Source organism: Streptomyces zhihengii (genome assembly GCF_016919245.1).
In the GTDB taxonomy this organism is placed as follows: domain Bacteria; phylum Actinomycetota; class Actinomycetes; order Streptomycetales; family Streptomycetaceae; genus Streptomyces; species Streptomyces zhihengii.
Map to the genome: position 1 here is coordinate 5,162,844 of NZ_JAFEJA010000001.1, position 55,742 is coordinate 5,218,585.

At 71.5% G+C, this 55,742-nt stretch carries 53 protein-coding genes, 1 tRNA gene, 2 pseudogenes and 1 riboswitch (1 of these 57 only partly in view); of the genes and pseudogenes, 30 read left to right on the top strand and 26 right to left on the bottom strand.

All coding sequences use genetic code 11. From position 1 onward, the window contains the following. Window positions 1-1,087, top strand: partial view of an immune inhibitor A domain-containing protein gene (locus tag JE024_RS21865; protein WP_205375212.1) — the 3' portion only. It extends 1,331 nt beyond the left edge of the window; only the last 1,087 of its 2,418 coding nucleotides appear in the window; its start codon lies beyond the left edge, outside the window; the stop codon is at window positions 1,085-1,087. A 122-nt stretch (window positions 1,088-1,209) separates the two neighbouring features. Continuing rightward, a complete protein-coding gene (locus JE024_RS21870) occupies window positions 1,210-1,524 on the top strand; it encodes a hypothetical protein (protein ID WP_205375213.1) in 315 nt (104 codons plus the stop codon). 205 nt (window positions 1,525-1,729) lie between these two features. Here JE024_RS21870 and JE024_RS21875 read toward each other — a convergent pair whose 3' ends face one another. Then, entirely contained in the window at window positions 1,730-2,317 is a 588-nt protein-coding gene (locus tag JE024_RS21875; RefSeq protein WP_205375214.1) for an isochorismatase family protein, read from the bottom strand. 125 nt (window positions 2,318-2,442) lie between these two features. Then, on the bottom strand, window positions 2,443-3,771 hold the full coding sequence (locus tag JE024_RS21880; protein ID WP_205375215.1) for a nicotinate phosphoribosyltransferase: 1,329 nt from the start codon (window positions 3,769-3,771) through the stop codon (window positions 2,443-2,445). 174 nt (window positions 3,772-3,945) lie between these two features. On the opposite strand from JE024_RS21880, the gene clpS reads away from it, so the two are divergent. The 7 genes from clpS to JE024_RS21915 all read left to right on the top strand — a co-directional run bounded on the left by clpS (window position 3,946) and on the right by JE024_RS21915 (window position 8,750). Next, complete coding sequence (gene clpS, locus JE024_RS21885) at window positions 3,946-4,260, top strand: ATP-dependent Clp protease adapter ClpS (RefSeq protein ID WP_205375216.1); 315 nt, start codon at window positions 3,946-3,948, stop codon at window positions 4,258-4,260. Further along, a complete protein-coding gene (locus tag JE024_RS21890; protein WP_205375217.1) occupies window positions 4,257-4,850 on the top strand; it encodes a DUF2017 domain-containing protein in 594 nt (197 codons plus the stop codon). The genes clpS and JE024_RS21890 overlap by 4 nt, the downstream gene beginning before the upstream one ends. Window positions 4,851-5,199: 349 nt before the next feature. Next, window positions 5,200-6,645: an amino acid permease gene (locus JE024_RS21895; RefSeq protein WP_205376664.1), complete on the top strand. Its 1,446-nt coding sequence runs from the start codon at window positions 5,200-5,202 to the stop codon at window positions 6,643-6,645. A 78-nt stretch (window positions 6,646-6,723) separates the two neighbouring features. After that, window positions 6,724-7,149, top strand: coding sequence for a M67 family metallopeptidase (locus JE024_RS21900; RefSeq protein WP_205375218.1), 426 nt, complete (start codon window positions 6,724-6,726; stop codon window positions 7,147-7,149). A 145-nt stretch (window positions 7,150-7,294) separates the two neighbouring features. Next, on the top strand, window positions 7,295-7,429 hold the full coding sequence (locus JE024_RS21905; protein ID WP_355650186.1) for a putative leader peptide: 135 nt from the start codon (window positions 7,295-7,297) through the stop codon (window positions 7,427-7,429). A gap of 92 nt (window positions 7,430-7,521) precedes the next feature. Next, entirely contained in the window at window positions 7,522-7,800 is a 279-nt protein-coding gene (locus JE024_RS21910; protein WP_147986662.1) for a MoaD/ThiS family protein, read from the top strand. Further along, window positions 7,800-8,750, top strand: coding sequence for a PLP-dependent cysteine synthase family protein (locus JE024_RS21915; RefSeq protein ID WP_205375220.1), 951 nt, complete (start codon window positions 7,800-7,802; stop codon window positions 8,748-8,750). Before JE024_RS21910 ends, JE024_RS21915 begins: the two co-directional genes overlap by 1 nt. A gap of 90 nt (window positions 8,751-8,840) precedes the next feature. On the opposite strand, the gene JE024_RS21920 is transcribed toward JE024_RS21915, so the two are convergent. Further along, complete coding sequence (locus JE024_RS21920) at window positions 8,841-9,317, bottom strand: type II toxin-antitoxin system PemK/MazF family toxin (protein ID WP_205375221.1); 477 nt, start codon at window positions 9,315-9,317, stop codon at window positions 8,841-8,843. 165 nt (window positions 9,318-9,482) lie between these two features. On the opposite strand from JE024_RS21920, the gene JE024_RS21925 reads away from it, so the two are divergent. From JE024_RS21925 to JE024_RS21935, 3 genes are all read left to right on the top strand, one after another. Beyond that, window positions 9,483-10,235, top strand: coding sequence for an MBL fold metallo-hydrolase (locus JE024_RS21925; protein ID WP_205375222.1), 753 nt, complete (start codon window positions 9,483-9,485; stop codon window positions 10,233-10,235). Between the two features lie 172 nt (window positions 10,236-10,407). Next, window positions 10,408-12,012 (top strand): APC family permease, encoded by a 1,605-nt coding sequence (locus JE024_RS21930; protein ID WP_205375223.1) that lies wholly within the window; start codon window positions 10,408-10,410, stop codon window positions 12,010-12,012. A gap of 1 nt (window position 12,013) precedes the next feature. Then, complete coding sequence (locus JE024_RS21935; protein WP_205375224.1) at window positions 12,014-12,439, top strand: universal stress protein; 426 nt, start codon at window positions 12,014-12,016, stop codon at window positions 12,437-12,439. An 86-nt stretch (window positions 12,440-12,525) separates the two neighbouring features. Here the strand turns inward: JE024_RS21935 and JE024_RS21940 are convergent, their stop codons facing one another. After that, window positions 12,526-13,794, bottom strand: coding sequence for a PTS transporter subunit EIIC (locus JE024_RS21940; protein ID WP_205375225.1), 1,269 nt, complete (start codon window positions 13,792-13,794; stop codon window positions 12,526-12,528). Window positions 13,795-14,055: 261 nt separating this feature from the next. Continuing rightward, window positions 14,056-15,315, bottom strand: coding sequence for a PTS transporter subunit EIIC (locus tag JE024_RS21945; protein ID WP_205375226.1), 1,260 nt, complete (start codon window positions 15,313-15,315; stop codon window positions 14,056-14,058). 246 nt (window positions 15,316-15,561) lie between these two features. On the opposite strand from JE024_RS21945, the gene JE024_RS21950 reads away from it, so the two are divergent. From JE024_RS21950 to rdgB, 4 genes are all read left to right on the top strand, one after another. Further along, entirely contained in the window at window positions 15,562-15,795 is a 234-nt protein-coding gene (locus JE024_RS21950) for a PTS sugar transporter subunit IIB (protein WP_205375227.1), read from the top strand. An 86-nt stretch (window positions 15,796-15,881) separates the two neighbouring features. Continuing rightward, window positions 15,882-16,604, top strand: coding sequence for a ribonuclease PH (rph, locus tag JE024_RS21955; protein WP_205375228.1), 723 nt, complete (start codon window positions 15,882-15,884; stop codon window positions 16,602-16,604). Between the two features lie 95 nt (window positions 16,605-16,699). Further along, a complete protein-coding gene (locus tag JE024_RS21960; RefSeq protein WP_205375229.1) occupies window positions 16,700-17,086 on the top strand; it encodes a hypothetical protein in 387 nt (128 codons plus the stop codon). A gap of 7 nt (window positions 17,087-17,093) precedes the next feature. After that, window positions 17,094-17,696 carry an RdgB/HAM1 family non-canonical purine NTP pyrophosphatase gene (gene rdgB / locus JE024_RS21965; protein ID WP_205375230.1) on the top strand — a complete coding sequence of 201 codons (603 nt, stop codon included), beginning with the start codon at window positions 17,094-17,096 and terminating at the stop codon, window positions 17,694-17,696. A gap of 58 nt (window positions 17,697-17,754) precedes the next feature. Here rdgB and JE024_RS21970 read toward each other — a convergent pair. From JE024_RS21970 to bcp, 4 genes and pseudogenes are all read right to left on the bottom strand, one after another. Then, window positions 17,755-17,838: transfer RNA gene (locus JE024_RS21970), tRNA-Leu, on the bottom strand. A gap of 531 nt (window positions 17,839-18,369) precedes the next feature. Beyond that, a pseudogene (locus JE024_RS21980) lies at window positions 18,370-19,002 on the bottom strand (HNH endonuclease); the annotation flags it as partial. A gap of 135 nt (window positions 19,003-19,137) precedes the next feature. Then, window positions 19,138-20,634, bottom strand: coding sequence for a glycine betaine/L-proline transporter ProP (gene proP, locus JE024_RS21985; protein ID WP_205375231.1), 1,497 nt, complete (start codon window positions 20,632-20,634; stop codon window positions 19,138-19,140). Window positions 20,635-20,743: 109 nt separating this feature from the next. After that, the gene (gene bcp, locus JE024_RS21990) at window positions 20,744-21,211 is read right to left on the bottom strand and encodes a thioredoxin-dependent thiol peroxidase (RefSeq protein WP_205375232.1); all 468 of its coding nucleotides are present in this window, start codon (window positions 21,209-21,211) and stop codon (window positions 20,744-20,746) included. A gap of 156 nt (window positions 21,212-21,367) precedes the next feature. Between bcp and JE024_RS21995 the strand changes: the two genes are divergently transcribed. From JE024_RS21995 to JE024_RS22005, 3 genes are all read left to right on the top strand, one after another. After that, a complete protein-coding gene (locus tag JE024_RS21995) occupies window positions 21,368-21,688 on the top strand; it encodes a DUF3618 domain-containing protein (RefSeq protein WP_205375233.1) in 321 nt (106 codons plus the stop codon). Window positions 21,689-21,785: 97 nt separating this feature from the next. After that, window positions 21,786-22,088, top strand: a complete 303-nt coding sequence (locus JE024_RS22000; protein WP_372449872.1) for a GroES family chaperonin — start codon at window positions 21,786-21,788, stop codon at window positions 22,086-22,088. 74 nt (window positions 22,089-22,162) lie between these two features. After that, a riboswitch (guanidine-III (ykkC-III) riboswitch) is annotated at window positions 22,163-22,221 on the top strand. Window positions 22,222-22,253: 32 nt separating this feature from the next. Further along, window positions 22,254-22,574, top strand: coding sequence for a DMT family transporter (locus tag JE024_RS22005; protein WP_205375235.1), 321 nt, complete (start codon window positions 22,254-22,256; stop codon window positions 22,572-22,574). A gap of 22 nt (window positions 22,575-22,596) precedes the next feature. Here JE024_RS22005 and JE024_RS22010 read toward each other — a convergent pair whose 3' ends face one another. Next, window positions 22,597-24,987, bottom strand: coding sequence for a transglycosylase domain-containing protein (locus JE024_RS22010; protein ID WP_205375236.1), 2,391 nt, complete (start codon window positions 24,985-24,987; stop codon window positions 22,597-22,599). Window positions 24,988-25,147: 160 nt separating this feature from the next. Here JE024_RS22010 and JE024_RS22015 point away from each other — a divergent pair, with 160 nt between their 5' ends. Genes JE024_RS22015 through JE024_RS22030 form a run of 4 tightly spaced genes read left to right on the top strand, consistent with a single transcriptional unit; the run spans window position 25,148 to window position 28,651 of the window. Next, window positions 25,148-25,948 (top strand): ABC transporter permease, encoded by an 801-nt coding sequence (locus JE024_RS22015; RefSeq protein WP_205376666.1) that lies wholly within the window; start codon window positions 25,148-25,150, stop codon window positions 25,946-25,948. Next, window positions 25,941-26,819, top strand: coding sequence for an ABC transporter permease (locus JE024_RS22020; RefSeq protein ID WP_244883025.1), 879 nt, complete (start codon window positions 25,941-25,943; stop codon window positions 26,817-26,819). The genes JE024_RS22015 and JE024_RS22020 overlap by 8 nt, the downstream gene beginning before the upstream one ends. Before the next feature lie 35 nt (window positions 26,820-26,854). Then, entirely contained in the window at window positions 26,855-27,913 is a 1,059-nt protein-coding gene (locus JE024_RS22025) for an ABC transporter ATP-binding protein (RefSeq protein ID WP_244883026.1), read from the top strand. 9 nt (window positions 27,914-27,922) lie between these two features. Beyond that, entirely contained in the window at window positions 27,923-28,651 is a 729-nt protein-coding gene (locus tag JE024_RS22030; RefSeq protein ID WP_205375237.1) for a DUF1707 SHOCT-like domain-containing protein, read from the top strand. 257 nt (window positions 28,652-28,908) lie between these two features. Here the strand turns inward: JE024_RS22030 and JE024_RS22035 are convergent, their stop codons facing one another. Further along, a complete protein-coding gene (locus tag JE024_RS22035) occupies window positions 28,909-30,159 on the bottom strand; it encodes an SGNH/GDSL hydrolase family protein (RefSeq protein ID WP_205375238.1) in 1,251 nt (416 codons plus the stop codon). Between the two features lie 101 nt (window positions 30,160-30,260). Between JE024_RS22035 and JE024_RS22040 the strand changes: the two genes are divergently transcribed. Further along, window positions 30,261-31,718: a DUF445 domain-containing protein gene (locus JE024_RS22040; RefSeq protein ID WP_244883027.1), complete on the top strand. Its 1,458-nt coding sequence runs from the start codon at window positions 30,261-30,263 to the stop codon at window positions 31,716-31,718. A 60-nt stretch (window positions 31,719-31,778) separates the two neighbouring features. Here JE024_RS22040 and JE024_RS22045 read toward each other — a convergent pair whose 3' ends face one another. Then, window positions 31,779-32,924, bottom strand: coding sequence for an isoafricanol synthase (locus JE024_RS22045; protein ID WP_205375240.1), 1,146 nt, complete (start codon window positions 32,922-32,924; stop codon window positions 31,779-31,781). Window positions 32,925-33,277: 353 nt separating this feature from the next. Between JE024_RS22045 and JE024_RS42115 the strand changes: the two are divergent. Together JE024_RS42115 and JE024_RS42120 are read left to right on the top strand one after the other, a co-directional pair. After that, a pseudogene (locus JE024_RS42115) lies at window positions 33,278-33,790 on the top strand (ATP-binding protein); the annotation flags it as partial. Between the two features lie 580 nt (window positions 33,791-34,370). Next, window positions 34,371-36,191 (top strand): hypothetical protein, encoded by a 1,821-nt coding sequence (locus tag JE024_RS42120; RefSeq protein WP_307840708.1) that lies wholly within the window; start codon window positions 34,371-34,373, stop codon window positions 36,189-36,191. Between the two features lie 187 nt (window positions 36,192-36,378). Here the strand turns inward: JE024_RS42120 and JE024_RS22055 are convergent, their stop codons facing one another. Together JE024_RS22055 and JE024_RS22060 are read right to left on the bottom strand one after the other, a co-directional pair. Then, window positions 36,379-36,702, bottom strand: coding sequence for a hypothetical protein (locus JE024_RS22055; protein ID WP_205375241.1), 324 nt, complete (start codon window positions 36,700-36,702; stop codon window positions 36,379-36,381). A 192-nt stretch (window positions 36,703-36,894) separates the two neighbouring features. Then, the gene (locus JE024_RS22060; RefSeq protein WP_205375242.1) at window positions 36,895-37,860 is read right to left on the bottom strand and encodes a CHRD domain-containing protein; all 966 of its coding nucleotides are present in this window, start codon (window positions 37,858-37,860) and stop codon (window positions 36,895-36,897) included. A 211-nt stretch (window positions 37,861-38,071) separates the two neighbouring features. On the opposite strand from JE024_RS22060, the gene JE024_RS22065 reads away from it, so the two are divergent. Beyond that, window positions 38,072-38,704: a COG4315 family predicted lipoprotein gene (locus JE024_RS22065; protein WP_205375243.1), complete on the top strand. Its 633-nt coding sequence runs from the start codon at window positions 38,072-38,074 to the stop codon at window positions 38,702-38,704. A 43-nt stretch (window positions 38,705-38,747) separates the two neighbouring features. Further along, entirely contained in the window at window positions 38,748-39,512 is a 765-nt protein-coding gene (locus tag JE024_RS22070; RefSeq protein ID WP_205375244.1) for a hypothetical protein, read from the top strand. 57 nt (window positions 39,513-39,569) lie between these two features. Here the strand turns inward: JE024_RS22070 and JE024_RS22075 are convergent, their stop codons facing one another. Both JE024_RS22075 and JE024_RS22080 read right to left on the bottom strand, forming a co-directional pair. Then, window positions 39,570-40,052 carry a GNAT family N-acetyltransferase gene (locus JE024_RS22075; RefSeq protein ID WP_244883028.1) on the bottom strand — a complete coding sequence of 161 codons (483 nt, stop codon included), beginning with the start codon at window positions 40,050-40,052 and terminating at the stop codon, window positions 39,570-39,572. A 104-nt stretch (window positions 40,053-40,156) separates the two neighbouring features. Then, window positions 40,157-41,491 (bottom strand): NsdA family TPR-like regulatory protein, encoded by a 1,335-nt coding sequence (locus tag JE024_RS22080; RefSeq protein ID WP_205375245.1) that lies wholly within the window; start codon window positions 41,489-41,491, stop codon window positions 40,157-40,159. Between the two features lie 137 nt (window positions 41,492-41,628). On the opposite strand from JE024_RS22080, the gene JE024_RS22085 reads away from it, so the two are divergent. Together JE024_RS22085 and JE024_RS22090 are read left to right on the top strand one after the other, a co-directional pair. Further along, window positions 41,629-42,285 (top strand): ATP-binding protein, encoded by a 657-nt coding sequence (locus tag JE024_RS22085; RefSeq protein WP_205375246.1) that lies wholly within the window; start codon window positions 41,629-41,631, stop codon window positions 42,283-42,285. 185 nt (window positions 42,286-42,470) lie between these two features. Then, window positions 42,471-43,508 carry a DNA cytosine methyltransferase gene (locus JE024_RS22090; RefSeq protein ID WP_205375247.1) on the top strand — a complete coding sequence of 346 codons (1,038 nt, stop codon included), beginning with the start codon at window positions 42,471-42,473 and terminating at the stop codon, window positions 43,506-43,508. A 51-nt stretch (window positions 43,509-43,559) separates the two neighbouring features. On the opposite strand, the gene JE024_RS42125 is transcribed toward JE024_RS22090, so the two are convergent. The 10 genes from JE024_RS42125 to JE024_RS22140 all read right to left on the bottom strand — a co-directional run bounded on the left by JE024_RS42125 (window position 43,560) and on the right by JE024_RS22140 (window position 55,633). Then, window positions 43,560-45,380 carry a DNA cytosine methyltransferase gene (locus JE024_RS42125; protein ID WP_307840709.1) on the bottom strand — a complete coding sequence of 607 codons (1,821 nt, stop codon included), beginning with the start codon at window positions 45,378-45,380 and terminating at the stop codon, window positions 43,560-43,562. Next, entirely contained in the window at window positions 45,377-46,210 is an 834-nt protein-coding gene (locus JE024_RS22100) for a hypothetical protein (RefSeq protein ID WP_205375248.1), read from the bottom strand. Before JE024_RS22100 ends, JE024_RS42125 begins: the two co-directional genes overlap by 4 nt. Window positions 46,211-46,272: 62 nt before the next feature. Then, window positions 46,273-48,219 (bottom strand): hypothetical protein, encoded by a 1,947-nt coding sequence (locus JE024_RS22105; RefSeq protein ID WP_205375249.1) that lies wholly within the window; start codon window positions 48,217-48,219, stop codon window positions 46,273-46,275. After that, the gene (locus tag JE024_RS22110) at window positions 48,216-49,238 is read right to left on the bottom strand and encodes a PD-(D/E)XK motif protein (RefSeq protein ID WP_205375250.1); all 1,023 of its coding nucleotides are present in this window, start codon (window positions 49,236-49,238) and stop codon (window positions 48,216-48,218) included. The genes JE024_RS22105 and JE024_RS22110 overlap by 4 nt, the downstream gene beginning before the upstream one ends. Next, window positions 49,235-51,793 (bottom strand): Z1 domain-containing protein, encoded by a 2,559-nt coding sequence (locus JE024_RS22115; RefSeq protein ID WP_205375251.1) that lies wholly within the window; start codon window positions 51,791-51,793, stop codon window positions 49,235-49,237. The genes JE024_RS22110 and JE024_RS22115 overlap by 4 nt, the downstream gene beginning before the upstream one ends. A gap of 210 nt (window positions 51,794-52,003) precedes the next feature. Then, window positions 52,004-52,483 carry a very short patch repair endonuclease gene (locus JE024_RS22120; protein WP_205375252.1) on the bottom strand — a complete coding sequence of 160 codons (480 nt, stop codon included), beginning with the start codon at window positions 52,481-52,483 and terminating at the stop codon, window positions 52,004-52,006. Next, a complete protein-coding gene (locus tag JE024_RS22125) occupies window positions 52,480-53,496 on the bottom strand; it encodes an SEC-C domain-containing protein (RefSeq protein WP_205375253.1) in 1,017 nt (338 codons plus the stop codon). Before JE024_RS22125 ends, JE024_RS22120 begins: the two co-directional genes overlap by 4 nt. A 134-nt stretch (window positions 53,497-53,630) precedes the next feature. Then, a complete protein-coding gene (locus JE024_RS22130; protein ID WP_205375254.1) occupies window positions 53,631-54,314 on the bottom strand; it encodes a hypothetical protein in 684 nt (227 codons plus the stop codon). Continuing rightward, window positions 54,311-54,898, bottom strand: coding sequence for a SigE family RNA polymerase sigma factor (locus tag JE024_RS22135; RefSeq protein ID WP_205375255.1), 588 nt, complete (start codon window positions 54,896-54,898; stop codon window positions 54,311-54,313). The genes JE024_RS22130 and JE024_RS22135 overlap by 4 nt, the downstream gene beginning before the upstream one ends. Before the next feature lie 132 nt (window positions 54,899-55,030). Beyond that, window positions 55,031-55,633, bottom strand: a complete 603-nt coding sequence (locus JE024_RS22140; protein WP_205375256.1) for a hypothetical protein — start codon at window positions 55,631-55,633, stop codon at window positions 55,031-55,033. Window positions 55,634-55,742: the final 109 nt, after the last annotated feature.

Sequence of the window (55,742 nt, forward strand, 5' to 3'; positions counted from 1 at the left end):
CTCGGCGTACAACACCAAGAAGCCGCAGGCGCTCGTCGTCGAGCTGCCCAAGAAGCCGGTCACCACGACTGTCGTGAAGCCCGCCGAGGGCTCCAAGCAGTGGTGGAGCGACATGGGCGACGACCTCAAGAACACCCTGACCCGGTCGGTCGACCTCACGGGCAAGTCCACGGCCTCCCTCGAACTCACCGGCTGGTGGGACATCGAGGAGAACTACGACTACCTGTACGCCGAGGTCTCCACCGACGGCGGCGCCAACTGGACGCCCGTCGACGGCACCGCGGACGGCAAGGCCATCCCGCGCGACGCGGGCGACAAGCCGGCGCTCACCGGTGTCTCCGGCGCGCACAAGAAGCTCGTGTACTCGCTGGACGCCTACGCGGGCAAGAAGGTCGACGTCCGCTTCCGCTACCAGACCGACGGCGGCGTGGCGGGCAAGGGCTTCTCGGCCGACGCCATCACGGTCAACGCCGACGGCGCCGCGATCTTCTCGGACAACGCCGAGGGCGACGACGCCGGATGGGCCGCCAAGGGCTTCAACCGGATCGGCGAGTCCTTCACGCTGGAGTACGAGCAGTACTACATCGCGGAGAACCGCCAGTACGTCTCCTACGACGAGACCCTGCGGGTCGGCCCGTACAACTTCGGCTTCAAGGCGCCGAAGGACGCGTGGGTCGAGCACTACCCGTACCAGAACGGCCTGATGGTCTGGCAGTGGGACACCTCCCAGAAGGACAACAACACCAGCGCCCACCCGGGCCAGGGTCTGATCCTTCCGGTGGACGCCCACGCCAAGCCGCTGAAGTGGGCCGACGGCACGGTGCTGCGCAACAAGATCCAGACCTTCGACTCGTCGTTCAGCCTGTACCGCACCGACGCCTTCACGCTCCACAACAAGGACGTGGCGCTGCGGATCCCGTCGCAGCGCGGGGTGTCGGCCTTCGACGACAGGAAGGGCGTGTACTGGTACCCGGAGAACCCGACGGGCAGCGTCAAGGTAACTGACACCAACACCAAGATCTCGATCGTCAAGGAGCCGCTGAGCGGCTGGACGATCACGGTGAAGGTCGGTCCGTCGACCAAGTAATCTGCATCGTCGCAGGTCAAAGCATCATCGGCCGTCGCCCTCTAGCGGGCGGCGGCCGATCGTGTTTAGGTGCGGGGGACGAGGTTCTTATTGACAGCGAACTCACGGGGGAGTGGTTCCGCATGCCCGGCGGAGGTTTTTCGAAGTTGCCAGGAGGCAGTGTGGTCGTCGCGCTCAGCCTGCCGAATCCGGCGGGCGACGGGACGTCGGTCCGCTTCCTGGTGCATGCCGCGAACCGGGCGCGCGCCCTGACCAGGCTGCGCAACCTCGGACTGCGGGCGGTCTACCTGCGGGGCAACGCGGAGCCGCCCACACCGGACGAGATCACGGCCGTGCTGCACCATCCGGACGGCCTGCTGTGGCGGACGGAGGAGAGCCGCGCCCCGGAGCTCTGGCACCCGATACGCGCACTGCGCAGACCGGCCCCCCAGCCATGACGCCGCCGGCCGCGGGCGCCGGGGTCCCCGGCGCCTTCGCCGGCCCGTGGCGCGTCCCTGCGGTCGCGGGTGCCGCGAGGGCGGCACGGCCGTCCAGGGCCTCCGGGGCCCGGCCCCGCACCGGGCCCCACGGCCGTCCAGGGCCTCCGGGCCCTGCCCGCACCGGGCCCGCCGGGACACCGGACGCGCCGGAGCCCGCCGGGGCTCAGCGGACGACCGGCTCGCCGCTCAGTTCCACGCCCGCCGCACGGAGCTGCTCCAGCGCCTTCTGAGTCGTCGCGGCGGCGACGCCCGCGGTCAGCCCCAGCAGCACCCGGGTGGTGAAGCCCTCCCGGGCCGAGTCCAGCGCGGTGGCGCGCACGCAGTGGTCGGTCGCGATGCCGACGACGTCCACCTCGGTGACCTGCCGGGCCCGCAGCCATTCGGCGAGCGTGACGCTGTTCTCGTCGGCGCCCTCGAAGCCGCTGTAGGCCGCCGCGTAGGCGCCCTTGTCGAAGACGGCGGCGACGGCGCCGGAGGCGACGGCGGGGGCGAAGTTGGGGTGGAAGCCGACGCCCTCGGTCCCGGCGACGCAGTGCCGAGGCCAGGAGTCGACGTAGTCGGGGTGCTCGGAGAAGTGGGCGCCCGGGTCGATGTGGTGGTCCCGGGTGGCGACGACGTGCCGGTATCCCGGCTGGGCCTGGCCGATCAGCTCGGTGATGGCGGCCGCGACATCGGCGCCGCCGGTCACCGCGAGGCTGCCGCCCTCGCAGAAGTCGTTCTGAACGTCCACGACGATCAACGCGCGGTGCATGACATGTCCTTCGGTGGGGGTCCGGTCGGGGGCGGCTCGCAGGGCTGTCGAGCGTAGTCACTGCGGCCGCCCCGCGGGAGGGGGCGGGCCGCCGCGGGGCCGCCGGGCCCCGCGGCCGCGGCCCGTCAGACGTACTCGGTGGGGAGGACCGGCTCGCCGCGGGAGAGCTGGATCGCGGACATCGGCAGCGCCGAGCGGGCCGCGATGTGGCGGTCACGGGCCGCGTCCAGCGGCTCGCGGCCGACGACCTCGCCCCCCTCGACCAGCCGGACCAGGAGCTGCCGGTCCGCCAGCTCCGCCGGCACCTCCCCGATGCCCACGACCTCGGCCTCGGCGACACCGTGCTCGTCGAGCCGGCGCGCCGCCCACTTGCGGCCGCCGATCGACGTCTTGGCGCCGAGCGACTTCTTGGCGACCGGCTCCAGGGGCGCTCCCGGGTCGGCCGAGCGCGCCCGGGCCACCAGCTTGTAGACCATCGAGCAGGTCGGGTGCCCGCTGCCGGTGACGAGCTGGGTGCCCACGCCGTACGCGTCGACGGGCGCCGCTGCGAGCGAGGCGATGGCGTACTCGTCGAGGTCGGAGGTGACCACGATGCGGGTGTCCACGGCCCCCAGCTCGTCGAGCTGCCGGCGGACCCGGTGGGCCACCAGCAGCAGGTCGCCCGAGTCGATGCGCACGGCGCCGAGCTCGGGGCCCGCGATCTCCACGGCCGTCCGCACGGCCTCGGTGACGTCGTAGGTGTCGACCAGCAGCGTCGTGCCCCGGCCGAGCGAGTCGACCTGGGCCTGGAAGGCGCCGCGCTCGCTGTCGTGCAGCAGGGTGAACGCGTGGGCGCTGGTGCCCACGGTGGGGATGGCGTACCGGAAGCCGGCCGCCAGGTCGGACGTGGAGTCGAAGCCGCCGACGTACGCGGCCCGGGCCGCGGCGACGGCCGAGAGCTCGTGGGTGCGGCGGGCGCCCATCTCGATGAGCCGTCGCCCGCCGGCGGCGGCGGACATCCGGGAGGCCGCCGCGGCGATCGCCGAGTCGTGGTTGAGGACGGAGAGGATCACCGTCTCCAGCAGCACGCACTCGGCGAACGACCCCTCGACCCGCAGGATCGGCGAGCCGGGGAAGTACACCTCGCCCTCCGGGTAGCCCCAGATGTCGCCGCTGAAGCGGTAGCCGGCCAGCCAGTCGAGGGTCCGCTCGTCGACGATGCCCGCATCGCGCAGGAAGCGCAGGACGCCCTCGTCGAACCGGAAGTTCTCCACCGCGTCCAGGACCCGGCCGGTGCCCGCCACGACGCCGTAGCGGCGGCCGCCGGGCAGGCGGCGGGTGAAGACCTCGAACACGGAGCGGCGCTCGGCGGTGCCGGAGTGCAGCGCCGCCTGGAGCATCGTGAACTCGTACTGGTCGGTGAAGAGCGCGGTCGACGGGACGTCCACCGGCAGCCCAAGGTCCGCAACATTCACGCCGATCAACCTCGCGCCTTCGTCTCGTGCCGGCCGTCGGCCGGGCGGTGCTCCGGGGACACGACCCCGTTCGGTGCAGCCATGACGGTCAGCGTACACCCCATTTCGTCACTCTGACGAGATCCCCCTCGGGGCGGGGGGCCGTTTGTGCGACCGGGGGTGTCAGGTGGCAGCATGGGTGGAGTGACTGTGCCACTGGAGATCGAGCGGACCGAGCCGGCCGAGGAGATCGTCGCCGTCCCCGAGCCGGACGTGCCCTGGGTGACCATCGTGCACAACGACCCCGTCAACCTGATGAGCTACGTCACCTATGTGTTCCAGGCGTACTTCGGCTATCCCAAGGACAAGGCGCACAAGCTGATGCTCGACGTCCATCACAAGGGGCGCGCGATCGTCTCCAGTGGTACCCGCGAGGAGATGGAGCGCGACGTGCAGGCGATGCACGGATACGGACTGTGGGCCACCCTCTCCCAGGACCGCAACGCATGAGCTCCCACTTCGAGCCGCTTCCGGGCGGCGGAGCCGCCGTGGCGCTGGACGAGGTCGAGATCTCCATCCTGCGCTCCCTCGCCGTCCAGTTGCTGGAGCTGCTCGGCCCCGGCGACGAACCGGCCCAGGGCGAGGACCCGCTGGCCGCGCTCTTCGCCGAGGGCCCCAGCGAACCGCCCTCCGACCCCGCGCTTGCGCGGCTGTTCCCCGAGGCGTACGGCGGCCCCGACGACGACCCGGAGGACCGCGAACTGCTCGCCGCCTCCGCCGAGTTCCGCCGTTTCACCGAGAACGACCTGCGCTCCCGCAAACGCGACGACGCGCTCGCCGTGGTCCGCACCCTGGACGGACTCACCCCCGCCGGTGACGGCGGCGCCGTGCTCGAACTCGGCGGCGACGACTGCCGGCACTGGCTCGGCGCGCTCAACGACCTGCGCCTGACCATCGGCACCCGCCTCGACGTCGGCGACGAGGACGAGAACAGCCGGCTCTACCGGCTCCCCGACTCCGACCCGCGCAAGCCGATGGTGATGGCGTACCTCTGGCTCGGCGCCCTCCAGGAGACCCTCGTGGAGACCTTGCTGCGGTGAACCGGGCGGCGGCGGGAGCCGCCGGCCGGGCGGGGCGCCGGCCTCGTCCATGGTTCGCTCAACGAACACTCAAATCCGGATAACGATCACGTCACCCGCGCGGCGCGTTTTGCCGACGCGGGTTTCTTATGTCCGCTTCTTCCTGTGGTGTGCGCCACACTCCGGCGGGTGGATCACTGTTGCGGCCGTGATAAATCTTCACGACCACCCGGGAACGCCACCCCTGTTCCCGGGGGCGCTGGGACCGGCGGACCGCCGGTGGCACTCCATCCATATCCGGGGGGATCAGGACCTGATCCGCGACCGCCGTCCGGCGGAGCGGATCGGCATGGAGAAAGGGCGCATCACCATGACCTCGGTGCAGGTCGACAAGAACACCGGCGACGAGGCCGGGGGCAACACCTCGCAGGAAGGCTACGAGCGCGGGCTCGGCAGCCGTCAGGTCCAGATGATCGCCATCGGCGGCGCCATCGGCGTCGGCCTGTTCATGGGCGCCGGGGCGAACATCGCCAAGGCCGGGCCCAGCATCATCCTCATGTACGCCCTCGCGGGCGTCGTCATCTTCTTCATCATGCGGGCGCTCGGTGAGCTGCTCCTCTACCGGCCGGTCTCAGGTTCGTTCGCCGAATACGCGCGTGAGTTCCTCGGCCCCTTCTTCGGATTCGTCACCGGCTGGACCTACTGGCTGATGTGGGTGGTGACCGGCATGGCCGAACTCACCGCCGCGGCCATCTACATCCACTTCTGGTTCCCGTCCATCCCGCAATGGGTCAGCGCCCTGGTCTTCCTCGTGGTGCTGTTCGGCGTGAACCTGATCTCGGTGAAGATCTTCGGCGAGGTCGAGTTCTGGTTCTCGATGATCAAGGTCACCGCCATCATCGGCATGATCGTCATCGGCCTGGGCGTCCTCACCCTCGGCTTCTCCGACGCCGGTGACACCGCCACCGTCTCCAACCTCTGGTCCCACGGCGGGTTCTTCCCCAACGGCATCGGCTCCAGCCTGATGACGCTCCAGGGCGTCATGTTCGCCTACCTCGCCGTCGAACTCGTCGGCGTCACGGCGGGCGAGTCGGAGAACCCCGAGAAGACCCTGCCCAAGGCCATCAACACGCTGCCCTGGCGCATCATCGTCTTCTACGTCGGCGCCCTGCTGGTCATCCTGTCCGTCGTGAAGTGGACCGAATTCTCCGCGGGCGAGAGCCCGTTCGTCCACGCCTTCGGCAAGATCGGCATCCCGCTCGCGGCCGGCATCGTCAACTTCGTGGTCCTCACCGCGGCCCTGTCGTCCTGCAACTCCGGCATGTACTCCACCGGCCGGATGCTCCGCGACCTCGCCGCCAACAAGGAGGCCCCGCAGTCCTTCGGGAAGCTGAACGCCCGCCGCACCCCCGCCGTCGGCATCGCGGTCTCCGTGGCCCTCATGGGCATCGGCGTCGTCCTCAACTACGTCGTCCCGGAGAAGGCGTTCCTCTACGTCACCTCGGTGGCCACCGCGGCCGGCATCTGGACCTGGATGATGATCCTCGTCAGCCACATCCGCTACCGCTCCGCGGTCGAGGCCGGGCGCCTGCGCGCCTCGTCCTTCCCCGCCCCCGGCGGCGCCCTGTTCAGCTGGGTCGCGCTGCTCTTCCTCATCGGCGTGACCTGCATGATCGCGTACGACAAGGACGCGCGCGTCTGCCTGTACGTCGCGGCCGGCTGGGCCGTGTGCCTGGCCGTCGGCTGGAAGCTGCTCAAGAAGCGCGACCCGCGCATCGCCGAGCGCGACCGGCAGCAGGTGGACGCCGGCCGCTGACCGGCCCGTCACCCGCTCCGTCTCGGCAGGCGGCCTCCGGATCCCTGATCCGGGGGCCGTCTGCCTATTCTGTCGCCCATGCTGACCATCACCCGCGCCCTGTTCGACCAGATCGTGGCCCACGCCCGTGCGGACCACCCCGACGAGGCGTGCGGCGTCGTCGCGGGACCGGAGGGATCCGGCCGCCCCGAGCGGTTCATCCCCATGCTCAACGCCGCCCGCTCGCCCACGTTCTACGAGTTCGACTCCGCGGACCTGCTGAAGCTCTACCGCGAACTCGACGACAACGACGAGGAGCCGGTGATCATCTACCACTCCCACACCGCGACCGAGGCCTACCCCTCGCGCACCGACGTCACCTACGCCAACGAGCCGGGCGCCCACTACGTCCTCGTCTCCACGGCCGACCACGACGACGCGGGCCCCTTCCAGTTCCGCTCGTTCCGCATCGTGGACGGAGTGATCACGGAGGAAGACGTCAAGGTCGTCGAGGCCTACGCGTAGCACCCCCGCCCCCGCCCGGCCGGACCCGCCACCGGCCGGGCCGGGGAAGGGGCGCCCCCGGCTCCGGACCGCATACTGAGCCGGATCTTTCCATCATGTGAGATCACACTCCGGATCCCGGACCGGGAATCGATACGATGAGCGCATGGTTGTCCATGACGTGAGCGACAAGACGCCGAGCACCCTGCTGCTCGTTGCGCGGCTGCACGTCGACCTGTGCCGCCTCGCCAGTGCGATGTGTACGGCGCGCGCCCCGTTCGTACGCGCGACGACGGCCTGACGTACGAGCGCACCCGAGCCCAGCAGCACCCCCTCGCGCGGGGGGCCCGAGCCGCGCGCCCCTGCGCCACCCTTCCGACAGGAGCCCACACCATGGCCATCGAGGTCCGCATCCCGACCATCCTCCGCAGCTACACCGACGGAGCCAAGGCCGTCGAAGGCAACGGGAAGACCCTCGCCGACCTGTTCGCCGACCTCGAGTCCCGCCACACCGGCATCCAGGCGCGCATTGTCGACGGGGACCAGCTCCGCCGCTTCGTCAACGTCTACCTGAACGACGAGGACGTCCGCTTCCTCGACGGCATCTCCACCGAGCTGTCCGACGGCGACAACGTGACGATCCTGCCGGCCGTCGCCGGTGGAATGCGCTGATGCGGTACGACTCCCCCCTCGCGGCCGTCGGCAACACGCCCCTGGTCCGGCTGCCCCGACTGTCGCCCTCCGACGACGTCCGCATCTGGGCCAAGCTGGAGGACCGCAACCCGACCGGCTCGATCAAGGACCGCCCTGCGCTCCACATGGTCGAGCAGGCCGAGAAGGAAGGGCGGCTCACCCCCGGCTGCACCATCCTCGAACCGACCAGCGGCAACACCGGCATCTCACTGGCGATGGCGGCCCGGCTCAAGGGCTACCGCATCGTCTGCGTCATGCCGGAGAACACCTCGCAGGAGCGCCGCGACCTGCTCACCATGTGGGGCGCCGAGATCATCTCGTCCCCGGCGGCCGGCGGCTCCAACACCGCCGTCCGCGTGGCCAAGGAGCTCGCGGAGCAGAACCCCACCTGGGTGATGCTCTACCAGTACGGCAACCCGGGGAACGCCGGCGCCCACTACGCGACCACCGGCCCCGAGATCCTCGCCGACCTGCCGTCCATCACCCACTTCGTGGCCGGCCTCGGCACCACCGGCACCCTGATGGGAGTCGGCCGCTACCTGCGCGAGCACAAGCCCGACGTCAAGATCGTCGCCGCCGAGCCGCGCTACGACGACCTGGTCTACGGGCTGCGCAACCTCGACGAGGGCTTCGTCCCCGAGCTGTACGACGCCTCCGTGCTCACCACCCGCTTCTCCGTCGGCTCGGCGGACGCCGTCACCCGCACCCGTGAACTCCTCCAGCAGGAGGGCATCTTCGCGGGCGTCTCCACGGGAGCCGCGCTGCACGCCGCGATCGGCGTGGGCAGGAAGGCCCTCAAGGCGGGGGAGAGCGCCGACATCGCGTTCGTCGTCGCCGACGGAGGCTGGAAGTACCTGTCGACCGGCGTCTACACCGCGAAGACGACCGAAGAGGCGATCGCCGCCGTCCAGGGCCAGCTCTGGGCCTGACGCCGGACACACCGCGAGACGCCGACGGGCCGGGTGGTCCGTACCCGGGAGGTACGGACCACCCGGCCCGTTCCCGTACCGGCACCCGGCTCACGCCGACAGGTGCCGCACCTTCCGCCAGACCGCCGGATCGACCGTGCCCACCCTGCGGCGGAAGCCCGCCGGCCGCACCGTGCGCAGCTCGTCCGTCTCCAGGTAGCTCCGGCGCCCCCGCGCGTCGCCCACCGCGCCCGGCGGCAGCGCGACGACCCCCGGCCGCTCCTCGTGGTGCTTGCTGGTGATCTTCGCGACCAGCACCCCGCCGTCCCGCACCGACAGCACCAGGCACGGCCGGTCCTTCGACCCCGGCCCGTCCTCGTAGGGCACCTCGGCCCACCAGATCTCGCCGGGCACCGGAAGCCGCTTCCCCCGCCCCCGGGGGCGCTCGCCCGGGCGCGCCGGCGGACGGCCCCGGCCCGCGGGGCGCCGGCCGGCCCCCCGCCCACGGCGCCCGATCCCGTCCGAGAGCGCGGCCACGAGCGCCAGTACGACGACCGCGACCACGGCGAGCCACCACCACGTGTCCATGGGAAGACGGTACCCTCGCCTGCTCGGTGCGTCCCGGGCCGATCACGGGGTGAGTTCGCCCACAACAGAGCGTCGCTGAGGAGCGACCAGGGCTTTTGCGCCTTACGCTCGACGCACCGCACGACCCTCCCCCAGCCCTCCTTCGTCAACGGAGGTTCCAGCTCCATGAAGCTCACCGTCGTCGGTTGCTCGGGGTCGTTCCCTTCCGCGGATTCGGCCTGCTCGAGCTACCTCGTAGAGGCCGACGGCTTCCGGCTGCTCCTCGACATGGGCAACGGTGCCCTCGGCGAGCTGCAGCGCCACTGCGGTCTCTACGACCTCGACGCCATCTTCCTCAGCCATCTCCACGCCGACCACTGCATCGACATGTGCGGCTACTTCGTGGCCCGCTACTACCGCCACGAGGGCGGCCGCTGCCCCGCCATCCCGGTCTACGGACCCGAGGGCACCGAACAGCGGCTGGTCACGGCGTACGCGGACACGCCCACGGCGTCCGCGATGAGCGAGGTCTTCGACTTCCACACCCTGAAGGCGGGCAGCTTCGAGATCGGCCCGTTCTCGGTACGCACCGAACGCATGGCCCACCCCGTCGAGACCTATGCCATCCGCGTCGAGCACGGCGGCAGGTCGCTGACGTACTCCGGGGACACCGGCGTCAGCGCGACCCTCGACGAACTGGCGGCCGGCACCGATCTGTACCTGTGCGAGGCGTCGTTCGTGCACGGCAAGGAGGACATCCCCGACCTCCACCTCAACGGCCGCGAGGCCGGCGCATCCGCCCGCACGGCGGGGGCCGGCCGCCTGGTGCTGACCCACATCCCGCCCTGGACGGACGGCGCCCGCAACCTCGCCGACGCCCGCGAGGTCTACACCGGGCCCGCCGAGATCGCCCGGCCCGGCGCGGTCTACGAGATCTGACACCCCGCGCGCCCGGCCCGGTCCCGGGCGCCACACCCGGCTCCGCGCCCGCCCCGGCCCCGGACGGCACACCCGCCGCCGGGGCCCGGTCCGTCGCCGGGCCGAGTGCGCCGCCCGATGGCAGAATTGTCCGGGTACGCTCCGCTCCAACGCCTCGCGCAGCGGGGGCACCATGGCAGAAGACCTTGCGGGAACCGGCCCCTCCCACGGCACCGGCACCCGTCAACCGGAACTGAAGCACAACGCGATCGGCTTCTTCGACGCCCTCGTCATCGGCGTCAACTCGACGTCACCGGCCTACTCCCTGGCCGCCGTCATCGGCCCCATCGTGGCCCTCGTCGGGATCTACGCCCCCGGCGTGGTGCTGGCCTCCTTCGTCCCGATGCTGCTGATCGCCTCGGCCTTCTACTACCTCAACCGCGTCGACCAGGACTGCGGCACCACCTTCTCCTGGGTGACCCGCGCCATGGGACCGTGGGCCGGCTGGCTCGGCGGCTGGGCGATCATGATGACCGGCGTCCTGGTCGTCGGCTCGCTCGCCGACGTCGCCGTCGGCTTCGGACTCCTCACCGTCGGACTCGACAGCTGGGCCGAGAACGACTTCGTCCGCCAACTGCTCACCGTGCTGCTGATCATCGGCATGACGGCGATCTGCGTCATCGGCACCGAGGCGTCCGCCCGCGTCCAGAACGTGCTGATCGCCGCCCAGATCGTGTGCCTGCTGGTCTTCGCCGCCGTCGCGCTCTACCGCGTCTACGCCGGCACCGGCTCCCTCGACGGCGTCGAACCGCGCTTCGCCTGGCTCGACCCGTTCGGCGCGGGCGGCGCGGCCCTCACCGGCGGACTGCTGCTCGGCGTCTTCATGTACTGGGGCTGGGAGTCGGCGGTCAACCTCACCGAGGAGGTCAAGGACTCCGCCAGCGCCCCCGGCCGGGCCGGCATCTGGTCCACGATCGTGCTGGTGGTCACCTACCTGTCCGTCGGCATCGCCGTCGTCGCCTACGCGGGCCCCGCCTTCCTCGCGGAGAACGCCGCCGAGGAGGAGTTCATCTTCGCCGTCCTGGCCAACGAGGCGATGGGCGGCTGGGACTGGGTCGTGCTGCTCGCCGTCTCCACCTCCGCGCTCGCCTCCACCCAGACCACGATCATCCCGGCCTCCCGCACCGCGCTGTCGATGGCCCGACGCGGCGCACTGCCGAATCCGCTGGCCCGTATCCACCCCCGCTTCCGCACGCCCGACGTCAGCACCTGGGGCGTCGCCGTGGTCGCGATCGTCTGGTACCTCGTCGTCAACGCGATCAGCGAGAACGCGCTCTTCGACTCGCTCACCGCGCTGTCGCTGCTGATCGCCTTCTACTACGCGCTCACCGGGGTGGCCTGCGCCGTCTACTACCGCCGCAGGCTGACCGAGAGCGTGCGCAACTTCCTGCTCATCGGCCTCGGACCGCTCGTCGGGGCGGGGCTGCTCGCCTGGCTGCTGGTGGAGTCGGTCGGCGACATGGCCGACCCGGAGAACTCCTACAGCGGGGTGTCCTGGTTCGGTCTCGGCCCGCCGCTGGTCATCGGCATCGTCATCGTGGCCGTCGGCGTGCTCGTGATGATCGCCCAGCGGATCATGGGCGGCCCGTTCTGGCGGGAGCGCCCCTCGGTGGCCGGCCCGGACGCCGTGATCCACGGCGGGCACGGCGGCGACGGACCGGCCCCGCCGTCCGCGCCCGGAGCCTCCGGCAGTTCCGGTCCTTCCGGTCCTTCCGGGCCTCCCGGGAAGGGGACCTGAGATGCCGGTCGTCCTCGGCTACGACGAATCCCCCGGCGCGGTCCCGGCGCTGCGGGTGGCCGTCGAGGTGGCCGCCGCCTTCGGCGAACCGCTGGTCCTGGTGTACGGCGCGGCGGCCCCCGGCGCGATGGGGGAGGAGTACGCCTCCCACTCCGAGGCCCTGCGCAGGGCGGGCCGCACCGCACTGGGGCACGCGGTCGCGGTGGCGGACGAGGCCGGGGTGCCGACCACCGTCGAGATCCTCGACAAGCGCCCGGCCGCCGCGCTGCTGGACGCCGCGGCCCGGCACGACGCCCGGGTGATCGTCGTCGGCTCCTACGGCGAGAGCCCGATGCGCGGCGCGCTGCTCGGATCCACCCCGCACAAGCTGCTCCACCTGTCGCGGGTCCCGGTCCTGTGCGTCCCGGGCGACGCGGCCCCGGTGTGAGAAGAGGTGCCACAGCCCCCCCGCACGGGGCGGAGCCCCGGGCCAGGTGGCCCGGGGCTCCGCTTTGTGCCGGTGACGGCCCGGGGCTACTTGGCCTCGGCCTTCTGGAGCTCGGCGAGCTCCTCGTCGGACTCGCGGCCCGGCGTCGGCAGGTTGAACTTGACGATCGCGAAGCGGAAGACCACGTAGTAGACCGCCGCGAAGCACAGACCGACCAGGGCCAGGCCCCACGGGTTGGTCGCGATGCCCAGGTTGAGGAAGAAGTCGACCGCGCCGGCGGAGAAGCCGAAGCCGTCCTTCATGCCCAGCGCCCAGGTCAGCGCCATCGAGACACCGGTGAGCACCGCGTGGATCGCGTACAGCACCGGGGCGATGAACATGAACGTGAACTCGATCGGCTCGGTCACACCGGTGACGAAGGAGGTCAGCGCCAGGGAGAACATCATGCCGCCGACGACCTTGCGGCGCTCGGGGCGGGCGCAGTGCACGATCGCCAGGCAGGCGGCGGGCAGCGCGAACATCATGATCGGGAAGAAGCCGGTCATGAACTGTCCGGCGGTCGGGTCGCCCTCCAGGAAGCGGGCGATGTCGCCGCTCTTGCCGTTGAACTCGCCCGCCTGGAACCACGGGAAGGAGTTGAGCAGGTGGTGCATGCCGACGGGGATCAGACCGCGGTTGGCGACACCGAAGATGCCGGCGCCGACCGCGCCCGAGCCGACGAGCCACTCACCGAAGTGGTGCAGACCCGCGCCGAGGACCGGCCAGATGTAGCCGAAGGCGATGCCGATGACCAGACCGGCGAAGGCGGAGAGGATCGGGACCAGCCGGCGGCCGCCGAAGAAGCCCGCCCAGTCGGGGAGCTTGGTGCGGTAGAAGCGCTGGTAGAGCAGCGCGACGACGATGCCCATCACGACGCCGCCGAGCACCTTGGCGTCGACCGCCTGCTCGACCATCACGATCTTGCCGTCGACGATGGCCTCCTTCTCGGGGAGGCTGCCGTCGGTGAACGTGCCGAGCACGTTCTTGAAGACGAGGTAACCGGTCACGGCCGCGAGCGCGGTCGAGCCGTCGGCCTTCTTCGCGAAGCCGATCGCGATGCCCACCGCGAACAGCAGGGCCATGTTGTCGAGGATGGCGTTGCCACCCGCGGACATGAATCCGGCGATCTTGGTGACGAACTCCGGGAACGACTCCCTGCCGAGCATGTCGCTGTTCCCGAGCCGGACCAGCAGCGCGGCGGCCGGCAGCACGGCGACCGGCAGCATCAGGCTGCGGCCGATGCGCTGGAGCACCGCCATGGCGCCGGCGCCCGGCTTCTTCTTGTCCGCCGCGGGGGCGGCGCTGGCCGTGGACATCAACTTCCTCCAGGGAGCAAGGCGCCGCCGAAGGGTGCACAACGGGGGAGTCGGCGGCGACTCGAAACGGGGAACGCGGCAGTGGTCTGGACCGCGTGGTCTACACCATTGAGTGGTGTAGACCTGTTGTAGCACGGTGAGGGTTAGATAAGGAACCTTCGCATTTCCCGGCCGGGGTAACGATCCGGTCAACCACGACGGAGCCCCTGGACCCGACCGGGTCCAGGGGCCTTCTGATCTGCGGGTTTCTACCCCGTACGGCTACTTCGTCTGCTCCCGCTCCATCTCCTCCTGGACCTCCTCCGGCTCCCGGCCGGGGGTCGGAATATTGAAAGCGGTGATCAAAACTCTGAACAGCACGTAGTAGACGACCGCGAAACCCGCGCCGATCGGCAGGATCAGCCATGGCTTCGTATCGAGATGCCAGTTCACGACGTAGTCGATCAGCCCCGCCGAGAAGCTGAACCCCGCGTGCACCCCCAGCGCCCAGGTGATCGCCATCGAGGCACCCGTCAGCAGCGCGTGCAGCCCGTACAGCAGGGGCGCGGCGAACATGAACGAGAACTCCAGCGGCTCCGTCACGCCCGTCACGAACGACGTCAGCGCGACCGAGAACATCAGCCCCGCCACCCGCTTGCGGTGTTCGGGCCGGGCGCAGTGGGTGATCGCCAGCGCCGCCGCCGGCAGGCCGAACATCATGATCGGGAAGAAGCCGGACATGAACTGGCCCGCGTCCGGGTCGCCCGCGAAGAAGCGCGTCAGGTCGCCCTGCACCCCGGTGCCGTCCTCGTCCGTGTACTCGCCCGCCTGGAACCAGAAGAACGTGTTCAGGAACTGGTGCATGCCGATCGGGATCAGCAGGCGGTTCGCCACACCGAAGATGCCCGCACCCCACGCGCCCATGTCGATGAGCTGCTTGGAGAACCAGGTCAGCGCGTCGCCCACCGGCTCCCACAGCAGCCCGAACACCACACCCAGAGCGCAGCAGACGAACGCCATGATGATCGGGACCAGCCGCCGGCCGTTGAAGAAGCCCAGCCAGTCCACCAGTCTCGTCCGGTGGTAGCGCTGCCAGATCACCGCGGTCAGCAGGCCGATCAGGATGCCGCCCAGCACACCCGGATTCTGCGGGGTCCCGTCCGGCGTCAGCTCCGTCACCGACCCGTCCACCGGGAACGCCTTCAGCACGTTGAAGTAGACGAGGAAGCCCGCCACCGCGGCGAGCGCCGTCGACCCGTCGGCCTTCTTCGCGAAACCGATCGCGACACCGATGCAGAACAGCAGCGGCAGCCCCAGCGCCCCGTCCAGGATCCCGGTGCCGCCGTTGATCAGGACCTTCGAGGTCTTGTCCCAGAACGGCCCGTCCAGATAGGCCGCGAAGAGATTGCCGAGGCTGACCAGCAGACCGGCCGCCGGCAGCACGGCGACCGGGAGCTGAAGGCTGCGGCCCACCTTCTGGAGCCCTTGGAAGAGTCCGTTCCACCACTTGCGCTGCGGCGCGGCCGCACTCTCGGTGCTCATCGGCGTCCTCCCGGAACAGGCTCTGTTTGGCAGGCGTTGCAGACTGGTGTAGACCAGTCATCGGTGATCGGCCGCCCCCGCCGCACGCCTCGTACGGCAGGGGGCCGGTGATCGTCATCATTCGGTACGAGACGGCTGCCCGCCCGTGAACGTGGGCCAACCGTGCGTTACCGTGACAAACCGGACCAGCGGTGATCAACGGTGGGCCGAGGCAGCGCTCAGCGCACTTGAACGCAGGGAGACAACATGGCCAGCAAGGCAGAGAAGATCGTCGCCGGGCTCGGCGGAATCGACAACATCGAGGAGATCGAAGGCTGCATCACCCGCCTTCGCACCGAGGTCATCGACCCCGCCAAGGTCGACGAAGCCGCCCTCAAGGCCGCCGGCGCCCACGGCGTCGTCAAGATGGGCACCGCGATCCAGGTCGTCATCGGCACCGACGCCGACCCCATCGCCGCCGACATCGAAGACATGATGTGAGCTGACACCACCACGGCACACCCGAGGGGCCTGAATCCGATCAACCGGAACAGGCCCCTCACCCATCTGCCGATAGGCTCGCCCCCATGTCACGCATCGACGGCCGCACCCCCGAACAGCTCCGCCCCGTCACCATCGAACGCGGATGGAGCAAGCACGCCGAGGGCTCCGTCCTCATCTCCTTCGGCGACACCAAGGTCTTCTGCACCGCCTCCTTCACCGAAGGCGTGCCCCGCTGGCGCAAGGGCAGCGGCGAAGGCTGGGTCACCAGCGAGTACTCGATGCTCCCCCGCTCCACCAACACCCGCGGCGACCGCGAATCCGTCCGCGGCAAGATCGGCGGCCGCACCCACGAGATCAGCCGCCTCATCGGCCGCTCCCTGCGCGCGGTCATCGACTACAAGGCCCTCGGCGAGAACACCATCGTCCTCGACTGCGACGTCCTCCAGGCCGACGGCGGCACCCGCACCGCCGCCATCACCGGCGCCTACGTCGCCCTCGCCGACGCCGTCACCTGGGCCCAGGGCAAGAAGCTGGTCAAGGCCGGCCGCAAGCCCCTCACCGGCACCGTCGCCGCCGTCAGCGTCGGCATCGTCGACGGCACCCCCCTCCTCGACCTCTGCTACGAGGAGGACGTCCGCGCCGAGACCGACATGAACGTCGTCTGCACCGGCGACGGCCGCTTCGTCGAGGTCCAGGGCACCGCCGAGGCCGAGCCCTTCGACCGCAAGGAGCTCAACGCCCTCCTCGACCTCGCCACCGGAGGCTGCGCCGACCTCGCCGCCCTCCAGCGCGACGCCCTCGCCTGACCGGGCAACCGAACCACGCCCCCCGGCGTCAACACCGGTACGGGCGCACGGGCCGAACCGTGCGCCCGGCCACCACCCGGGGAGGACCGTTCCACATGGCCGCGCGCCGACGTATCGCCCTCAGCATCGCCACCGCCGCCCTGCTCGTGCCCGCCGCCGTCGGCTGCGCCGCACTCGACAAGGCCATCGAATGCGTCGAGACCGCCGACGCCATAGCGACCAGCGTCGGCAACCTCCAGGACGCCGTCGCCACCGGCACCAGCGACCTCGGCCAGGCCAGGGAATCCCTCGACGCCATCGACCGCGAACTCGGCAACCTCGGCGACAAGACCGACAACGCCGACCTGAGCAAGGCCGTCGACGACCTCAAGACCGGCGTCACCAACGTGCGCACCGCCATCGAGAACGGCGACGCCACCCCCGACATCTCACCCGTCACCGACGCCGCCACCGAGATCGGCAAGGTCTGCACCCCCGGATAATCGGGGCATGACCCGACTCATCCTCGCCACCCGCAACGCCGGGAAGATCACCGAACTGAAGGCCATCCTCGCCGACGCCGGCATCACCCACGAACTCGTCGGCGCGGAGGCCTTCCCCGAGATCCCCGACGTCAGGGAAACCGGCGTCACCTTCGCCGAGAACGCCCTCCTCAAGGCCCACGCCCTCGCCCGCGCCACCGGCCTGCCCGCCGTCGCCGACGACTCCGGCCTCTGCGTCGACGTCCTCGGCGGCGCCCCCGGCATCTTCTCCGCCCGCTGGTCCGGCACCCACGGCAACGACCAGGCCAACCTCGACCTGCTGCTCGCCCAGCTCCTCGACATCGACACCCCCCACCGCGGCGCCCACTTCGCCTGCGCCGCCGCCCTCGCCCTCCCCGACGGCACCGAACGCGTCGTCGAGGGCCGCCTCACCGGCACCCTCCGCCGCGCCCCCCACGGCACCAACGGCTTCGGCTACGACCCGATCCTCCAGCCCGACGGCGACGACCGCACCTGCGCGGAACTCACCCCCGCCGAGAAGAACGCCATCAGCCACCGCGGCAAGGCCTTCCGCGCCTTGGTGCCGGCGGTGCGGGAACTGCTGGGCTGAGGGGGGACGTGACGGACGCCGAGGGCCCCGCGCACGTGTGCGCGGGGCCCTCTCGATGTGCGGCCGGGGGGACTCGAACCCCCACGGGATCTCTCCCACAGGTTCCTAAGACCTGCGCGGCTGCCAATTACGCCACGGCCGCCCCGGATCTGGCATGCGCCTCAGCCGGCTGCGGTCAGTCTACGGCCGCGCCGTGCGGCGCAGCGACCGGCCTGCGTGATCCGCCGCGACACCAGGTCCCGGTCACCGCGTGGCAGTTGGGGCAGAGCAGTCGGAGGTTCTCGCGGCGGTCGTCGTGCCGGTCGCCGCTGACGTGGTCGACCTCCAGAACCATCCTCCGCCCGTGCCAGCGGGGCCCGGTCCCGCACCCGGCGCACCGCTCCGGGACCCCGGTCTCCATCAGCGCGCGGCGCAGCACCACCGTTCTCGTCCGGTGATCCCGCCCGTGCCGGACCAGGACCTCGTCCGCGCTCCGTGCCGAGGGGCCCGGCTGTGCGGGCGAGTGGTTCTGCCGGTGGAAGTGCGAGGTGTCCAGGCCGTGCTCGGACACGAGCGCATGGAAGAGGGCGCGCTGCCGGGTGCTCACCGGGCGGCCCATCAGACGCAGCGCTCCCGCCACGGAGACCGCGCCCGCGACGGCGGCCCGGAGCTCATCGACGGAGCCCGGCGCGACCGAGCGGTTCCCCGCCCGGCCCCGGTAGGTGTCGGTGACCGCGTGGCAGTTGGGACAGAGCAGCCGCAGGTTCTCCGGGCGGTTGTTCCGCCAGTCCCCGTCCTGATGGTCGACCTCCAGGGGGAGCGGGCGGTCGCGCCAGTGCGGAGCCGTGCCGCACAGCGCGCACCGATCCGGGACCCCGGCCGCGATCATCGCTCTGCGCAGGCGTTCACCGGGGATGCGTCGCGAGCGGTCCGGCGGCTGGAGCGAGAGGACCGCCATCGGGTCGCGCCGTCTGGTCTCTCCCGCCCGGTCCGGCGGCCCGAAGTGGGTGGTGTCCAGGCCGAGCGCCCTGACCCGCCTGCTGATGTGGGTGTGATACCCGCCCACGACGTCGAGCCCGAGGCGTCTCAGCACCTCGCACATGCTCGTCGACGCGGCGACCACGGGGGTGAGGACCTCGCGCGTCCACCGCACCCCCTCGCGTTCGAAGTGCGAGGTGTCGACGCCGAGGCGGATCAGGCGCGCACGGAGGTAACGGCGGCTCGCTCCGTCCGGGGCCAGTCCGAGCCCGGTCATCAGCTCGCTCATGCATCGTGCGTCGCGTGCCGCCGCGTCGAGGCACTCCTTGGTGAACCGGCTCGCACCCATCCCGCCCCCTCCCCGGCCACCCGTCCGCGGCCCGTACGGACCAACGAACCGTTTATCGGACGGTCACGCGCGGAAAGCGGAGCGCCCCGCCTCCATTTCTGGGGGCGGGGCGCTCCGGGAGGGGAGGGGGCGGGGTCAGAACTTGGGGTCGGGGGCCGTGGCGAGGACCATGTCGGCGGCTTCCTCCTTGGTACTGACGGAGGGGGGTGAGCCGTCGAGGGGCTTCTGGGCGGTCTCCTTCATGCAGGCGACGGCGATCACGCCGACCAGGGCGGCGGCCATGGAGTAGTAGGCCGGCATCATGTTGCTGCCGGTCAGGCTGATGAGGGCGGTGATCACCAGGGGGGTGGTGCCGCCGAAGAGTGACGCCGAGAGGTTGTAGCCGACCGAGAGCGAGCCGTAGCGCACCTGGGTGGGGAAGAGCGCGGGGAGGGCCGCGGACATCGTGCCGAGGAGGCAGACCAGGGAGAGGCCGAGCATCAGCATGCCCGCGATGATGGCCGGGATGCTGCCCTGGCCGATGAGCAGGAAGGCGGGGGCCGACAGGAACAGGAAGCCCAGCATGCCGGTCATCAGGAGCGGCTTGCGGCCGAAGCGGTCGCTGAGGCGGCCGACCTGGTTGATGACGGCCATGAGGGCGACCATCACGCCGAGCAGGATCAGCAGGCCGTGGGTCTCGCTGTAGCCGAGCTCGTCGGACAGGTAGGTCGGCATGTAGGACAGCAGCATGTAGTCGGTGATGTTGTAGGCGCCGACCAGGGCGATGCACAGGATCAGGGTGGGCCAGTACTGGCGGAAGATCTTGGCGAGGTCGCCCTTGGTGGAGGTCTCGACGGCGTCCGCGGCCTCGGAGGCGCGGGCGGACTCGTCCTCCAGCTTCTGGAAGGCGGGGGTCTCGTCGAGGCGCAGTCGCAGGTAGAGGCCGACGAGGCCGAGGGGTCCGGCGACGAGGAAGGGGACGCGCCAGCCCCAGTCCTCCATGGCGGCGTCGCCGAGGAGGGCGGTGAGGGCGGTGACGAGGCCCGCGGCGCCGACGTAGCCGGCGAGGGTGCCGAATTCGAGGAAGCTGCCGAAGAAGCCGCGGCGCTTGTCGGGCGCGTACTCGGCGATGAAGGTGGAGGCGCCGCCGTACTCGCCGCCGGTGGAGAAGCCCTGGACGAGGCGGAAGAGGATCAGCAGGACGGGTGCCCAGAAGCCGATCGCCGAGTAGGACGGGATCAGGCCGATGGCGAAGGTGCCGACGGCCATGAGGATCATCGTCAGGGCGAGGACCTTCTTGCGGCCGATGCGGTCGCCCATGGGGCCGAAGAACATGCCGCCGAGGGGCCGTACCAGGAAGGCGACGGCGAAGGTGGCGAAGGACGACAGGAGCTGGGCGGTGTCGTTGCCGGACGGGAAGAAGACGTGGCCGATGGTGACGGCCAGGTAGCTGTAGATCCCGAAGTCGAACCACTCCATGGCGTTGCCGAGTGAGGCCGCCTTGACGGCGCGCTTGACCGCGGCGTCGTCGGTGACGGTGATGTCCGTCCGCCTGAGCTTGGGGTTTCTCCGCTGCTTGATGGTGCGGAAGAGCACGGGGTGCCGCTTGACCGCCGCGGGATCCGGAGTGTCCCGCTGTTCCGAACCCGCCATGTCGCGTCCTCTCCTGGAAGGTGCTGCCAGGAGATACGTCTGACCGATCGTGGCGAAAGCAAACCGCGGTCCCTGGAGTGGGACCGCGGTCACAGCGGGCGGGGGACGGTCAGATCCCCAGATCCTTGATGATCTTGGCGACGTGGCCGGTGGCCTTGACGTTGTAGAGGGCGCGTTCGACCTTGCCGTCCTCGTCGACGACGACGGTGGAGCGGATGACCCCGGTCACCGTCTTGCCGTAGAGCTTCTTCTCGCCGAAGGCCCCGTAGGCGGTGAGGACCTCCTTGGAGGGGTCTCCGACGAGGGTGACCTTGAGGTTCTCGGTCTCGCGGAACTTCGCGAGCTTCTCGGGCTTGTCGGGGGAGACGCCGATGACGTCGTAGCCGGCCGCGGCGAGCAGGTCGAGGTTGTCGGTGAAGTCGCAGGCCTGCTTGGTGCAGCCCGGGGTGAGCGCCGCGGGGTAGAAGTACACGATGACCTTGCGGCCCTTGTGGTCGGCCAGCGAGATCTCGTTGCCGTCGGCGTCGGGAAGGGTGAAGGCGGGGGCGGTGTCGCCGGGTGCCAGGCGCTCGCTCATGGTTCTCCGTACGTTGCTGGGCGGCCGTGAGGGTGTACGCCGTCGAGCGTAATGGGGGTGCCGTGGGGTGCGGGGAGGCGGTAGCTGACAGACTGTCGATGTCGGAACACAGGACGACACGACCACAGACGACGACACGACCAGGGAGGCGGCGCGGTGTCGGATACCAGGACCCCTGCGCAGATCGAGGCGGACATCGTCCGCCGGCGCGAGCAGCTGGCCGAGATGCTCGACGAGATCGGTGTGCGCGTGCATCCCAAGACGATGATCGGTGACGCGAAGGCGAAGGTGGCGTCGACGGTGGACGCGACCGCCGGGCGCGCGTTCGTGGCGGTGAACCGCACGGTGTCGGACGTGAAGGCCAGGTTCGTGTCCGAGGAGGGCGCGCCGCGGCTGGAGCGGGTGGTGCCGGTGGCGCTGGTGGCCGTCGGTCTGATGGGCCTGCTGGCGATGTCGGCGCGCCGGCGCAGGGTGTGACCCTGTGGGGCGCCGGGGCCCGCGGGGCGGGTAGGTTCGTCGCGTGAGCGCCAGCAGAGATGAGCACAGGACCCAGCACGACAAGCTTCCGATCCGGATGCTGCACGACCGTGTGCTGGTGCGGACGGACATCCCGGAGGGTGAGCGGCGCTCCAGCGGGGGCATCGTGATCCCGGCGACCGCCGCGGTCGGCCGGCGTCTGGCGTGGGCCGAGGTGGTCGCGGTCGGGCAGAACGTGCGCACGGTGGAGATCGGCGACCGGGTGCTCTACGACCCGGAGGACCGGGCCGAGGTCGAGGTGCGGGGCGTGGCGTACGTGCTGATGCGCGAGCGCGATCTGCACGCGGTGGCCGCCGACCGTTTCCAGGGTTCGGAGGATTCGACGGGGCTGTACCTGTAGGCGCGCCGAGGGTGTGGGCCGGGGCCGGTGGCGGAGGTCACCGGCCCTTGGCATGGGGGCGGCGGCCGGTGCTTGCTACGGTGGACCGACCCGACGAGACGCGCCGTACCGGGCTCCGCAAAGACGACGCACCCCGTGTTGTTCCCGTGTCTCGGAGGTGCCGTCATGGCCTGGGTCCTGCTCATCGTCGCCGGTCTGCTCGAAGTGGGCTGGTCGATCGGGATGAAGTTCACCGAGGGGTTCACCCGGCTGTGGCCGAGTGTGTTCACCGGTCTCGGGATCGTCGCGAGCATGGTGCTGCTCGCGCAGGCGGCGAAGACGCTGCCGATCGGTACGGCCTACGGCGTGTGGGTCGGTATCGGTGCCGCGGGTGCGGCGGTGGTGGGGATGCTGGTGCTGAACGAGCCGGTGACGGCGGCCCGGATCTTCTTCGTGTGTCTGCTGCTGGTGGCCGTGGTGGGTCTGAAGGCGACCTCGGGTCACTGAGCCGCGCGCGCGGTGACCGCGGTCACCGGGGCGTGTCGCCGCTGCCGGGTCCGCTGCCGGGTGCTTCGCCCGCGGCGGGGCCGGGGGCGGGATCGGGCGCCGGTCCGGCCGCGGTGGCGGGCAGGGCGGCGGGCGGTCCGGTCGTGGGGGCCGTGGCCGTTCCGCCGGGTCCGGGGCCGGGGAGTGTGGTGCCCGGGCCGGGGGTGTCCGTGCCGCCGGTGGGTGCCGGGGCGGTGGTCCGCCCGGGGCCGGTGGGTGCGGCGGGCCCGCCCGCGCCTTCCTCCCAGCCGCCGTCCCCGCCGTCGCCCTCGCCTTCGGCGTCGTAGGGCGGCGTGGACTCGCCGGTTTCCGCGGACTCCTCCGCCTCGTCGGGCTCCTTGATGGGTTCGGTCACCTCCAGGTCGAAGCCGCGGACTTCGCTGCCTTCCAGGGCGGCGGAGGTGTAGCGGGCCCAGATCTCGGCGGGGATGCCGCCGCCGTTGACACGGGGCGCGCCGAGGGCGCCGTAGAGCGGGGTCTGGGCGCCCGTCTTCGGGTCCTGGCCCATGACGGCGACGACGGTGACCAGGTCGGGGGTGTATCCGGCGAACCATGCGGCGCGGTCCTCCTCGGCGGTGCCGGTCTTCCCCGCGGCCGGCCGGCCGACCGCGCCGGCGGCGGCGCCGGTGCCCCCGTCGACGACGCTCTGCAGGACGGCGGTGGTGGTGTCGGCGGCCTCCCGGGAGACGGCGCGGCGGGCGGGGCGTTCGGGGAGGGCGATCTCGGAGCCGTTGCGGGTGATCTTGCTGACGAGGGTGTGCTCGGTGTGCCTGCCGTGGTTCGCGAGGGTGGTGTAGGCCTCCGCCATGTCGAGGACGCTGGCGGTGGCGGTGCCCAGGGCGATGGAGGGGGAGGGGGTGAGGTCGGGGGTGGTGGCGGGCAGGCCGAGGGCGATCGCGGTGCGGCGCACCTTCTCGGGGCCGACGTCGACGGCCATCTGCGCGTAGACGGCGTTGACGGACTCGTCGGTGGCCCGGCTGATGGAGACGGGGCCGTAGGAGACGTCGTCCTCGTTGTCGGGGGCGTACTCGGCGCCGGTCCAGCCCTGGACGGGGCGGGCGCTGGTGCCGTCGTAGACGGTGTTGGGGGTGATGGGCCGGCCGCTCTGGGTGGTGGAGCCGTGTTCCACGGCGGCGGTGAAGACGAAGGGCTTGAAGCTGGAGCCGACCTGGTAGTCGCGGCGGGTGGCGTTGTTGACGAACTGGCGGGTGTAGTCGATGCCGCCGTACATGGCGACGACGTCGCCGGTGGCGGGGTCGATGGAGGCGCCGCCGACGCGGACGTTGCGGTCGGCGTCGTTGTCCTCGTCGAGCCGGGAGGTGACCTCCTCGTCGACGGCCCCGGTGAACGCGTCCTGCTTGGCGCGGTCGAGCGTGGTGGTGATGCGGTAGCCGCCGCCCGCGAGGGTCTTCTCGTCGACGGTGCCGGTCGCGTCCAGGTGGTCGCGGACGGCCTGCACGATGTAGCCGCGCTGGCCGGAGAGGCCGGTGGAGGTCGCCTTGGCGGCCTGCGGTGCGGGGAAGCGCATGGCGGCGCGGGCGGCGGGGGTGAGCCACTTCTCCTTGACCATGCCGTCGACGACGTAGTTCCAGCGGGCGATGGCGGCGGCCCGGTTGCGGGGGTGGGCGGCGACGTCGTAGGCGCTGGGGGCCTTGAGCAGGGAGGCGAGGTAGGCGCCCTCGGCGGCGCCGAGGTCGGCGACGTCCTTGCCGTAGTAGGCCTGGGCGGCGGCCTGGATGCCGTAGGCGTTGCGGCCGAAGTAGCTGGTGTTGAGGTAGCCCTGGAGGATGTCGCTCTTGCTCTGCTCGCGGCCGAGCTTGACGGCGATGAAGAACTCCTTGACCTTGCGGGTCACGGTCTGTTCCTGCACGAGGTAGTAGTTCTTCACGTACTGCTGGGTGATGGTGGAGCCGGACTGCCGGCCCTTGCCGGTGACGGTGTTCCAGGCGCCGCGGACCATGGCCGCCGGGTCGATGGCGGGCTGGGTCCAGAAGTCGCGGTCCTCGGCGGCGAGTACGGCCCGCTGGACGTCGAGCGGTACCTGGTCGAGGGGGACGTTCTCCCGGTTGACCTCGCCGTCGCGGGCGATGGGGGTGCCGTCGCGGTAGAGGTAGACGTTGGTCTGCGCGGTCGCGGAGGCGTTGGCGGCGGGGATGTCCACGAGCAGATAGCCCGCCAGGAAGCCGCCGATCAGCAGGACGGCGACGGCCAGGGTGGTGCCGAGGACGATCCGCCAGGTGGGGACGAGGCGCCGCCAGCCGGTGCGCCTGCGGCGGGCCTTGCCCGAGGTCTTCTGGGCGGGCGCGGGCTCGGCCGGGCCGGGCACGGTCGCGTCCCGGGGGGTCCAGCCTTGCTGCTGCGGCTCGTCACTCATTCCCCCATAGTGCACTTTTTGTGGTGATATCCCCTGGATCCGGACACGAGGCGGCCGGAAAAGCGCTCGCCGGGCGGCGTCCGGCTGCACTAGGGTCGTGCGCTTTGGTGCCGGGCGGACCGGCGGCCGGCCGGGCAGGACGAGGGGGCGGGGGACTGTGGTGCGGCTCTATGCGATCGTCGCGGCGGGCGGGTTCCGGCGCCATGCGACGTATCGGGTGGCGACCGCCGCGGGCGTGTTCACCAACACCGTCTTCGGCTTCATCATGGCGTACACCTATATCGCGCTGTGGGACGAGCGTCCGCAGCTCGGGGGGTACGACCTGTCGCAGGCGCTGACCTATGTGTGGCTCGGTCAGGCGCTGCTGATGACCTGCGCGATGATGGGCGGCGGCTTCGAGGACGAACTGGTCGAGCGCATCCGCACCGGGGACGTCGCCGTCGACCTGTACCGCCCCGCCGACCTGCAACTGTGGTGGCTGGCGGGCGATCTGGGCCGTGCCGCGTTCCATCTGATCGGGCGCGGGATCGTGCCGATGGCGGTCGGGGCGCTCGCCTTCGACCTGGCGATGCCCGCCTCCCCGCTGACCTGGCTCGCCTTCCTGGTGTCGGTGGCGCTGGGGGTGGTGGTGAGCTTCGCCGTCCGCTTCCTGGTCGCGCTGTCCGCGTTCTGGCTGATGGACGGCGCCGGAGTCATCCAGATGGCCTGGCTGGCGGCCCTGTTCTTCTCCGGGATGCTGCTGCCGCTGAACCTGTTCCCCGGGGTGCTCGGGGAGGTGGCCCGGGCGCTGCCCTGGTCCTCGCTGCTCCAGGTCCCGGCGGACGTCTTCCTCGGCACCTACTCGGGCACGGGCCTGCTGTCGGCGTACGCCTTCCAGGCCGGCTGGGCCGCCGCCCTGCTCGCGGCCGGCCGGCTGCTCCAGGCGGTCGCGACCCGGCGGGTGGTGGTCCAGGGTGGCTGATACACGGACGGCCGAAGCGGGGGCGGCCGGAACCCGGGCGGACGGGCCGGGGACGGCCGGGGCGCGGCTCGGCGAGGCGCTGCGGGCCTACGGGCTGATCGTGGCGATGTGGATCCGTTCCACGATGGCCTACCGGGCGTCGTTCGCGATGACGGCGTTCGGGAACTTCGTCGCCACCGGCTTCGACTTCGTCACCGTCCTGCTGATGTTCTCCCACGTGGACGCGCTCGGCGGCTGGTCGCTGCCCGAGATCGCGTTCCTCTACGGGACGACGAGCACCGCCTTCGGCCTGGCCGACCTGGTGCTCGGCTCCATGGACCGGCTGGGGCGGCGGGTGCGCGACGGCACCCTCGACACCCTGCTGGTGCGGCCCGTGCCGGTGCTCGCGCAGGTGGCCGCCGACCGGTTCGCCCTGCGCCGCCTCGGCCGCGTGACCCAGGGGCTGCTGGTGCTCGGCTACGCCCTGCTGACGCTGGACATCGACTGGACCGCGGGCAGGGTGGCCGCGGTGCCCATGATGCTGCTGTGCGGCGGGGCGATCTTCGGGTCGGTCTTCGTCGCGGGCGCCGCGTTCCAGTTCTTCGCGCTGGACGCCGCCGAGGTGCAGAGCGCCTTCACGTACGGCGGGAACACCCTGCTCCAGTACCCGCCGTCGATCTTCGCCAAGGACCTGGTGCGCGGGGTGACGTTCGTCGTGCCGCTCGCCTTCGTCAACTGGGTGCCGTCGCTGTACGTGCTGGACCGGGAGAGCCCGCTGGGCCTGCCCGACTGGCTGGCGCTGCTGCCGCCGCTCGTCGCCGCCCTCTGCATGGGGCTCGCCGGACTGGCGTGGCGCACCGGGCTGCGCGCGTACCGCAGCACCGGGAACTGACGACTTCCACCGAGGAGTGGGGACGGGAGCTGGGAATGGACACGAGGGACGGCACACCCGCCACGGACCCCCGCGGCGCCGCCGTACCGGGCACGGGCCCCGGCCCGGACGCGGCGGGACCCGGCGCCGAGGAGGCCGGCTTCATCACGCTCGACGGCGTGGAGAAGGTCTTCGACGTGCGCCGCAAGGCCGGCCGGCTGCGCCGCGAGCGCCACCGGGTGCGGGCGGTCGACGGGATCAGCTTCACCGTGGCGCGCGGCGAGATGGTGGGCTACATCGGCCCCAACGGCGCCGGGAAGTCGACCACGATCAAGATGCTCACCGGCATCCTCACGCCCAGCGGCGGCAGCCTGCGGGTCGCCGGCATCGACCCGTCCCGCGAGCGGACCCGGCTCGCCCGGCGCATCGGCGTCGTCTTCGGCCAGCGCACCACCCTGTGGTGGGACCTGCCGCTGCGCGACTCCTACCGGCTGATGCACCGCATGTACCGGGTGCCCGACGCGGTGTTCCGGGAGAACCTCGACCGGTGCACCGAACTCCTCGACCTCGGCGAGCTGATGGACGTGCCGGTGCGTCAGCTGTCGCTGGGCCAGCGGATGCGCGGCGACATCGCGGCGGCCCTGCTGCACGACCCCGAGGTGCTCTACCTGGACGAGCCGACCATCGGGCTGGACGTGGTCTCCAAGGCGAAGGTCCGCGACTTCCTGCGCGACCTGAACGCCGAGCGCGGCACCACCGTGCTGCTGACCACCCACGACCTCACCGACATCGAGCAGCTCTGCCGGCGGGTCATGGTCATCGACCACGGGCGCCTGATGTACGACGGGGCACTCGCCGGGCTGCACGAGGTCGGCGAGAGCGAACGCACCCTCGTCGTCGACCTGGAGCGCGAGCTGCCGCCGATCGCGCTGGAGGGCGCGCGCACCGTGAAGGTCGAGGGCCCCCGGCAGTGGCTGGCCTTCCCGGCCTCCGCGTCGGCGGCCCCGCTGGTCGCAGGGATCGCCGCCCGCTGGCCGCTGGTGGACCTCTCGGTGCGCGAGCCCGACATCGAGGCGGTGATCGCCAAGATGTACGCGGACCGCTCCGCTGACTAGGCTGGTCGTATGACGAGCGAACTCCCCGAGATGCGTGCCTCCGATACGGAACGGGAGCGCGTGGCCGAGCGGCTGCGTGACGCGGTCGCCGAGGGCCGCCTCGACATGGAGGAGTTCGAGCAGCGTCTCGACGCCGCCTACCGGGCGCGTACGCACGGCGAACTGACGCCCCTGGTCGCGGACTTGCCCGCGCCGGGCGGTACCGGCGCCGATCCGGCACCGCTGGCCGACCCCGCCGCCCCGGCGCGGACGCGCTGGCGCGAGCGCATCGGACTCCCGGCGACCTCGAAGGGTGCCTTCGCCTTCTGGGGCGGGTTCGGACGCAAGGGCACCTGGACGATCGGCAAGTCCTTCACCGCGGTGACGGTGATGGCGGGCGGCGAACTCGACCTGCGCGACGCCCGGTTCGAGGCGCGCGAGACCGTGATCACCTGTGTCGTCCTGATGGGCGGCGTGCATGTGGTCGTGCCCCCCGACGTGCACCTCCAGGTCACCGGTGTCGGCCTGATGGGCGGCTTCGGCGAGCAGGGCGTCTCCGATGTCGAGCCGGACCCGGAGGCCCCGCGCGTCGTCGTCCGCGGCCTGGCCGTGATGGGCGGCGTCGGCGTGGAGCGCAAGCGCACCAAGGCGGCGAAGCTCCGCCTGAAGGCGGAGCGCGCCGAACGCGCCGAGCAGGCCCGGCTGGAGAAGCGGGAACGCAGGCTGGAGCGCGAGCAGGACCGCAAGGAACTGGACTGAGGCACGCCGGGGCCGGGTCGGTCCCGGTGGCCCCGGGAGCCCGGTGGCCCACGGGCCGGGCGAGGCACCGCCCGAGTGGGTCCGGACCGGGCACGCTCCGACACGGGAGGCCTGTCGACGGACGGACGGCCGGCTGGGCGAGCGGGCCCCGGCCGGCCTCGGGGGCCTGACCGGGCGCGTCCTGTCACGGCACGCGCGCCCGCGACTACGGCCCGGCGCGTCCCGGCAGGAGCCGCCCGGCGGTGGGCGGCGGTCGGTCAGAGGACGGACGGGTCCACCACGGCGCCCATCCGGGCGTAGCCCGCGTCGCTCGGGTGCAGATGGTCCCCCGAGTCGTAGGCGGGCAGCAGCCGGCGGGGCGCGTACGGGTCGCGCAGGGCGCGGTCGAAGTCGACGACCGTGTCGAACACCGTGCCCGCGCGCACGGCCTCGTTGACCAGCGCCCGCTCGGCCTCCACGGCCGCCGAGCAGCGCGGGTGGCCCGCGCAGGGCAGGATCGTCGCGCCGGTCACGTGCAGGCCCTGGGCGCGGGCCCGGCCGGTCAGCTCCCGCAGCCCCGCGACGACCTGCTCGCCGGTCCCCGCGTACGGGGAGCGCAGCAGGTCGTTGACGCCGATGGCGACGATCACCGACCTGGCCCCGGAGCGGGCGAACACATCGCGGTCGAGGCGGCCGAGGGTGCTCTCGCCGCGGCCGTCGAGAAGCAGCCGGTTGCCGCTGATGCCCGCGTTGACCACGCCGTGGCGGCCGCCGAGGCGGTCCGCGAGGACGTCCGGCCAGCGGCGGTCCGTGTCGGGCGTGGAGGTGACGCCGTCGGTGATCGAGTCGCCGACCGCCACGACCGAGCCGCGCGCGTGCGAGGTGAGCACGTCGACGGCGGTCACATGCTGCCAGGACCGGATGCGCTCGGTGTAGCCGTCGCCGCTCTCGTCCCGGGTGCGGTCGCCGTCGGCGACGTAGGAGGTCCGGCGGGCGTGGGTGTGGACGGTCACCGGGGCGCCCTCCGGCACGTGCACGCTGACCAGCAGGTCCCCGTCGTACGGGATGCGCAGGGTCACCGGGTCGCTGACGATCTCCCCGCCGGGGGCCACGGTCGCGCCGCGCGCCCCGCCGAAGAGCAGCGGACGGACCGAGCCGGGGACGGCCGCGGCCCCGGCGCCGCCCGCCCCCGCCGCCACGGCGAGTGACGCGGCGTCCACCCGCAGCGGCTCGGTGCCGTAGAGGTTGGAGAGCGTGACGCGGGCGGCGGTGCCGCCGATGCTGGTGTGCACGACATTGCGCACGGAGCGCCCGTCACGGCCCGCGCCCGCCCCGTCGCCGGATTCCGCCGGCAGGGCGGCGACCGGTGCGGCGGCCCAGGTGGCGAGCCACACCGGGGTCGCGGAGGGCGGCGTGCGCAGGGCGGGGCGGTTCTTGACCGTGTCGATGCCGAGGTAGATGCCGCCGCATATGAGGGCCACGACGGCCATGAGGGCAGCGAGGCTCGCGTACCCCTGACGCTTGTTCATGCACACATCATCCGGCACGGCCCGGGAACTCGACGTGCCGCCCGGGAGTAATCGAGGCAGGGACAATGCGTACGGGACGTACGCGCGGACGGGTGGAGCGGATGAGACGCACAGAACCGGATGAGCCGGGCCACGTGGACCGTGCCGGTGACGAGGGCACCCCGCCCCCGGGCGGGGCGCCGGGCACGGGCCCGGGAGAGGCACCGGGCGCTGCCCCGGGCGGGGCCGCGCCCGGCGGCCCGGGCACGCGGGGCGACGCCGGGCCGCCGGGCCGCCCGCAGGGCACCGGGCTGCCCGGCTTCGCGTACACCGAGGCGGACGCGGAGAAGCAGCGCGGCGTGCGGCGGATGAAGGCCACGGCCACCGGCCTGCTGCTCTTCGTCGCCGTGGTCTTCGCCCTCGCCACCTGGGCGGAGAAGTCCGGCGCGGGCGCCTGGGCCGGATACGTCGCGGCGGCGGCCGAGGCGGGGATGGTGGGCGCGCTGGCCGACTGGTTCGCCGTGACGGCGCTGTTCCGCCACCCGCTGGGGATCCCCATCCCGCACACCGCGATCATCCCGCACAAGAAGGACCAGCTCGGCGCCTCGCTGGGCTCCTTCGTCGGCGAGAACTTCCTCTCCGAGGACGTGGTGCGCGCCCGGCTGCGGGGCGTCGGCATCGGCCGGCGGCTCGGCACCTGGCTCGCGGAGCCCGCGCACGCCGACCGGGTCACCGCCGAGCTGGCCACCGCCCTGCGCGGCGCGCTGACCGTGCTGCGCGACTCCGACGTGCAGGCGGTCGTCGGGGAGGCCATCACCCGCCGGGCCGAGGCCGCGGAGATCGCCCCCGGCGTCGGCAAGACGCTCCAGAAGGTCGTCGCCGACGGCGCCCACCACCGGGCCGTCGACCTGATCTGCGCCCGCGCCCACGACTGGCTCGTCCTGCACGCCGACTCCGTGATGGACGCCGTCGAGGGCGGCGCGCCGGGCTGGACGCCGCGTTTCGTCGACCGCAAGGTCGGCGAGCGGGTCTACCGGGAGCTGCTGCGCTTCGTCACCGAGATGCGCGACATGCCCGGGCACCCGGCGCGGGCCGCGATCGACCGGTTCCTCGGGGACTTCGCGGGCGATCTCCAGTCCGACACCGAGACGCGGGAGCGCGTCGAGCGGCTGAAGTCCGAGCTGCTGGGGCGCACCGAGATCCAGGACGTCATCGCCTCGGCCTGGTCGTCGGTGCGCGACATGATCCTCTCCGCGGCCGAGGACGACCGCAGCGAGCTGCGGCTGCGCGCCCGGGCCTCCCTGCTGTCGCTCGGCGCCAAGCTGTCGACGGACACCCGGCTCCAGTCCAAGGTGGACGGCTGGGTGGAGGACGCGGCGGTGTACGTGGTGACGACGTACCGCGCCGAGATCACCTCCCTGATCTCGGACACCGTCGCGAGCTGGGACGCCGAGCACACCTCCCGCAAGATCGAGGCCCACATCGGGCGGGACCTCCAGTTCATCCGCATCAACGGCACGGTGGTGGGCGCCCTCGCGGGCCTCGCGATCCACACCGTCGCGCACGCCCTGGGCGGCTGACACCGGCCCGTCGACCGCCCCCGCCCCGGGAGCCTCCCGGGGCGGGAGCCCCCCGGCAGGTCAGAGCCCCCCGTGGGGGGCGGTGCGCTGGGACGGGAGGTCGGTGGTGGCGGTGCGCGGGGGCGGCGGGGTGGCGGGGGCGTCGGGGTCGGAGGCCAGGGCGCCCCAGGGGCGCCGGCGTCCGCCGCTGACGGCGGCGATGCCGCGCTCGTCGTAGCGGGAGGTCGCCAGCGACCACGCCAGATTGCCCGCCATCACATGCCGCATCCCCTCGACGTAGTGGTCGACGTGCCCCCGCACCTCCGCCGGGACGCCCCGCGCGTGCAGCGCCGCCGGGAGCGACGCGGCGAGCTCGCCGAAGCGGGCGATCCGCCGGTTGGCGAGCGCGGCCGTCAGATCGACGGCCTCGTCCAGCGAACAGCCCTTGTGCCCGCGCAGCACCAGCACGCTGTTGTTGACGTCGCCCGCGGCGATCTCCTTGGTCAGCGACACGATGTCGTTGACGAAGATCACCACGTCGGCGGTGACCTCCCGCATCTCCCGCAGCGGCTCCGCCCCGTGCAGCTCGTCGGGCAGCGCGTAGCCCCCGCAGCGCTCGGTGAAGTCCAGGCAGGGCTGCACGCCGATGGAGTGGCGCCGCAGTTCGAGGAAGGCCTCGGGCGTCGGCAGGCCGTCCGCGTTGCGGTTGCGCGCCTCGCCCTGGTGCGCGGCCATGTACGCGAGCCAGTGCGTACGGAAGCGGCGCCGCCAGTGCGGCGCCCTGCCGGCCGTGGAGCGGCGCCAGATGTCGCCGAACGACCGGACCAGCGGCGGACTGGAGACCGGCACGGTGTCGTCCGGCGTCATGATCCGCCCCAGGCTGTCCACCAGCCGCTCTATCGCCCGCGGCCGCATCCCGAGCCCACCGTCGAACTGGTCGTCGAAGATGAAGAACCAGGCGTTGAAATCGGCTGCGAGCTCCAGATCGGCGGCGTTCGCCGTGGGGTAGAAATACGCCATCAGCCGCTCCAGCCGGAGCGGGTCGTACTCCGCCGTCGCGGCCTCCCCGTCGAGCAGTCCGGTCGTCAGCAGCCACTGGAGCGTGTGCCGCCGGGCCCGCTCCGCATGCGGGTTGAGCAGCGCCGGGAAGGGGATCCTGACCGCCGTCGTGCGCCGGGTGGGATCCGCGGGGCTGGGAAGGTGGCCGAAGTCCATCGCGTTCGCCATACGTGCCCCCTGGTGTCGTGGCGCCCCGCCGATGACTCGGGGCGCAGGTCCGAGGTGTACTCGCAGCCCTACGAGGCTAGGGGGAACGGCCCCGATCCGGGAGTCCTCCGCGCCCCGTGGCGGCGTCGGATGGCGGCAATCGGCGCACGCTCCCGGCGCACGCCCCCCGGAAGGTGCCCCTGGGCCGGGCGCGACACCCGCGCGGGCCGTGGTGGAACGCGCCCGGCGTACGCCCTTCCCCGTTACCAGCATCGGGCGCCGAGTGGGGCCCGAACGCACAGTCGCGGACACACAACTCCCCGTGGGCGTACGCTTTCGCGCGTACCCGTGTCCCTGCGGTCGAAGGAACAGAAGTGGCCTCTACGGGAGACCGGCCGGGACGCCCCCGCCGGAAGCTGTTGGAGAGAGACGCGGAACTCGGCGCGGTCGACGCCCTGTTGACCGAGCTGTCGGAGGCGGCGGCCGGCACCGGCGGCCCCGCTTCGGGAGCGCTGCTGGCCTTCGCCGCGCCCGCCGGGCTGGGCAAGACCACGCTGCTGGCCGAGGTGCGCCGCAGAGCCGTGGCCCGCGGCTGCACGGTGCTCGCCGCCCGCGGCGGCGAGCAGGAGCAGGGCGTCGCCTTCCATGTCGTACGGCAGCTCGTGCAGCCGCTGCTGGCGGCCTCCGGCGAGGAGGACCACCGCCGTCTGCTGGGCAGTTGGTACGACATCGTCGCCCCCGCCATGGGCCTGGTCGCCCGGGGCGACGGCGGCGCGCCCGACCCGCAGGGCGTGCGCGACGGCCTGGACTGGATCGCCACCCGCTTCGCCGTGCAGCACGCGCCGCTGATGGTCATCCTCGACGACGTCCACTGGGCCGACGCCGAGTCCCTCGCCTGGCTCACGGGCTTCGCCCCGAGGGTCACCGAGCTGCCGATGCTGCTCGTCGTCGCCTACCGCTCCGACGAACTCCCCGCCGACGCGGCCGCCTTCGCCCATCTCGCCGAACGCCACGGCTCCCACCCGTACGACCTCGCCCCGCTGACCCCTCGCGCGGTCGGCAGCCTGGTGCGGGAGGCCCTCGGCGAGGAGGCCGACGACGGCTTCTGCCGCGAGGCGTGGGCCGTCACCGGCGGCAACCCCTTCGAGACGGTCGAGGTCGCGGCGAAGTTCGCCGACCGGGGCCTGAAGCCCCAGGACATCCACGTCGCCGAACTGCGCGAACTCGCCTCGGCGGTGAAGGGCAGCGGGCTCGTCGACCGGCTGGAGCGGCTCGGCACCTCCACGGTGCGGTTCGCCTGGGGCGCGGCCGTGCTCGGCGCCGAGGCGTCGCGGAGCCTGGCCGCGAGCGTCGGCGGACTGGGCGAGGCCGAGTCCGCGGACGCCGTCGCACGGCTGCGCGAGGCCCGTATCCGCCCCGCCGGCCGACCACCCCGACGACGACCGGCTGGAGTTCTTCCACCCGCTGGTGGCCACCGCCGTCTACCGCGCCATACCCGCCGCGTTCCGGGTCGCCATGCACGGCCAGGCCGCGGCCGTCGTCTCGACCGCGGGCCTCGGGGTCACCAGCGTCGCCCGGCACCTGCTGGAGGTGCACCCCGAGAGCGACCCGTGGGTCGTGCGGCAACTGCGCGAGGCCGCCCGCGACTCACTCAGGTCGGGCGCCCCCGAGGCGGCACGCCGCTGCCTCGCCCGCGCGCTGCGCGAACCTCCCGCCCTCGACGAGCGGGCGGACGTCCTCTTCGAACTCGGCTGCTCCGCCCTGCTCACCGAACCGGCCACCACGGTCAACCACCTGCGCGCCGCCCTGGACGAGCCCGTCCTCGCCCCCGCCCTGCGCGAGATGATCGTCTACCGGCTCGCCCAGGCACTCGGCCACTCCGACCGGATGGCGGAGGCCGCCGAGACCGTCGCCGAGGCGGCCCGCGAGGCGACCGACGCCAGGACCCGGCTGCACATGCAGGCCGAGCAGTTCATGTGGAACGCCTTCCGCGCCGACGAGCCCGACTCCCCGGCCCGTTCGCGCCGGCTGGCCCGGCTCGCCGAGCACCTCACCGGCCGCAGCCTCGCCGAGCGCTACATCCTGGGCCTGCGGGCCTGGGACGCCATGGTCCGCGGCGAGTCCGCCGAGACGGCGCTGCACTACGCCCGCGAGGCCCTCGGCGACGGCATGAGCTGGACGGACGACCAGTGGGGCTTCGAGGTCCCGGTGCTGGTGGCGCTCACCTTCATGTACTGCGACCAGCCCGGCCAGGCCGAGGAGCTCTTCAACGCCGGCATCGCCGAGTGCGAGCGCAAGGGCTGGCGCGGGGCCCACCTGTCGTTCGGCTTCACCCTGCTCGGCTACATCCGCTACCGCCGGGGCCGTCTCGACGAGGCCGAGACCCTGGTCCGCGCGGGGCTGCGCATCGCCGACCGGGTCGGACGCAACGTACCCGCCCAGTACTTCGCGATCGGCATCCTCATCGAGATCCTGCTCGCCCGCGGCCGCACCTCCGACGCGCACGACGTCGCCGTCAAGTACGGCTACGGCGACGTGGTGCCCAGCGCCGTCGTCTACCCCGACTCGCAGACCGTCCACAGCGAGCTGCTGCTCGCCCTCGGGCGGCGCCGGGAGGCCGAGTACGAGCTGGCCAGGGTCGGCCTGCGGCTCGAACCCCGCGGCATGCGCAACCCCGCCTGGTGCCCGTGGCGCCTCCACCTCGCCCGGGCCACCGACAACCCGGAGCACGCCGCCGCGCTCGCCGCCGAGGCCCTGGAGATGGCCCGCCGCTTCGGCACCCAGTCCGCGATCGGGCAGGCGCTGCACACCACGGCGTCGATCACCGAGAACGCCGCCGAGCGCCTGCGCCTGCTGGCGGACGCCGTCGCCCACCTGGAACGTTCCCCCGCCGGCTACGACCTCGCGAGCGCTCTGGTCGACCACGGCGTCGCCCTGCGCCGCGCGGGCCTGCGCCAGGAGGCCGGCGAGCAGCTCCACCGCGGGCTGGAGGGTGCCGTGCAGTGCGGCGCCGACGCCCTCGCCGTCCGCGCCCGCGAGGAACTCGACGCGGCGGGCCTGTGGCCGCTGCAACTGCGCTCCGACGACACCGGGCTGCTCACCACCCAGGAGCGCCAGGTGGCCGAGTGGGCCGTGGCCGGCCGGTCCGACGACAGCATGGCGGAGGAGCTGGGGGTCGGGCTGCCGGTGGTGACGCGCCTGATGTCCGACATCTACCGGAAGGTCGGCTCGGACCGCGGGGGCCTGGAGCGGATGATCCGCCGCCAGTCGCTGCCACCGTCCCGCTGAGGCGGGGGCTTCGCGGGGCCCGACCCCCGTTGGGCGCCCGGTTCTCGGGCCTCGGCCCGGTGGGGTGCCCGGCGCCTGCGCCGTGGGGCGGACGCGCCGGGCGCGTGACCGGTCCCTGCCTGACGGTCCCGCGCCCAGCGCCTCCAGGGGGAGGTGTCCTTCAGTACGTACGCGGCGCCCGGGGCGTTCAGCCCCGTCCCGCCTCGTTTCCGTGCCGCCCGCGCGACACCGCCGCCGAGGCCAGCGCCACACCCGCCGCCACGGAGAGGACCGCAGGCCACGCGCCGACCTTCTTCGCCAGCGGGTGCGAGCCCGCGAACGCGGCGATGTACGCGGCGCTCAGCCCTGCGGCCGCCTTCGCCCCCGCGTCCCGGTGCCACTGACGCGCGGCGACGGCACCCGCCGCGGCCAGCGCCACACCCCCGAGGGGCCGCTTCCCGGTGAAGCGGGCGAGCGAGTACCCGCCCACGAGACCGCCTGCCGCCACCGCCGCCGCGGGAACCCTGGCCATGACACCGCCACCTTTCGTCGCCGTCCCGGTCTTCCGTACCGTCCGGCTCTGCTCTGATCCGCTCTGGTCTGTCCGCCCCCGAGCCTAGGACCCCGTCGCGGGGCACCCGGAGGCGCCCCGCGCCCCCGGGGCCGGGTCCGTGGCCCCCGGGGCCGGGTCCGCCGCCCCCGGGTCCGGGGCTGCCGTCCCGCATCAGCCCAGGAGCTGCCCCCGCACCGCCCCGTCCGGGAACTTCTCCGTGTGGATGTTGGAGTAGAACTCCCGCGGCGTCTCGCGGATCTCCTTCAGCAGCCCCTTGTGCTGGTGCTCCAGCCGCCCCGACACCGCGAACACCCCCTCCGGCACCGGCTTGTCGAGCAGCCCGAGCACGACGTCGCCGTTCGTCCCGAACGTGCCCCGGTGGATGTGCGCCGCCTGCGGGGGCTGGATGTTCACCCACGCCAGCGAGAAGTCCACGGAGCGCCCGGACGGGTGCAGGAACGTCACCGCGAAGCCGTCGTCGTCGCCGACCTTGGCCGGGTCCGTCACCGGCACCTCCTGCACGCCGTTGGACAGCGCGCGCAGCTTCCCGCCCTTGATGATGTGCAGCGGGTTGATGTTCCTCTTCAGCCGCTTCAGCTGACCGCGCACCGCGCCGCCGGGGAACTCCGCGCTGTGCAGGTTCAGATAGAAGCCGGACGGGTGCGCGCGGAGGCGGTCGGCCAGCTTCGCGTCCTCGATCGTCCCGTGCCCGGCCGCCGAGTGCACGGAGCCCGGCATCTCCGTACCGAACAGCGGCACCCGCACCTCGCCGTTCCGCCCGGCCGCCCCCTGGTGGATGTGGCCCTGGCTCGGCACGAAGCCCTGCCACTGCATCGCGAAGACGATGCGGTCGCCCTTGATCTTCACGAGCGCCACGGCCTTCCCGTCCGGGTCGTTCACGGCGGGCCCGCCCTTCTCGGGGACCTCGTGGGCGCCGGTCATGACGACGGCGAAGGTCACCGCGCGCCCCTTGCCCTTCGTGGTGAACGCCGCGGCCTCGGCCCGGTCCGGACTTCGGCCCCCGCCGTGTCCGTCGTGCCCGTCGTGGGCCACCGCGGGGGCGGCGGCCCCGGCCGCCGCGGCCAGCACCACCAGGGCGGCGGGCACGGAGAGGCGGCGGAGTCGGAACATGCGCATGGGGAGGTCCTCCCGTCGGGGCCGGCCCCGTCCCCTCGCCGCGTCGTGCGAGCGGCGCGTCCGGCCGTCGGTCGGGGTCCAGTACGGGCGGTTCCCGACCGTCGTTCAACACGGGACGTCCGGCGCGCGGGCCTGAACGGCAGGCCGCCGCGGCGCGTACCTCCGGCCGTACGCAACCGGCCCACGCCCCAGCGCGAACGAGGAGTCCAGCATGCGCGGCACCCCCCACCCGGCCCGGACCAGGTCCCTTCTCGCGGCCCCGCTGATCGCCCTTGCGCTGCTCGGCGCGACCGGCTGCGAGGACTCGGGCGGCTCCGGCTACGGGGCGGGCCCGGCCTCCCCGTCGGCGCGGCAGCGCGACGCCGGCGCGGCCGCCCCCGGCGCCGATGCCCCCGCCGCCACCGAGCCCGGCAGCGGCCCCGACGACCCGGCCCCCGCCCCCGATTCCGGCTCGGGCGCGGGCTCGGGGGCGGCCCCCGCGTCCGTCACCACCGCCGAGTCCGACCTCGGCTCCATCCTGGTCGACAGCAACGGCCGCACCCTCTACGCCTTCACCAAGGACAAGCCCGGCACGGCCACCTGCGACGCCGACTGCATCGCCGTCTGGCCCGCGTTCACCTCGGCCGCCGAACTCACCGCCACCGGCACCGCCGACCCGGCCCTGCTCGGCGAGACCCGGCTCGGCGAGGGCGCCGACCAGGCCGTCTACGGCGACTGGCCGCTCTACTACTACGTCGGCGACGTGCTCCCCGGCGACGTCAACGGCCAGGGCCTGGACGGCGAATGGTTCGCCGTCGCCGCCGACGGCACCCTCGTCAAGGACGGCGTGGAGACCGTCGCCTGATCCCGCCGGCGGCGTTGTCGTACCCGTCCGGCACCCTGAGCCCATGCTCATCGAGGGATACGACCCTGAGTCCGACGACCCGCTCGTGGCGGGCGAGGACCTGCTCACGCTGCCCGGCTTCTGGCTCTGCCACCTGGGGGTGCTCTGCCCCTCCGGCACGAGCCCCGAGACCTTCGGCGCCGACGCGGCCGACGCCGACGCCGCGTTCGAGACGGTCATGGACGAGGAGCGCTGGCCCGTCTTCCGGATCCCCTTCGGCGGCGGGCACACGGCGGTGGTGCTCTACCGCAACTTCGACGACGACGCGGGTGTGGAGTTCTTCCTCACCCACCCGGGATGGGCCGGCCGCCTGGGCCACCTCGGCACGATCGACGGCCACCCGTCCGGCCCGGGGCTCGCCTGGCCCGAACTCCTCCACATCGCCCACACCCCGGACGCCTCCGCCCCGGGCGTCCAGGACCCGCACGCCCGCCTGCTGCTCCTCCTGCCCGCCCTCGGCGACGCCGACCTCCCCGACGAGGCCGCGCCCGTGGTCGCCGCCGCCCTGACCGCGACCGGTACCCTGCCGGACGGGGCCCCGGCCCTGGCGTCCACCCTGCTCGCCCACCACCCGTACTGGTCTCCGGCCTCCTGGGCCCTCCCCTCCGCCTCCCCTCTCAGCGGCGCCACCGCCCCCTGGGAGGGCGTCCTCTGCTGCGACGGGCCCCTCAGCCCGCGCAACGGGCTGCGCATCGCGCAGGGCATCAGCCGTGCGCAACACGAGGGTCTGGCGGTGGCGTTGGGCACCTGGACGCCGGCACGTCCATGAAGGCGGAGCCCCTGTACCGGCCGCCCGCTCCCCGCTGTGAGCCCACCGACCGCGCGGTCAGGCACCTGCGCGGCTCTTGGTGAGTTCGAGCTTTGCCGGGCCCTCGCCCTCCAGCGGACGTCCGAGGGCCCAGCCACATGCCTCGTAGAACGACACGGCTCCGGTGTTGCCCGGGAAGGTCTCCAGACGGATGACCTGATACCGGGCGAGGAGGGTGTCCTCCGCGTGTCCCAGCAGGAGCCGTCCCAGCCCTCGCCGGTGCTGATGCGGGTCGATCATCATCAGGTCGACCGTGGGGCCGTCGAGGATGGAGAGGCCGATGATCCGGCCGTCCTGCACGAGGCAGTGCACGCCGCCCCGTTCCAGATGGTCCGTCACATGCGCGTCGGAAGCTCCGCTGCCGATGAACCAGTCCACGGCCTCGTCGCCGAGGAACGCGCGGTAGCAGGTGTCGATCGTGCGACGCGCGAGAGCCTGGAGCTCACCACGGTCATCCCCGGTCGCCGGGCGGATGGCGGGGCGGTGCTCTCCTGTCGTCACGGTGGGTCCAACTCCTGCTGTGCGGGTGGGCCTGCGACTCTAGTCGCACCGCTCAGCGCAGGGTGCGGCCGCACGCCGAGGCGGTCCCGCCGACGTTCCTCGCCTCACGCAGCGGGCGCCAGCGGCAGCGCCCGCTCGTACAGCTCGCGGGCGTACCGGTTCCGCAGGTGCGGCCGGATCGCGGACACCATCGCCCGGTAGCGGTCGTCGCACCGCCCCGAGCGCACATGCCCGTAGTCGTCGAGCATCCCGTGCCAGTCGACGCACGCCTCTTCCAGCCGCCCGAGCCGTAGCTTCCGCTCCGCCAGCGTCGCTTCCCGAATGGCACGGATTCGCCGATACACCGGCTCTCGCAGCCGATTCGACTCCTCCAACGCCTCCACCGACCCGGCGACATCGCCCAACTCGTACCGCACCTGCCCCACGTGGTACTTCAGCGCGGCCGGATCGTACGAGCGGAAGGCAGTCTGTCTGTCCTCCGCCCGCTCCATCGCGGCCTCGGCCTCGTGCAGCCGCCGCAGTGCCGTCGCCCGGTCACCCGTCCGTGCGGCCGCATGTGCCTGCTGACCCGCGAGGAATGCCACCATCCGCGGTCCGGCCTGCGGGGATGCCCCGGCCGCCGCGTTCGCGAGTTCGAGAGCCTTCGCGCCGTGCCCCAGATCCACCGCCTGCACGCTCATGCCGCGCAGCGTCGTGCAGTACGTGAGGTGGTCCTCCGCACCGCCGGCCAGCTCCAGGGCCTTCGTGTAGTACCACTGGGCGAGACCGTCGGCGCGTTCGTCCATCGCCATGTAGCCCGTCAGGTAGCAGTGGTCGGCAGCCGCCGACAGCATCGCCTTCCGTACCCGTTCCGGCCCTTCCGCCTTGAGGTACGGGGCGACGGTGTTGACCATGAACGCCGCCGCCATCGGGCGGGCGTGGCGCCCGCCGAACATGTCGTCGATCTCGCTGATCCGCTCCGACATGGCGACGACGGCGTCGACTTCTCCCTGACCGATGCGCTGATGCGGGTTGCGGCGGTGCGATGCGAAGCGGCCCACCAGATCGGTGAACCCCGGGATGAGCGCCGCGACCGAGTAGAGACCGGCGCTGCCGAGTACGGCTCTGCGGGACGGATCCATGTCCACGCTCCCCAGTTCGACGAGTCCCGTCACGGTATCCGGGTCCCCGAGCGGGGCGCTCCCCTCGCCGCCGAACCCGAACTCCCCGGCCGTCACCGGTCGGGACAACCGCCGCGAGAACGCCTCCACGAGCGCCGGCCGCACCCGCTTGCGCGGCATCGTGCCCGTCAGCCAGTGGCACACGGCGGAGTCGTCGTAATGCAGCGCCAACCCGAGCTCGGCTCCCACCCGGTTGACGGCCCGGGCGACCTCGCCGTTCGTCCAGCGGGCTTCGGCGATCAGCTCGGCGAGTGCCCGGTTCGGTGTACGCGCACGCATGAGGCGCCTCCTGGAGATTCAGGACTTTCAACCACTCGACCGAGGCGGGCGATGTCCACCCGCTGTGCCGATGAGTTCACTGAACGTTAGCGCGCCCGGCCGTCGGGCGGCACCTCGGAGCGAGCCGGAGCGGACTCATGGACCTGAACGCATGCCGAAGCGAAGTGCGCCGCAAAGCCTGGGAGTTGCCCTTCCTCGCCGAGCCCCGCGAACTCGCGCCACTGCGGCGCCTGATGGGTCTGCGCCTTCGTCAGTGGGGCATCCCGCACGTGCTCGACGCGGCCGCGATCTGCGTCACGGAACTCGTCTCCAACGTGATCCGCCACGTCGGCGAACTGACCCCGACGACGCTCACCGTCTCCATGAACGGCACCTTCCTGCGCCTCGACGTCCAGGACCCCGACGCCCGCGCCCTCCCCACCCTCCTCGCGGCCGGTCCCGACGCCGAGGGCGGCCGCGGCATGGCCCTCGTCGACGCCACGGCCGACCGCTGGGGCGTGATCCTCCGCGCCGACTCCAAGGTCACCTGGTGCGAACTGGCCACCGGCCTCACCGCCCCCGACGGCCACGTCCCCACCCCGGGAGTCACCCGCGCCGAGGCCCTGATCGGCCTCTACGGCTCCGTCCGCCACCCCACCGACCCGCCGCGCACCCGCCTGAGCGTGGCCATGGCCGAGGAGTCGGCGATCGCCGTCATCACCGACCTCCTCCTCTGGCTCCGCGCCCACGGCTGCGACCCGGACGAGGCGCTGGACCGGGCGCAGGGGGTCGTGGAAGCGGGCATGGCGACATGATGTGCGTCACGGGGATTCGCGTGGGTGGGGCGGCGGGTGTCGCCTCCTGTCGAGCGCATCAACGTTTCCGCCCTGTGCTCCCTTCCGATATCCGCTGTCGTGAGCGTCCCCGGCCGCTACCCGCGAAGGTAGACTGCTTGGCGATTGTCCAGTGATCATTTTCCGATCTGCAGCCGAGAGAGCACGTGTCCGAATTCCGTATTGTGGATCTTTTCGCCGGCCCAGGAGGGCTGGACATCGCTGCGGTCAAGCTCGGTCTGTCGGTGACCGGAATTGAGATGGACGCCAACGCCTGTGCCACCCGGGCCGCGAACAAGCTGAACACGCGTGAGGGCGACGTGCGTGATTCCTTCCCCGGTGACTTTCCGGGAGGGACCCGGGTCCTGACCGGTGGGCCTCCCTGCCAGACCTACACCGTGGCTGGTTCCGGTGCGGGTCGACGCGCCCTCGACGAGGTGCTGAACTGCGTCGAACTCATGGCCTCGGGCAAGGAACTGTCCAGTTCGGAGATCGCGCTGCTCGGCGACGAACGCACCGGTCTCGTGCTCGAGCCTCTGAAATGGGTGCTGCAGGCCATCAAGGACGGGGACCCGTACGAGGCGGTGGTGCTGGAGCAGGTACCGGCTGTGCTGCCCGTGTGGGAGGCGTACGGGCGGGCATTGCGCAAGATCGGGTACCACGTGGAACACGACGTTCTCCGTGCGGAGGAATACGGGGTTCCGCAGACCCGCCGTCGCGCCATCCTCGTCGCGCGGCGCGAAGGTCCGGTCTCGCTTCCCGTTCCTACTCACCGTCCCTATCGCAAGGGGGTCGGTCGGGACTCGGGTGATCCGGGCAGGAAACCCTGGGTGCGGATGTGCGATGTACTCCCGGGGCGTGCCACCCCCTTCGAGGTCGTCTCGAACTACGGAAGCGGCGGCAACCCCAAGGACCGGGGGCGGAGACGGCACGACATGCCTTCCGCGACCGTGACAGGGAAGATCTCTCGCAACCGAGTACTGGGACCGGGAGATCGGACGGGGCGCTTCAGTCCGGCGGAAGCGGGCATGCTCCAGACCTTTCCGGCGGACTTCCGGTGGGCAGGCAGCGACGTCGCACAGCAGATCGGCAACGCCATTCCACCCGTTCTCGCCGCCCATGTCCTGAGCGCCGCGCTCGGTCTCGGTGACGGCGCGCTGAAGCAGGCAGTCGACGCCTTGTCGGGTGGACGCATCGAGGTCTGACCCGTGGGGTCGCCGCGCTACCGGCGGCGACCCCACCGAGGAACCGGGCCGTCAGGTTCGCAGAGCTTGCGCCAGCGCGCGCCCCACCGCCTCCGCGAGGGGCGGCGGCATGGCGTGCCCGATCTGCCGATAGGTCGACGTCTTCCGGCCGTGGAAGGCCCAGCCCTCCGGAATGGACTGGATCATCGCTGCCTGGCAAACGGTCAGCTTGGGCGTCGCGTCTTCGGGAAAATCAGGGCCGGGGGGAGCGTCTCCGAGGCTGTCCCCGTTCACCCCGAGCGCTGCCCAGGCCTTTTTGCTTCCTGTCGGGCCCAGGTCCGCTCCGCCCCGATTCTCGGATCCTCCGACGAGGGCCGGCGCGATGCTGTTCGCTGCGCGGGCCCATGCTGCCGCGCCGGTCCACCCTCCGGACGCCATGGAGTCGCCCAGTGCCTGGCCGACGGTGGGCGGCCTCGATCCGCTCGGCTCGGGCCAGGAGAACCGTGAGAAGAGCGGTTCCTGCAGGGCTACGAGGAACCCGCTGCTGCGGTTCTGCGGCACGCCGAAGTCGGCCGCGTTGAGGACGCGCCAATCGGTGCGGTACCCCGCCTCCTCGAGCGAGTGCTGAATCCATGCTCTGTCGGCTGCGAAGTCGGGGCTCTGCACCAGTCCCGGAAGGTTCTCCAGCAGGACCGCGCGTGGACGCATCGAGCAGGCCAGCGCCACCGAAGCGCGCAGAACACGCCGCTCGTCGGCGTCCTGCGACGTGCTGATGCCCGCTGTGGACTTCACCCGGGGCAGGCCACCGCTCAGGAGATCGACACCCTTCACCTCCGGCCGCATCTCCGTATGGAATTCCAGGAGGTCCATGCAGACGACTTCCCAGTGCGGTCTGTTGCGGGCGATGGTGAAGCAGGCATCGGCCTTGGCGTCGATGAGCAGCACCGGATCGAATCCCGCGCGTTCCAGCCCGAGCGCCTGGGCTCCCGACCCCGCGCATATCTCGACGGATGTGAGCCGCCGTTTCGCTCTTTCCCCCTCGTCGCCCGAGGACGCAGGGGACGCGCCGGTGCCTGCTTCCCGTACAACCTCGGCCGGTGAAGCCGGTGAGGCGGAGACGGCGGGAGTCGCAGGGACGGTGCGGGGCCGCTGTGCGTCGACGGATTCCTGGGCGACGTATCGCAGCTCGGCGTCGAGGGACGCTTCCTCGATGCCGTCGAACAGCACGAAGGGGGCCAGCCGAAGCAGTCGTTTGAGGAAGTCCCGCAGAGTGTCCCGTTCGTTGAGGCCCCTGCGGTCGAGGTCGTTCCAGACGCGGAGGATCGACCTGACCAGGTGCGGGCTGCCGCCCAGGGCCTCCCGTCTCGCGTAGATCTGGTCGAAGGCGGCTTCGCCGAGGATGTGCAGGGCTCCGTACGGTTCGGCCTCGTCGGGAGATCTGACGAGTTGAGCGCGCCACCACAGGCGCCCGAAGACGTGACGTGTCAGGTCCGTGCCGAGTACCCGGTCCCCGGGCGGCCGCGGGTAGCGCCAGAAGGCCACGTCCGGCAGCAGAACCAGGGCAAGGAAAGACCAGACATCCCTTGATGCCGCCTCGGCGGGCACCATGCCCATCTCGTCGTGCAGCAGCGCGGCGACCCGCAGATCGAAGTCTGCTTTCCCGCTGCGGTCCGGCGGATGCGGGAAGCCGGCGTGCTCGGCGAGCTCCAGCACGGCCTTGCGCAGCTCTCGGAGTCTGTCGGGGGAGACGCGGTCGCCGCCTGTGGCCACGTACACAGCCGAGTCGTGGGAGACGGCGAACCGCGCGGTGAGTTCCGATACGGGGAGGGCCTTGTACTCCTCGAAGAGCGGTGCCGCTTGGCCCGCGAGAAGTCGTGGATAGAGGAAGCTCACGACGGTACCTCGAGGATCCTGACAGCCGCCTGGAGGTCCGAGGCGAACAACGACGGTGACTGGTGCCTGCGAAGCCTGATGTCCGTGACGGACTGCTCGGGGAACAACTGGTCGAACAGGGCTTGCAGCGTCGCGCCGAGCGAGCCCTCCGGAAAGTCCGCGTCCTCCGTGAAGTCGTCGGTGTTGAGCGCATGCTCCACCATGGTTCGCGCGGCGTCCGCGTAGACCACGGAGAGCACCGCACGGTCCACGGGGCGAGGCCTGCCGGCGTTCTCGAAGGCAGCGGCTGTGACCGCGTTCCGTTCGTTCACCAGCAGCAGGAGAGATCCCATGGTCGCGCTTTCCATGCCTCCGCTGATCTGCAGATGCCACGCCGCGTTGTCGGGAAAGGAGGTGCGGCCGAAGTCGATGACGGCCATCGGGAACTGTGGTGCGTCGCCTTGAAGGCGGAGCGAGCGACGGTCGCTCCACAGCACGGACCCCGCACGTCGCGGTGCCGACATGCGTCCGGAATGCTGTCGGTCCGCCAGGAGCAGCGCGGTGTCGAGGACGAGAAGACCGCCGAGATCTGTGCCGGGCAGACGGATGTCGAGTGTGACCGTGGTCGTTTCGAGATCGGCCAACCGGAGCTGCTGGGCAGGTCCGCTCAGATTCGATCCCCTAGAGGTCCACACCACGGACAGCATCAGGTCCGATTCGGCGGAAAGGCCTGACTGGGATCGGGCCTGCTCGACGTCCACACGCACGGTTCGGCGCAGGTGCAGATCCATTCGGTAGTCCCAGTCCGGTACCGCCTCGGGAAGAGGAATCTCCCCGTCCTCCAGGAGCATCGACCAGTCCCCGGCCTCGACGACGTCCTCGGACGGGATTCGGTAGGGAAGCGCCCGCCGACTCATGCCGACCTCACGACTTCCACCTTCACGCCGATCTCGGTCATGGTGTCGGGAGCGGGACGCACCACGGCACGCCAGAGCATGTCTCCGCCCACCACGACCAGCGCCTCTTCTCTGTGGAGTCGCCCGCTTTCGTCCTCCCAGCCGACGAGTTCGGGCATGTCGGCACCGATAGGCGGATCGGTCTCGCGCCCGCCCGCTCCGGGGAGAGTAACCGCCAGGTCGATGCGAACCCTTTGCGGCCCAGACACGGGCAGGACGAATTCCTGCACGAGTACCGACAGGGAGCCGCGGTCGTCGTAGTACGGCTCGCCCACGTACTGCACGCGCGGGCGACGGGTCCTTGCCGGTGCAGCGGAGTGTTCGTCCTGCGAGCCGAGTTCCACGCCATCCTCCGAGAGACCCGAGCCGTTCGCCGCGCCACCTCGGCCGGAACCGCCGCGGCCGTTCCGGCCGGCTCCGGCACCACGGGACCTTCCTGTCGTGCTGCCCGGCTTGGAGTACTCGGTGGCACCACCCGTGCCCCAGGTTCCCCCGACCAGGCCGGCGAAGAAGGAACTTGCCGCACCGAGCGCGACATCGGTGCTGCCTTCCCGGGCCGTGCCGCTGAGAGAGAGCAGCCCGTTCAGTTCTTCGCCGATGCGGCGGAACGTCGTCTGGACATAAGTGCTCTCCGGCCTGTCGAGCGACTGAGGATGCCAGGCGTCGTGGGTCGGAGGCTCTGCCTTCGCATAGACCTCGTCCATCGTCTCGTCCGCGCGGAAGACGCCCGCGTAGCCCTGATGAACACTGGGAGGCTTGGGCCCGGGGTGATAGGTGACGACAAGCTCCGCGGGACGCATGAGGCAGACATGATGGACGATTTCCTCCACGCCCACCAACCGTGAGGCCCTGGACGGCTCCAGCGCCGGCGTGATGCGCTTCACCAGCCCGAGGCGGCCCAGGTACTTCTTGGGACGCATGCACTCGAGCCTCTTCGCATCAGGCCCCTGCATGGCTGTGTAGGCGGCGACGAAGAGGTTGAGGGGACGGGTCTCCCGGGGGTCGGGCACGTGATGCTCGACTCCGTCACAGGCGACGGCGAAGCGCATCGCCGGGTGCGCCGAATCGGAGGGAATCATCTTCGGCCAGAGGTGCCACGTGATCGTCTCCGCCAGGTAGTCCGCTGCCGCGCGGGGCTCGAGTTCGTCCAGGTTGGGGTCCACGACGATCACCGTCGTGCCGGTCTCCCCTGCCTCGAACGACTTGAGGCCCAGTCGGCGGGCGACGGACTCCGCCTTGTCGCCCACCAGCGGCTCGAGCACCTCACCCGAGGAGTCGCCCCACCAGTGGCGGCCTGTGTACCGCCGGTCCCCGGAGCGCTCGGCAGAGACATAGCTCTTCCACAGAGCACACCCGATGAGCCGTGTCTCGTGGCTGCCGTCCGGCAAACGGCACCGGGAGTGCACGAGCACGGTGCCCGCCTTGGACAACAGATAGAAGATGCCCTTGCCGAATCCGTAGGTTCCTCCGCCGAGTGCGGTGTCCCGGGGCTCGCCGATGTTCCGGATGAACGACACGAAGTCGCGTTCCGGCCCCACCGCGTCGTCCGCGCGAGTCGGTCCGACAAGACCCCGGGTGCCGCGGTCGGAGACGGCGAGCAGCCGTACGGGACCACGGCGCAGCGTGTCCCGCAGGGGGAAATCGTCTGCTCTTGCCGGTGCTCCAGCGGCCAGCATCTCGCGCCACGCCGACATGTGGGCCGGACCCACGGTCCACATGTCGATGCGGTAGTCGACCGGGACACCGGCATCGGGAAGCCTGGCGTCCCAGCTGTTCTGTGCGGATTCCCGGACCAGGATGGTGAGCAGGTCCAGCTCGGGGCGGCCGAGCTGGTTGCGGATTCCTTCGGCGGCACTCGCACCGTCGGGCGGATAAGGCTGGGAGAACCAACGGGGCGTCGTCACACGGACTCCTGGACCAGGCACTCGATGTACTGCGCGATCTCGTCCGTCGTCATGGCCGCGGGAAGATCACCGGAGAGATCTATCGTGTAGTCGACGTCCGTGACGGTCGCCGTGAGTCCTGCGTGCGCCAGTGCTCGGTGCGTGAGCCCGGGGAACCCGGGACCGACGGCATACCAGCGTTCTTCCTCCACGACGAAGCAGGCGTCCTTGTAGAAGGCCGCATCCGCCTGCCGGTAACCGGCAGCAGCGAGCAGGTCCAGCAGGGCCGGCTCGTCGTCGCACTGTCGCAACACGGACTCCACGAGCTCCAGAAACCGTGTGCCCGCCGAAGGAGCGCAGGGTGTGCACCGCAGCCACACCAGGGAGAGAGTTCCCTTTTCCGGCGGCTGGAGTTGATCGAGCCCGTGAATGCGCGGTCGCCGGCCCTCGGACGATGTGCTTGCCTTCACTTCCAGTGCGCGGGAGTACGCACGGAAATCATGGCAATGACCGGTCGGTCCCTTCCACAAGGTGTGGGCGCTGGCGTCGTCGGCCAGCAGTTGGTCTAGGACGTGCAGTTCGCCGTAGAGCCCGACGAGCCTGTCCGGACCGAGAGGAGCACCCTGCGATGTGAAGAGCGCCTTCCATCTGTCGACGACACGATAGAGAGCCCTGGCGGGATTGGCCGGCTGTGCCGCGACGGCGCAGAGCACATCCGCTCCGAGCCTGGTGAACAGGTCGGCCACGTCGGGATCCAGGCAGGCAAGATCCGCGTAGGTCTGATAGCTGTCCTCGCCCTCCAAGGCCCTCTTGCGCAGGCTGAGCACCCCGCCGTCCAGACCGGCGCGCACCTTTCTGTTGGCGGGGACGGGAATGAGTATGTGTCGTAGGCCGTCATGGTCGACGGCGGCGGACAGTGGGCCGTGGGCTGCGGGGACGGGAAGGACGGATACACGGAGTCGCCGCTCGCCGCTGCTGCTTTCCGATTCGAGCGCTGTCCAGTGCTGCTCGATGAGTGCGAATGCCTCGTCCTCGGTCATGCCTCCTCGCCGTCGACGAGACTGAAGTCCTCGTCCTCGAGACGCACATTGGCCAAGTTGGCGGAGATGTACTTCTCCACGGTGGAGTCCTCGGTGTGAGGCTTCGGGAAGACCAATCCGATGCCGATGACGTGCTCCTCGGCAGCCAGCGGGGCACGGGACTTCCTCGACGCGGAAGGTGCGGAGACCTTGTCGATCGGATACAGCACCAGCAGGCCGTGGTCGGGCAGGTGCTTGTTCCGAGCCTCCTTGATCGCCTTCTCGTCCAACTGCGACGTGTCACCGGGCAGGTCGACTGCGGCATCCCTGCGGCTCATGAGGGTCTTGATGTCCGCGAAGTCGGGCTCGGGGGGACCCGCCGAGTTGACCCGCGCGCGCACATTGCGTCCGACGGTGACGCCGGGTGCGAACGTGAAGGTGTCACCGTTCCGAGGGTTGCCGACGACTGCCACGTTCCACCGGCGCAGCGACCCGGCATCGGAAATGCGCTTGTTGATGTACTTGACGATCAGTTCGCCGTCGCTCTCCTGGGACTTCTCGTGGAACCGGTAGCGGGCCAGGAAGTCGGTGATCGCATCGTGCGGGACGTCACGGAAGACGAATCGGCCCTCGCTCGACCGCTCCGAGATCGTTCTGGCATGAGTACTCGCCGCGACAACGAGTTCCTCGGCCGCGCGAATGTTGCCGCGCAGCCACTCCGCGTTGGTGTGGAAGCAGTGTGTCTGGACGCGCTGGCCGCCGAAGGCCGATGCGGCTGTGACCGCGTCGCGCATCTTGGCGGCGGCTGTGACGCGCAACGCGGGGTGAGTGCGCAGCCTCACTGCGAAGGTGAGTGGGGTCTCGTCCTCGGTCATGTAGATGTCGATGTCGCGGCGCATCTCTGTTTCGACGGTCGCCAGGTGCCTGAACCAGCCGGCGAGTTCGTCCGTCATCCAGATCCTCGGGAGGTCCGCGTATCCGTTCCGGAAGCCGAACCAGCGTCCCATCTGGAGAAGCGTGTCGTAGGCGGACACCGCACGGACGAAGTAACTGACGGACAGACCCTCGAGGGTGAGGCCACGGGACAGTGTGTTGCCGCCCACGGCGATTGCCACGACGGGGCCGTTCTCGTAGTCGAGCCGGTCCTCACTGCTGGAGTTGTCCATGACGATCCGACAGCTTTCCAGGACTCCCGGCAGTTCCCGGAGGATGTCGTCGAAAGCAACCGGCGCTTCACCGAAGTCGGACGCGGGCACCCGTTCCGTCTCCTGCAGCCACAGCGACCGGAGGCGAGCGATTTGCTCCGCGTCGTGGAGCGACGCGGCGAAGGTCTCGCGCAGCTTCCTCAGCGGTCGGTCGAAACTGTTGTGCACAGCCGTGTTGACACTTGTGTGGATCAACATGGTGTTATGCGGATTGCCCGTCGTCCTCACGCGACGCGCGGCCGTCACCATCCAGAAGTACTCGACCGCTCTGCGCAGGGTTTCCGTGATGACCGGTTCGAAGCCCTCGACGTCTGCGCGGCTCTCCGGTCGTACGCAGGACACGTCGTCGTCCGGGATCGAACGGATCATGTCGTGACCGTCGTCGACCTCGGCCGGGTCCTCGCCGTCCAGTGCGTAGCGACCGAACAGGACCTCGGTGCCGAAATGGCCTTGGGGTTTGGGCAGATTGACGACGAAGTCCTTGGGATAGAGATCCGCCGCGCCGGGGTCGATGAGCAGGTTTGCGAAGGGCGAGGCCGTATAGCCGACGTATGCGCTGCGGGGCAGAGCGCTCATGATGCTCAGGATCAGCGGGTTGATGGACTTTGTGGCGACCGTCGCCTGGTCGGCCTCGTCGTCGATGATGAGTGCGGGGCAGTCCGCGAGGTAGTCGGATGCCTGGTCCAGCCACTTGGCCAGTTTGCGCAGGACTGTCGCGTTCTTCTTGACCACGCACAGGACCCGGGTCCTGTTGCTCTTGCCGAAGTAGGAAGCAGGGTTCTCCTGCGGAGTGAAGTCCTTGTCCAGGCCGGTCAACTGCGACCACATCGAAGGGTTGGGCTCCACGAGCTGCTGCACGAGACGAGCCTGCGTCTGGCGGCGCAGTCCGTTGTGAATGCCTGCCAGCACGATGAACAACTTGTATCCCCGGTCCGCTGCTTTGGCCATGACCGAGGTGAAGTTGGTCGTCTTGCCGGACTGCACATAGCCGACGACGAGCCCCCGCGTGGAGAAGGACTTCTCCTTCGGATGATTGAGCAGCGAGACGATGCGTGTCGAGGAGTCGTCGAGACTGCTGATCGCAGGCTTTTCGGGCCATCCGTCCTTCCGGAGGATGCCGGTCACCGCGGGCCAGCACTTGTCCTTCGGATGAGGCCCCGTGTACCAGGTGTCGCGGTTTCCGAGGACGACCGTGTGAGGCTCCTCGAGTTCCCTGACGCGGATGGTCTGCTGCTCGTGGCGTTCGCGGATTCTCTCCACCACCGCCGGATCCGTGCTCAGCAGCGCCAGGCGCTTGACCGCCTCGGCGGGAGGAAAGGCGTCCAGGAGAGCCTGGAACGTCTCGTACACCTCGTCGAACTCATCGGTCACCGACACCGACCGTCTCCCGCCCTGGCTCACCGAGGCCGGCGTGTTCGCGCACCACGGGCGCGCGCATGCACGGCGGCCCACCCCTCGAAATGCGCTGCGCACACACTATCCACACAATCGCGGTGACGGTCGGGTCGGTGTCGAATCGGTGCGACGCAGCGGACCGTGGGAGGTGGCCGCATCGACGATCTCTGCGCCGAACGCGAGCCGTCAGCCGGAACTGATCCTTCCCGACGGTGCTTCCCGCGAATCCCCCTCCTGCCGTCGGATGCGGACCACGACATCCGTCACCCGAGTCGCCACATTCGCCGGAGCCTCGTGCTCCCAGAACCGCAGGACCGTCCAACCCTCGGACTCCAGGTGGAGGTTCGTCTCGCGATCACGTGCCATGTTCCTGTCGAGCTTCTCCCGCCACCATGCGGCGTTCGACTTCGGCTGGGTGGCATGCTGCGGGCAGCCGTGCCAGAAGCAGCCGTCGAGAAAGACGGCCACCTTGGCACGGCTGAACGCGATGTCGATCTTCCGCCTGGCCATTCCGGGAACCGGATAGTGAACGCGGTAGCGCAGCCCCTCGGCATGGAGGATCCTGCGCACCGCCACTTCGCAGCCCGTGTCCTGCGACACCTGTCTTCTCATCCTCGCCGACACGGCTGCCGAGGACGGGGTCGGATCGGCTCGATCCCCGCTCATGACGAAGCGGTCGCCCCGTGACACCCCCGGTAAGGCTCCCCCGACCCGCACCAGCACGCCGCCGACTTCGCCGGAGGCCACGGCAGGGCGCGGCCGCGGGCGGCGAGGGTGGTGGCGTACTGGGGGAGGAGGGCGGTGTTGGTGGGGGAGGAGGCCTCGGAGGCGGCGAAGGCCTCGTAGGAGGGGACCGTCGCGGTGACGATGCCGAGGTTCTCGGTGCCGGTGGCCGCGAGGTCGCGGAGGGAGGACTCGATGCCGGCGAGGTGGGCCTCGTGCGAGGGGTACTCGGCGGCCAGGTCCGGGTACGCCTCCAGGAGTTCGGCGAGATCCCGGGCCGGCCAGTGCAGGACGGCGACCGGGAACGGCCGGGAGAGCGCCGAGCGGTAGGAGCCGAGTTCCGCGCGCAGGCGGGCGATCTCCGCCTTCAGCTCGGCCGGGTTGTCGGAGCCGAGGGCCCACAGGCGCTTGGGGTCGTGGAGCTCGTCGAGGCTGAAGTCAGGGGTGCGGGTGGAGTGGACCCGGTCCGCCAGGGCGTCGTGGTCGTCGTGCGGCAGGCCCAGCATCCGGCGCACCCGGTGGCGCCCTGCGAGCAGCGACTGCGCCGCGTACGGGACCTCGTCGTCCTCGGGGAGCAGCAGCGCGAGCGCCTCGGAGAAGCACTCGTGGGACGCCTCCAGCTCGTCGTGGGACTCCAGGGTCTCGGCGATGATCTCCCAGGGGGCCGCCTCGGCCGGGGCCGTGATGCGGACGCCCGCGATCAGGGCCCGGGCCTCTGCCTCGTGCCCGTACTCCCAGAGGTTCGCGGCCTGGAGGGCCTTGACGAGCTGCGGGTGGTCGGGCTCGTCGGCGAGCAGGCGGTCGTAGAGGCCGGACGCGCCCTCACGGTCGCCGGCGAGTTCCAGATGGGCCGCGGCCTGGAGCAGGAGCTGTTCGTCGTCCTCCGGGTACTGCGCTGCGGTGCGCAGCAGGCGCTCGGCTTCGGCGGTGTGGTCAGCAGGCGTGTCGGGGCGCATGCAGCACACCGTACTGCTGTACGGGGGTGGGTCGGGGAGTCCCGGATCGGGTGAGCTGTCCGGTGAGGTGCCCAGTGCCGTTCCGGCGGCGGCGAGTTGACGCGCGGCCCGGGGCGCCCGCGACGCCCCGGGGGTCAGCGCAGCGGCAGGGTGAACAGCGTCCGCCCCGACGCGTCCGCCATGGTCACCCCGTCGACGACGGCGTCCCCGCTCGGGGCGCTCGCGTACCAGACGCCCCAGCCGGGCCGGCCGGGAAGCGTGAGCAGGGAGGCGGTGACGGGGCCGGTGGCGGTGGTCACAGTGACGAGAGCCACGCCGTCCGCGCCGTAGTAGAGGCCCGAGAGGAAGGCGCCCTCCTGCTGCATGCTCACGCCCGGATCGCGGCGGTCGATGTTGCCGTCCGTGACGCTGCGGCGCTGCTCCGGTTCCCCGGGCAGTGCCCAGTGCTTGCCCTGGTCCGTCAGCCACAGTTCGGCGCCGCCCGGTGCCGTGACGCGTTCGCCGGGGCCCACCACCCGCACCGGGGAGAGGGGCCGCGACGGGGTCGGGGAGACGGGCGGGCTGCTGACGGCGGCGGGCGGCGCGGCGACCCGGTCGGGCGGGGCGGCGCGCTGGGCCGTCGCGACCACGAACGGGGCGACGAGCAGGGCCGCCCCGCTCGCCGCCAGTGCGGCGAGGCGGCGGTGGCGGCGGGCACGGGCCCGGCGGGCGATCGATTCGAGGGGCGGCGGGGAAGGGGTGATGTCGAGGGCGGCCTCGGCGAGCACCGTGCGCAGGCCGTTGCCGGAATCGCCGCCGGCGCCGCTGGGGGAGGTCATCGATGGGCTCCGGGGGAGGAGGGGCCGGTGGGCGCGGAGGGTGTGCCGGGGTGCCGCGGGCCGGTCCGGGTGGCGGACCGCGTGCGGCTGTCGGCCAGCAGGGGCTGGCCGCGCAGCGTCCCCAGGGCCCGCCGCGTATGGGTCTTCACCGTGCCGACCGAGCAGTTCAGGACCCGTGCGATGTCCTGCTCGCTCATGTCCTCCCAGTAGCGCAGCACCACCACCGCGCGCTGCCGGGGCGGCAGCACGGTCAGTGCCCGGAGCACCTCGGCGCGGCGCTCGGCCGCCTCGGTGTGGTCGGGCTGGACACGGTGGGCGGACTCCGGCAGGAACGGCATCAGCAGGTGGACGACCCGCCGCCGGCGGACGCGGCTGATGTTGTTGTTGATCAGCGCCCGGCGGACGTACACGTCGATCTCGTCGCGCGGTATGCGGCGGAAGTGCGACCAGACCTTGGCCAGCGTCGTCTGCACCAGGTCCTCCGCCTCGTGGAAGTCGCCGGTGAGCAGGGTGGCGGTGCGCACCAGCCGCGGCCAGGCCGCCGCCGCGAACTCGGCGAACTCTGCGTTGCGGTCCTGCTTCACGGATCGCGGTTCCTTCGGCGTGGGGACGGGAGGACGGGAACAGGGGGGGAGGAGGACGGGAGGAGGGACGGGCGGCACGTCGCGGGAGGCGGGGGGAGGGGGCCCGGCCGCGGAGCCGGGCCCCCGGGATGATCAGCGCAGGTCGAGGCGGGCCAGCTCGCCGCCCGCCGCATCGTAGAGCGTCACACCGTGCAGGAAGTCCTCCGAGCCGGGACTCGGCAGCGGGGTGCTCGCGTACCAGGCGCCCCAGCCCTTGCGGCCGGGCAGGGTCACCAGCGAGGCGCTCACGGTGCCCTCGGCGGTGACCACCTCGACCCGGGCCGCGGCCCGGCTGCCGTACCAGAGGCCGGAGAGCAGGTAGAAGCCGTCGTCGCCGGTCCCGACGGGCTCGGCCTGGAGACTGACCCCCGGTGCGCTCGGGTCGATGTTGCCGTCGACGACGCTGCGGAACTGGGCCGGTTCACCGGGCAGCGCCCAGTGCTTGCCCTCCCGGGTGAGCCACAGCTCGACGCCGGGCGCGGCCTCGACCCGTTGCCCCGGCCGGACCGTCCGTACCCCCGTGGCCGGGCGGTCCGCCGCGGGGGCGGGCGTCGCGTGCGGCGCGGTCCCGGCGGCTTCGGCCGCCGCCGGGTGTGCCGTCGCCGGTGAAACCGGTCCGGGACCGGTCGCGTACGCGACGGTCGGCGCCCCCACCAGGGCGGCCAGGACCGCCACCGCTGCCACGTGTCTCGTCATCCGTGTCATGGACGTGCGTTCTCCCTGCGGAGTGGAGTGAACATGGAGGAGGGCGCCTCTCCACCCCTCACAACGCGGGACGGGGCGGGGGCGGATGACATGAGCGCGG

Coding starts and splice junctions, on each gene's coding strand:
- JE024_RS22130 (WP_205375254.1), bottom strand. CDS start 54,314: ATGACCTCCCCCAGCGGCGCCGGCGGCGATTCCGGCAACGGCCTGCGC.
- JE024_RS22065 (WP_205375243.1), top strand. CDS start 38,072: ATGCGCGGCACCCCCCACCCGGCCCGGACCAGGTCCCTTCTCGCGGCC.
- JE024_RS22000 (WP_372449872.1), top strand. CDS start 21,786: ATGCTGCACGACCGTGTGCTGGTGCGGACGGACATCCCGGAGGGTGAG.
- JE024_RS22110 (WP_205375250.1), bottom strand. CDS start 49,238: ATGACCGAGGACGAGGCATTCGCACTCATCGAGCAGCACTGGACAGCG.
- JE024_RS21925 (WP_205375222.1), top strand. CDS start 9,483: ATGAAGCTCACCGTCGTCGGTTGCTCGGGGTCGTTCCCTTCCGCGGAT.
- rph (WP_205375228.1), top strand. CDS start 15,882: ATGTCACGCATCGACGGCCGCACCCCCGAACAGCTCCGCCCCGTCACC.
- JE024_RS21950 (WP_205375227.1), top strand. CDS start 15,562: ATGGCCAGCAAGGCAGAGAAGATCGTCGCCGGGCTCGGCGGAATCGAC.
- JE024_RS21875 (WP_205375214.1), bottom strand. CDS start 2,317: ATGCACCGCGCGTTGATCGTCGTGGACGTTCAGAACGACTTCTGCGAG.
- JE024_RS21945 (WP_205375226.1), bottom strand. CDS start 15,315: ATGAGCACCGAGAGTGCGGCCGCGCCGCAGCGCAAGTGGTGGAACGGA.
- JE024_RS21910 (WP_147986662.1), top strand. CDS start 7,522: ATGGCCATCGAGGTCCGCATCCCGACCATCCTCCGCAGCTACACCGAC.
- JE024_RS22010 (WP_205375236.1), bottom strand. CDS start 24,987: ATGAGTGACGAGCCGCAGCAGCAAGGCTGGACCCCCCGGGACGCGACC.
- rdgB (WP_205375230.1), top strand. CDS start 17,094: ATGACCCGACTCATCCTCGCCACCCGCAACGCCGGGAAGATCACCGAA.
- JE024_RS22070 (WP_205375244.1), top strand. CDS start 38,748: ATGCTCATCGAGGGATACGACCCTGAGTCCGACGACCCGCTCGTGGCG.
- JE024_RS21900 (WP_205375218.1), top strand. CDS start 6,724: ATGCTGACCATCACCCGCGCCCTGTTCGACCAGATCGTGGCCCACGCC.
- JE024_RS22120 (WP_205375252.1), bottom strand. CDS start 52,483: ATGAGCGGGGATCGAGCCGATCCGACCCCGTCCTCGGCAGCCGTGTCG.
- JE024_RS21890 (WP_205375217.1), top strand. CDS start 4,257: ATGAGCTCCCACTTCGAGCCGCTTCCGGGCGGCGGAGCCGCCGTGGCG.
- JE024_RS22040 (WP_244883027.1), top strand. CDS start 30,261: ATGAGACGCACAGAACCGGATGAGCCGGGCCACGTGGACCGTGCCGGT.
- JE024_RS22140 (WP_205375256.1), bottom strand. CDS start 55,633: ATGACGAGACACGTGGCAGCGGTGGCGGTCCTGGCCGCCCTGGTGGGG.
- bcp (WP_205375232.1), bottom strand. CDS start 21,211: ATGAGCGAGCGCCTGGCACCCGGCGACACCGCCCCCGCCTTCACCCTT.
- JE024_RS22030 (WP_205375237.1), top strand. CDS start 27,923: ATGACGAGCGAACTCCCCGAGATGCGTGCCTCCGATACGGAACGGGAG.
- JE024_RS22085 (WP_205375246.1), top strand. CDS start 41,629: ATGGACCTGAACGCATGCCGAAGCGAAGTGCGCCGCAAAGCCTGGGAG.
- JE024_RS22080 (WP_205375245.1), bottom strand. CDS start 41,491: ATGCGTGCGCGTACACCGAACCGGGCACTCGCCGAGCTGATCGCCGAA.
- JE024_RS21915 (WP_205375220.1), top strand. CDS start 7,800: ATGCGGTACGACTCCCCCCTCGCGGCCGTCGGCAACACGCCCCTGGTC.
- JE024_RS22005 (WP_205375235.1), top strand. CDS start 22,254: ATGGCCTGGGTCCTGCTCATCGTCGCCGGTCTGCTCGAAGTGGGCTGG.
- clpS (WP_205375216.1), top strand. CDS start 3,946: ATGGGTGGAGTGACTGTGCCACTGGAGATCGAGCGGACCGAGCCGGCC.
- JE024_RS21930 (WP_205375223.1), top strand. CDS start 10,408: ATGGCAGAAGACCTTGCGGGAACCGGCCCCTCCCACGGCACCGGCACC.
- JE024_RS22125 (WP_205375253.1), bottom strand. CDS start 53,496: ATGCGCCCCGACACGCCTGCTGACCACACCGCCGAAGCCGAGCGCCTG.
- JE024_RS21940 (WP_205375225.1), bottom strand. CDS start 13,794: ATGTCCACGGCCAGCGCCGCCCCCGCGGCGGACAAGAAGAAGCCGGGC.
- JE024_RS21895 (WP_205376664.1), top strand. CDS start 5,200: ATGACCTCGGTGCAGGTCGACAAGAACACCGGCGACGAGGCCGGGGGC.
- proP (WP_205375231.1), bottom strand. CDS start 20,634: ATGGCGGGTTCGGAACAGCGGGACACTCCGGATCCCGCGGCGGTCAAG.
- JE024_RS22100 (WP_205375248.1), bottom strand. CDS start 46,210: ATGCTCCTGGAGGACGGGGAGATTCCTCTTCCCGAGGCGGTACCGGAC.
- JE024_RS22025 (WP_244883026.1), top strand. CDS start 26,855: ATGGACACGAGGGACGGCACACCCGCCACGGACCCCCGCGGCGCCGCC.
- JE024_RS22045 (WP_205375240.1), bottom strand. CDS start 32,924: ATGGCGAACGCGATGGACTTCGGCCACCTTCCCAGCCCCGCGGATCCC.
- JE024_RS22060 (WP_205375242.1), bottom strand. CDS start 37,860: ATGCGCATGTTCCGACTCCGCCGCCTCTCCGTGCCCGCCGCCCTGGTG.
- JE024_RS21870 (WP_205375213.1), top strand. CDS start 1,210: ATGCCCGGCGGAGGTTTTTCGAAGTTGCCAGGAGGCAGTGTGGTCGTC.
- JE024_RS21960 (WP_205375229.1), top strand. CDS start 16,700: ATGGCCGCGCGCCGACGTATCGCCCTCAGCATCGCCACCGCCGCCCTG.
- JE024_RS22055 (WP_205375241.1), bottom strand. CDS start 36,702: ATGGCCAGGGTTCCCGCGGCGGCGGTGGCGGCAGGCGGTCTCGTGGGC.
- JE024_RS21935 (WP_205375224.1), top strand. CDS start 12,014: ATGCCGGTCGTCCTCGGCTACGACGAATCCCCCGGCGCGGTCCCGGCG.
- JE024_RS21920 (WP_205375221.1), bottom strand. CDS start 9,317: ATGGACACGTGGTGGTGGCTCGCCGTGGTCGCGGTCGTCGTACTGGCG.
- JE024_RS22035 (WP_205375238.1), bottom strand. CDS start 30,159: ATGAACAAGCGTCAGGGGTACGCGAGCCTCGCTGCCCTCATGGCCGTC.
- JE024_RS21905 (WP_355650186.1), top strand. CDS start 7,295: ATGGTTGTCCATGACGTGAGCGACAAGACGCCGAGCACCCTGCTGCTC.